The organism is Nonomuraea sp. NPDC005730 (assembly GCF_040630865.1).
Lineage (GTDB): Bacteria > Actinomycetota > Actinomycetes > Streptosporangiales > Streptosporangiaceae > Nonomuraea.
Genome location: NZ_JBEXYK010000030.1, coordinates 32119 through 86617 on the forward strand (window position 1 = coordinate 32119; position 54499 = coordinate 86617).

The following is a 54499-nucleotide window of genomic DNA, read 5'->3' on the forward strand; positions in this document are numbered from 1 at the left end:
CGCGATCGTGCAGATCGGCCTGGCCATGGCCGGTGCGGGCGCCACGCTCGGGCTGGGGAACCTGCCGATCGTCCGCCGCAACGCCTGGCTCAGGTAGTGCCCGGAAGCGCACGCCCGCCCCGCACCCGGGGCGGGCGTTCCGCCGTCCCTGACCGGGACCTGCCGCAGGCCCGGCACGTCCGTCACGCCCAGGGCCGAAAGCCCCGTCACGTGAGTGCCTTCGGCCTCGCCGCCCGGGGACGTTCGCTCCTGCGTGGACCGGCCCCGGGAGGAGCAGGATGGAGAGAGTGGCAAGGAGGTACACCATGTCGATCGAGGTCAAGGACGTCATGGGCCGGGTGGCCATCGCCGTGCTGGCGGACGCGTCGTTCGCCGACGTCCTCAACGCGATGAAGCGGTACGCGGTGGGCGCGGTCACCGTGATAGACGCCGACCGGCGCCCGGTGGGCGTGGTCTCCGAGGACGACCTGCTGCTCAAGGAGATCGATCCGGTACGGCACAGCGTGTCGATGTTCGAACCCCACCGCCGGCGGGACGAGCACCACCGGGCGATGGCCGTCACGGCGGCCCAGCTCATGTCCACCCCGGCGATCAGCGTCACGCCGGGCACGCCCGTGCGCGAGGCGGCCAGGCTCATGCACGACCGGCGCATCAAGCAGCTCCCGGTGATCGACCCGGCCGGCGGGCGCATCGTCGGTACCCTGCACCAGCGCGACGTGCTGCGCGTCTTCGCCCGTCCACGGGCGGAGCTGGAGGCCGATGTCCGGGCCGTGCTCCCGGCGTCCGGGGCGATCTCCGCCGAGATCGAGCAGGGCGTGGTGAAGCTCAGCGGGCACGTGGAACGCCGGTCGCAGGCGATCGCGGCGGTGGAGGCCGTCCGCGCCGTCGAGGGCGTCGTCGACGTCACCGGCGAGGTGATCGCCGACCACGACGACCTGGTCGCCGTTCCGCCGCCACGGTAGAGCGGGGGAGCGCGCGGTCCTGGTGCCCAGGACCGGAGAGAGAAGCCCTCCACGCGATGGGACGAGATGTCGACTCGCGTACCTGCTGTGGGGCCGGCTTCGCGGCGAGCGACCGGGAGTCGGCGCCGACGGCCGGCTGACCGCCCCCGGCCGGAGCCGGGACGTCAGGCCGTCGTTCCGGCGTCGACGGTGATGGACGTGCCGGTGATGGTACGGCCGGCCGGGCCCGCCAGATGGAGGACGGTGGCGGCGATGTCGTCCGGCGTGCTGTAGCGGCCGAGGGCGGTGTAGGAGCGTTCGGCGTCGGCGTCGGGGCCGTCGGCGGGATTCATCTCGGTGTCGGTGGAGCCGGGGTGGACGAGGTTGGCCGTGATGTCACGGGGGCCGAGATCACGGGCGAGGCCCTTGGTGAGGCCGATCAGTGCGGACTTGCTCATCGAGTACAGGGTCCAGCCGGGGTAGGGGACGCGTTCGGCCAGGCTGCTGCCGATGTTCACGATCCGCCCGCCGGCCCGCATGTGACGTGCGGCGGCCTGTGACGTGATGAAGGCGGCTCTGGCGTGGATGGCCAGGGTGCGGTCGAGTTCGTCCAGGGAGACGTCCTCCAGCGGGCCGAAGGGCGCGACTCCGGCGTTGTTCACCAGGATGTCGAGGCGGCCGAAGGCGGAGACGGTACGGGCGACGGCTGCCTGGAGCGCCTCGGCGTCGGTCGCCTCGGCGGCCATGGCCAGGCTGCGGCGGCCGAGCGCCTCGATCTCCCCGACCACGGTCTGCGCGCGGCTGGCCGCCGTCGCGTAGGTGATCGCCACATCGGCGCCCGCCGCGGCCAGGCGGCGGGCGATGGCCGCGCCGATGCCCCTGCTGCCACCGGTGACGAGTACGGCCTTGCCGTTGAGCATGTGTCCTCCACTATGCGGAACCAGTTCCGGTTGAGGATATACGGAACGTGTTCCGCTTTTCCGGCCGATAAGGTGAACCCGTGGCACAGGAACGGGCCGATGCCGCCAGGAACCGGTCGAAGATCCTCGCGGCGGCCGCGGAGATCGTCGCCACCGCGGGAATGAAGGGGCTGGCGATGGCCGACGTCGCGGCCGCCTCGGGCGTCGGCGTCGGCACGCTGTACCGGCGGTTCGGCGACAGGTCGGGCCTGGCGTATGCGCTGATCGACGAGAAGGAGCGCGAGTTCCAGCAGGCGTTCCTGACCGGCCCGCCGCCGCTGGGCCCCGGGGCGCCGGAGATCGAGCGGCTACGCGCCTTCCTCCACGCGCTGACCGATCGCACCTTCGCCCAGCTCGACCTGCTGCTGATGGCCGAGACAGCGGGGGAGTTCACCCGTTTCGGCGGGGCCTATGAGGCGTACCACCAGCACCTGGTCATGCTGATCGCGCAGATCGAGCCGGAGGCGGACGCGGGGTTCCTCGCCGATGCCCTGCTCGCGCCGCTCGCGGCCAACCTGGTCGTCCACCGGGGGCGTACGGCCTCCGCGGTCAAGGCGGGTCTCGACGCGCTGCTCACGGGCCTGCGATAACGGCGCTTTCCTGCCCTGCGGGCATCGGATGTCGGTGGCGGAGTGGCGCTGACCGCCGTTCACGCGGCGGGGCGCACGTCCGCGAGGGAGACCGGTGAGAACGTCCGGTCGAGCCGGGTGACCTCCAGCAACCGCAGGACGGCCAGCGTCACCCCCGTCAGGCGGAGGCTGCCGTGGCGGGCGGTCGCCATGTCGCGCGCGGCCACCAGCGCGGCCAGCCCGCGGGCGTCCATGAAGGTCACCCCGCTGAGGTCGAGGACGAGACGCGTGCCCTGTCCGGCGAGGGCGGCGGCGATCCGGGCGCGGAACCCCGCCTGCGTGGCCAGGTCCAGGTCGCCGGAGACCTTCAGCACCGCCCGCCTGCCCGTGCGCGGCCGCGCCTGAGAACTCATGTCCGTCTCCTTACCTTCGGGCGGGCGGCCGGTGGCCGGCGTTCGTCAGCGGAAGCACAATGCCCCCGACGCGAAGCTACGAGAACGCCGGCCACCGGGACAGGGCCCAAAGTCCCGCCTCCGGCAGCCGAAGGACTGCGGACGGGCGGAACCGGGACGCGGCCCTGAGGACCAAGGTCCTTCTCACTGGGGGCGTACGAACTGACCGGGAGCGGGCGGGCGCAGTGGAATAGGGGTGAACAAGGACGTACACCCCCCACTGAAAGGGAGGCCCGCCATGGCCACCACCATCAACCGGCCCGTGATGGACGTCGCCCCTGCGAAGGCGGCGCGTACCCCGGTCGAGTACGTCTGGGCCGTCGCCCGGATCGCCATCGGCTGGATCTTCCTGTGGGCGTTCCTGGACAAGACGTTCGGGTGGGGGTTCGCTACTCCGGCGGGCAAGGCGTGGGTCGCGGGCGGCAGCCCGACCACCGGGTTCCTCAAGGGCACCGGCGAGAACGCGCTGGGTGGGCTGTTCTCGAACCTGGCCGGTCAGGTGTGGGTGGACTGGCTGTTCATGGCCGGTCTGGCGGGGATCGGCCTGGCGCTGGTGCTGGGTGTCGGCACCCGGATCGCGGCGGTCGCCGGAACGCTCATGCTGGCCCTGATGTGGGCGGCCGAGCTGCCGCTGGCGACCAACCCGTTCCTGGACGAGCACATCGTCTACGCGATCGTGCTGATCGGCCTGGCCATGGCCGGTGCGGGCGCCACGCTCGGGCTGGGGAACCTGCCGATCGTCCGCCGCAACGCCTGGCTCAGGTGAATCGGACCCGTCACGGGCCCACCCCTCGGCGGAGGGGTGGGCCCGTGGCATTCCGGGAAGGCGGGGACATCCCGAGCCGGGGTTGTCCCACGCGATCAGCGCTGCAGTGTCAGCAGTCCCGGCCGGTAGGGCAGGAGGCCGTAGTCGCCGCCCGAGCTGGGGCTGCGTCCCTGGTAGAGGAGTCGCAGGTTGCACGGGTCGACGGTCATGGTCTGGTCCGCGCCGGCGCGGACCAGCTCGCCGTGGCTGATGTCGTTCGTCCAGGTGGCGCCGCTGTTGGCCTTGCCGGCGAACGGGTTGCCCTCGGTCGCGGCCTGGGGCGTCCAGGAACCGTTCAGGCTGGTGGCGGTGTACGAGCGGAAGTAGCGGCCCTGTGCGCCGATCGCCTCGACGAGCATGAGGTACCGGGTCTGGCCCTGGAGCTTGTAGACCTGGACGGCCTCGAACAGGTTGTTCGTCGTGTCGCTCATGACCACGGTCGAGGTCGTGCCGAAACTGCCGGGGAAGTTCCCGATGGGCATGCTCGCCCGGTAGATCTTGCCGTTGTCCCCGGCGAAGAACAGGTACATGTCAGTGCCGTCGCCGATGACCGTCTGGTCGATGGGGCCCGTCCCGGATCCTGAGATGCTTCCGGAGAAGAGCGTCTGCGGTGCTGACCAGCCGTTGGGGTTGGCGGGGTCGCTGGAGGTCCGGTACGAGAAGGCGGGCCCGCCCCACTGGTAGGCGAGCACCCAGATGTTCTTGGGGGCGAAGAAGAAGAGCGTGGGGGCGACGGCGGCGAAGGACATCGTGTTCTGACCGGCCGAGGCCAGGTCGGACCAGTTGGTGAACGGGCTGAAGTTCATCGACCCCCACCTCGTCCCCGTGTCGTGGGTCGTGGCGTAGACCAGATGCCGCCCGTCGTAGGGGGCGACGGTGAAGTCCTTGAGCGAGACCCAGCCCGGCTTCGGGGTCGCCAGCGGGCCGGTCGAGGTCCAGCGGTAGGTCGAGGGGAGGTCACACATGCCGGGGTTACCGCCGTCCGTCCGTACAAGTTGCCATTGCTGGTTGGCGCCGCCCCAGTCGTCGTACTGGACGATGGCGGCGCCGTCGGCGGTGGAGGCTCCTTGGACCTCCAGGGCCTTGTTGCTGTGGCGGGAGATGAGTCTGACGTGGCCGTCGGGGCTGTCGGCGAGTCTCCATTGCTGGTTGGTGCCGTTGAGGTCGGTCCACTGCACGATCGGGCCGCCGTTGGCGGTGGAGAAGTTGTGGACGTCCAGGACTTTGCCGGAGTGGCGGGACTTGATGCGGTAGTAGCCGCCGCCGGAGTCGACGAACCGCCATTGCTGCTGGTTCTGGTTGTTCCTGGTCCATTGGGTGATGCGGCCGCCGTCGGCGGTGGACAGGTTGTAGACGTCCAGGGCCTTGCCGCTGTTGCGGTTGACCAGGACGTACCAGGCATTGGTGTCGACCGTCGCGGCCGACGCCTCCTGGGCGGTGAGCAGCACGCCCACGAGAAGCAGGGCCGAGACAGCCGCGAGGACACGTCTCACAGGAACCTCCAGAGGTTGTCGTCCGAGCCGTTGTCGTCGGCGAGCACCACCTGCGCGCCCTGGGACGAGCCGGCGACGCCGAGGACCCGGCCGCCGCCCGCGCACTGGACGCGGAAGGCGGCGCCCGCCCCGTGACACAGCCGCCAGCGATGATCGGCGGTGCCGTTGTCGGCCCACTGCACGACCCGCGACCCGGCGGCGGTGCCCATGTTCTCCACGCCCAGCACCTTCTGGCTGTGGGAGTTGCGCAGCCGCAGGTGGCCGCCGGTGTCGGTGATGGCGGTCCACAGGTGGTCGGCGGTGCCGTTGTCGCCCCACTGGACGACGAGCGCGCCGTCGGCCGTGGACATGCCGGTGACCCCGAGCACCATCCCGGTGCCCACGTTCTGGACGCGCCGCGCGCCGTTCGGCAGGAACCGCCACTGGTTGTCCGGGCTGCCGTCGTCGGCGTCCTGGATCACCTGGGCGCCGTTCGCGGTCGAGCCGTTCAGGATGCCGAGCAGCTTGGAGCTGTGGACGTTGCGGATCTTGACGGAGCCGTCGCCGGCGTCGGTGACCGTCCAGCGGTGGTCGGCGGTGCCGGTGTCGCCCCACTGGAGCACCCGGGCGCCCGCGGCGGTCGACATGTTCTCGACGCCGAGCACCTTGCCGCTGTGCGCGTTGCGGAACCGCAGGGCGCCGCCGTCGACGATCAGGACCCAGTCGTGGTCGGCGGTGCCGCTGTCGGTCCACTGCAGGGCCGGGCCGCCGTCGGCGGTGGACATGTCCCTGATGCCCAGGACCAGCCCGCTGGCCGCGTTGACCAGCCGGAAGCTCGCCGCGCCGGTCCCGCCCCGGACGTTCCAGTAGACGACGTAGTTGTGGCCGGTGGCGTCGTGGAAGGGGCCCAGCCGCACCGGCGCGCCGTCGGCCGTGGCCGTGAAGGCCAGGGAGGAGCCGCCGGTCCGGGTGATCGAGGAGGGGTTCAGGGCCGGGGCCGACGACAGGACGGCGTCGCCGTAGTCGCCCGACAACACGACCGGACCGTAGGTCACGGCCTGCACGCCGGGGTTGTCCGCGGCGGCCTTCATGACCACCCGCATGGGCAGGCGCACGGTCACGGTGTCGCCGGACGACCACGACCTGGTGAGGCCGGCGTAGCTGCCCGGCGCGGCCGCGATGTCCTGCCGGACCCCGTTGACGCTGATCGTCGCGCCCTGCGTCCAGGCCGGGATCCGGACGCGCATCGTCCACGATCCGCTCACGGTTCCGGTGACCTGCAGCGACGTGGTGTCGCTGACCGGATAGGAGGTGGTCTGGGTGACCGTGATGCCGCGCCGGCTCCAGTCGAGGACGGAGGGCACGAACAGGTTCACGAACAGGGTGGTGTCGTCGTGGAAGTAGATCGAGTCCGTCAGCTTGGTGTTGGTCTCGATCCCGGTGCCCTGGCAGCACCAGAACGTGCCGTAGTCCGTGCTCCAGGTGCCGCCGCCCCAGGCCGGTCCGACGCCTCGCCGTCCACCGGGGTTGAGCGGGGTGAAGTAGGTGACGTGCCCATGCGCGTCGGCCGGGTTCTGCTGGCCGAGCAGGTGGTTGAGCAGGGCGTTCTCGTAGTAGTCGAAGTAGTCGGCCCGGTCGGGGGACAGCAGCCACAGCTCCCGGGTCAGTTTGAGCATGTTGTAGGTGTTGCACGCCTCGCCGGTGTCCCGGGTCAGGTAGGAGGCGATCGCGCCGGGAGCGCGGAAGTGCTCGGCCTGGCTGTTGGAGCCGTTCACGTACGTGTGCGCGCCGACCGTGATGTCCCAGGCGTTGACGGCGATGTCGCGGTAGCGGGTGGCGCCCGTCGCCTTGTACTCGCGGGCCGCGCCGATCCACTTGGGCACCTGGGTGTTGGCGTGCAGGCCGTTGAGCCGGTCCTGGCCGGCGGCCAGCGGGTCGAACACGGCCGCGTGGTCGAACCGCTGCGCCGCGGCCGGCCAGCGGGGGTCGCCGGTCGCCTGGTACAGGTCCGTCAGCACGGCGTTCATGCCGCCGAACTCGGTGCCGAGCATGGCCTGCGCCTGGCCGGCGGACAGTCTCGACGTCCGGGCGTCCACCCAGCCCGCCAGGGCGAGCAGCACGGTCCTGGCCTGGGTGTCGCCGATCAGCCGCCAGACGTCCAGCAGCCCGGCCAGGGTCTTGTGGATGCAGTAGTAGGGCACGTTGCCGTTGGTCAGGGTGCGGTTCTCCAGGGCCGTGAAGTCCGACTCCGGGAAACCGGACAGATAACCGCCGGTGAACCCGGCGGCCGGGTTGTTCGCCTGGCACTTGGCCAGTTCCGCCACCATGTAGCGCGCCTTGTCGCGGCAGATGGTGTCACCGAGTACGGCGTACGCCTGCGCCCACGCCGTCAGGAAATGGCCCTGCGCGTGCGACCGGAACGGGAAGCCGGGCGCGTCCCAGCCGCCGTTGGACGCGGCGCCGCCGGTGGACAGCCGGTGGTTGGCACGGAAGACGTACAGCAGCCGGTCGACGTCGACGAAGCGCAGGTAGGCGAGGGCACGGTTCTGGTTGTCCAGCAGGCGGCCGGAGGTCAGCCGGACCTGGCCGAGGTCGAACTCGTAGGCTGAGACGCCTATGTCGGGCCTGCTCCAGGGGACTGCGGCCAGGGCGGGGGACGCGCCGGCCATCTGACCGACGACGGAGAGCGCGGCGGTCGCGCCCGTGGCCTGGAAGAGCTGACGGCGGCTCAAGGACATGCGGAGCTCCTCGGGATGGGGGGCGGTGAACGGGCGGGGCCGGTCACGGGGGTCAGCAGGTCAGGGCCTTGGAGAGGCCGTTGCCTGGTCTTTCGGCGCGTTCTGTTAGCGCTAACATCGTCCTGCCGATGGGACTGCTCCGTAGTGAGGGAGTACATCCGACGGTTCGTTCCGGCGTCAATGAGGGGATCGCTCGCCGAGCTGGGCCCTGTCCTGCCGACGCCTTCCCGCCTGGAGTTCTGCCTCCACGGAGGCGGCGTCGCACGGCTCGTCACCATGAAAGTTTCATGGGAGTCACCTGTCGAGAGGGGGCACGGACGCGGGGGGCGACCCCGCCCCCGGCCTCGCCGGGCCGGGGGAGGGGTGCGGTCAGCGGGCGAAGCCGGGCCGGAGCGACGGGCCGCCGAAGCTCACGCGGCGGCCGCGTTGTAGGTCCACTTCTGGTTGCTGCCGCCCCAGCAGCTGTACAGCTGCAGCCCCGTGCCGTTGCCGGTGCCGCCGCCCACGGCGTCCAGGCACAGCCCGGACTGCACGCCGACGATCGTGCCGTCGGAGTTGACGCGCCACTTCTGGTTGTCGCCACCCCAGCAGGAGTAGATCTGGATCCTCGCGCCGTTGCCCGTGCCCCCGGCGTCCAGGCACTTGTTGCCGTACACCTTCAGCTCTCCCGCCGAGGTCCGCGTCCACTGCTGGTTGCTCTGACCGTTGCAGTCCCACAGTTGCACCGCGGTGCCGTCGGCGGTGCTGGAGCCGGGCACGTCGACGCAGCGGCCGGCGGCCGTGCTCCTGATCTGCCCCGCGTCGCCTCCGCCGGGCGGTGGTGTCGTGCCGCCGCCGTTCAGCGCGTTGAGCACCGCCGTGTAGGCGGCCTTCTTGTTGCCGTTGCCGTCGAAGAGCAGCGGGGTGGCGCCGGAGCCGAGCCAGGAGTCGCTGTCGCGCACGCCCCAGGTGGTGATGCCGGTGCAACGCGGCACCGCCAGGCAGTCGTTGACGACGTTGGCGTACGTGGTGGCCGAGCCGCCCTGGATGTCCAGCTCGGTGATCTGCACGTCCACGCCCAGCGCGGCGAAGCTCTGGATGGTCGTGCGGTAGTTGCTGTTGTACGGGCTGTTGCCGTTGAAGTGCGACTGCAGGCCGACGCAGTCGATCGGCACGCCTCGGGCCCTGAAGTCCTTGACCATGTTGTAGACGCCCTGCGTCTTGGCCCAGGTCCAGTTGTCGATGTTGTAGTCGTTGTAGCACAGCTTGGCGGCCGGGTCCGCGGCGCGCGCGGTGCGGAAGGCCACCTCGATCCAGTCGTTGCCGGTGCGCTGGAGGTTGGAGTCACGCCGGCCGCCGCCGCTGTCGGCGTAGGCCTCGTTGACCACGTCCCAGGCGTAGATCTTGCCCTTGTAGTGGGCCATGACGCCGTTGATGTGGTCGATCATCGCCTGGCGCAGCGAGCTGCCCGACAACGACTGCATCCAGCCGGGCTGCTGGGAGTGCCAGGCCAGGGTGTGCCCGCGTACCCGCTTGCCGTTCTGCACGGCCCAGTTGTAGACCCGGTCCCCGCTGGTGAAGGTGAACTGCCCCCGGTTGGGTTCGGTGGCGTCGATCTTCATCTCGTTCTCGGCCGTCACCATGGTGAACTCGCGGTTGGCGATCGTCGTGTAGGCGGAGTCGCCGAGCTTGCCCGAGGCGATGGCGGTGCCGAAGTAGCGGCCGCTCTGCGCGGCTGCCGCGCCGAGCGTGCTCGCCGCGGCATCGGCCGGAATCGCCGTCGCCAGTGCCGTGAGCAGGCCGAGTGCGCCGAGCGCGCCGGTGATCAGGGCCCGGCGGCGCCCGCCGGGCGGCCGTCCGGCGGGCGGTGGGGACATGGCGGTGACACGCATGCTTGAGCCTCCGTACGCGAATCATGGGAAAGGTCGTGGGGACGCACTTCGGAGGGGTGCGCCCAAGGCGCTCGGGAGCGGGTAGGGGAGCCGGCCTCGGGCACTCAGTGTGTGGATCACGCCGAAAGCTGTCAAGAATCTGGTAAAACTTTCGGGGTCGTCGAGGCTGGCATAGACGTTCGTCCTGGGTCTATGACCTTGAAATGTTTCGGTGCGGCTTGGCCGGTGGGGTCGTGAAACTTTCACGGTGCCGGCACGAACGGGGCCGCGACGTCGGCGACGTGCTCCGCCGGGCCCGCCGTCTCCCAGTTCGGGTGGTAGATCTCGCGCATGGACAGCGCCGGGGCCAGGCCGTGGTCGTCCAGCCAGGCTCTGAGCGTGTCGTACGCCGGCAGGATCGCCGGATAGTGGCACCGCTCCTTGCCGACCTCGACGTACGCGGCCCGGTGGGACGGCTCCAGCCGCACGCCGATCCGGCCGGCGGGCTCGATCGGGCCGCCGGTCGGCAGGCACACCTCCACCGGGCCGTTCGAGTCCTCGCTCACCGTGCCGTGGAAGACGGCGAACGGCGGCCCGGACAGGCAGCCGCCGGCCGCCCCCAGGTGGGCGAAGAGCGCGGCCGAGGCGTTCGTGATGAAGTCCGCCAGGCCGGACGCGTGCGCATGGCCGTGGATGAACATCACGCGCTGCTCGGGCACGTCCCGCAGGCGCACCTCGTACGCGGGGGTCGCGTCCTCCAGGAAGACCTGCCGGATGTAGGCCAGCAGCGACTGGCGTGCCCGCCACTGCTCCTCGCGGTGACTCCAGTGCCGCGCGATGGCCTCGACCGCCGCGGGCCCGTCCAGCCGCAGCACCCTGCCGACCTCGGCGAGGGGCATGTCGATGGCGCGCAGCAGCGTGATGCGCCGGGCCGCGGCGAGCTGCGCCCGGCCGTAACGGCGGAAGCCGGTGCGGGGGTCGACCTCGGCGGGCGGCAGCAGCCCTTTGGCGTCGTAGAGCCGCAGCGCCTTGAGCGTCAGGTTGGACCGCGCGGCGAACTGTCCAGTGGTCATCAAATCGGACACCGCATGAGTATGAGGTCTGCCCCTGGGGCGGAGACAAACGCCGCGCGGGTCTCGTGCCCGGCGGCCGTCCGGCGATCGGCCATGTCTGCGCGGACACGCCCGCCCAGTAGGCGGGCAAGGCCGTCCACGGCCGGACGGCCGACGAGTCCTTTGCCGGGGCGGGCGTCCTGAACCAGCGGTCGGCCGGGTGATTTTTCGGTTTTGTCGTACTGGTCGCGCTCGGCAGGCATGCTGGGACTGTGCGGATGATCCACATCGTGTCGTGTGCCGTCGTCAGCGTCCTGCTGCTCGGTCTCGTCGGCCTGCCGGGCGAGACCATGACGTCGGCGGGGAAGTCCTCCTACCCCTGGCGTCCGGCGGGGTGGGGGACGCCGGCGATCGACGTCGTCGGCAGGGTCCCCGTCATCGCCGACGTCTACGGTGACGTGGCGGTGCGCCCGCTGTGGGGCCCGCGCGCCGAAGGGCTGGCAGCGGAGCGGATCACGGACGGATCCCCGGTCTGGCGGTACGAGAACGCCTGGGCCGACGACTCGCTGGGCCCCGTACGGGTGGACGACCGCCGGATCGCGGCCGTCCGGCGGGACGGCCGGGTCAGCCTCCTCGACGTGCCGGACGGCCGCATCGTCTGGCGGGCCGACCTGCCGCAGGGGCCGTACCACGAGGCCAACCGGGCCTACGACGAGGAGTGGGGGGCGGCCTGGGAGATCTCGGTGGCCAGGGACGGCTCCGTGCCCCTCGTGGTGATCCTGCACGAAGGCCGGCTCGACGTGCTGGACGGACGCACGGGAACGATCCGCTGGTCCTTCCCCTCCGGATCGTCCGCCGCCTGCCCCACGGGGGACTCCGGCCTCGGGGCCCGCGGCGAGGGCGAGCTCGTCCTGCTCTTCCGGGACTGCGCGGGCGCGGCGTCGAACGTCGCGCTGGCCGCCGCGGACGGCAGGCGGCTGTGGGGGTTCGACGGCGGGAGGTTGTGGCACGCGCGTGCGCTCGGCGCCGAGCGTCTGGCGTCCGTGGACGGCGGCGGCGCCCTGGTCGTCCGCGGGGCCAGGGACGGGAAGGTGCTGTGGCGCGTCCCGTCGGCGGGGCTGCGGGACAACCCGGACGGGAGCGCGATGGGGGTGTCGGACGAGTTGCTGACCGTGCGCTCGAAGACCGCGGTGACCGCCTACCGGATCGCCGACGGCGAGGTCGCCTGGCGCCGCGACCTGGACACGGCGCGCGACGGCACCGTGCTGACGGACGGCGTGCACACCTACGTCGCGCAGGACGCGACCACGCTGGTCAAGCTCGACGCCCGCACGGGCCGCGTCGTCGACCGGCGTCGCTTCGAGGACGACGTCGCCCCGCGATGGCTGCGCGACGGCCTGGCCACGATCGGCGTCGGCGTCGGCGACGACGTGCTGGTCGGCTGACTCGGTGGAGAGTGACCAGGGCAGAGAGTGACCACGCCGACGAGCCGGCCGCCGTCGTCGACGACGGGCGCGGCGGTGATGTCGTGGCCGTGCAGGACCCGCCCCGGAACGGACTTAGGGTCGTGGGCATGGCCGACCCCATTCTCGTGCTGAACACGGGATCCTCCTCCATCAAGTACGAGCTCGTCGATCCGCACACCCGCGAGCGCGCCGCCAGAGGGCTGGTCGAGCGCATCGGGGAGGAACGCGGGCGGATCACGCACCACAGCGGGGACGGGCCGCCGTACGTCCGGGAGCGTCCCTTCCCCAGCCACGGGGACGGGCTGGAGGCGATGCTGGCGGCGTTCGCCGCCGCGGGGGCCGAGCCGGCGCCGGTCGCGGTCGGGCACCGGGTGGTGCACGGCGGCACCCGGTTCGCCGCGGCGGTGCTCATCGACGAGGAGGTCATCGCCGCGATCGAGGAGCTGGCCCCGCTCGCGCCCCTGCACAATCCGATCAACCTGACCGGCATCCGGCTGGCGCTCAAGGTGTTCCCGGACGTGCCGCAGGTGGCCGTGTTCGACACCGCGTTCCACCGCACGCTGCCGCCCGAGGCGTACACGTACGCGGTGCCGCGCGAGTGGCGTGCGCAGGGCGTGCGGCGCTTCGGCTTCCACGGCACCTCGTGCGCGTACGTCTCGCGCCGCGCCGCGGCCGTCCTGGGCCGCGACCTCGCCGAGGTCAACCTGATCGTGCTCCACCTCGGCAACGGCGCCAGCGCCACCGCGATCTCCGGCGGGCGCAGCGTCGACACCTCCATGGGCATGACGCCGCTGGAAGGGCTGGTCATGGGCACCCGCTCGGGCGACGTCGACCCGGCCCTGGCCGCGTACCTGGCCCGGACCGGCGGCCTGGACGCCCAGCAGGTGGAGCACGAGCTCAGCCACCGCGGCGGCCTGCTCGCGCTCACCGGGTCCGGCGACATGCGCCAGGTACGCGCCCGCGACGACGACGAGGCCAGGCTGGCCCTGGAGATCTACACCCGGCGCATCCGTAAGTACGTCGGCGCCTACCACGCGCTGCTCGGCTGCCGGGTGGACGCGATCGTGCTCACCGGCGGCGTCGGCGAGCACGACGCCGCCACCCGCGCCGCCTGCCTGGCGGGGCTGGAGCGGCTCGGCATCGCGGTGGATCCCGTGCTCAACGCCGCGGGGGCGTCCGGTGAGCGTGCGGTGTCCGTCCCCGGCGCCGAGGTGCCCGTCCTCGTCATCCCCACCGACGAGGAGTGGGAGATCGCCCACCAGACGTTCGCGCTGCTGACGTCCGGCTGAGCGCGCCGCGCTACGCGCGGCAGGGCGATGACCAGGGTCCGGACGGTCTCCAGGACGCGGGCGTGCCACGTCCGGCGGGTGTCCTCGGGGGTGGTTTCGCGGGTGGGGAGCCGGTCGTACTCGCCCGTGATGACGGTGCGGGTCAGCTCGGCGACGCGGGTGCGGAGGTCGTCGTAGGCGGTCGGCGACGGCAGCGCCACCCACAACTGGAGGTCGATGACGGCCCTGGACGCCTCGACCGCGCGGGCGCGCCAGGTCGACGGCCCACTCGGGGCCGGTCGCCTGGCGGAGGTACAGGGCGGCCGGGAAGCAGGCCACCCCCGCCACGGTGATCAGCGGGTCGAGGACGTAACGGAAGAGCGGACACGGCCACCGCCCGGTAGCGGCTGCGCAGGAGCGCCGGGTCGTCGCCGGGACCCAGGCTGCGCGCGAAGACCGGCCAGGTGCCGTCCAGCTTCTTGGCCAGGGCGAACATCTCCGCCAGCTCGGGTTTCTCCAGCAGGTCGCCGGTGCGGGCGGGCGCGACGGGTGCTGCGACGGGGGGAACCGCTTCGTCGGTCATGAGGACGTCCTCACGTTGAGCGGGCTACTGCGCGAGGGTCGCCTCCCGACACTACAGAGCGTGGGAAGGCGAGGCGGTGGCGTGACCGGATCGTGCCAGAACGTCCCCGCCAACCCGATGAGGACCAACGGCCCTGCCGGGCGGGACTTCCTCCTCCGGCGCCGCGCCGCCCGCCGTAGGAGCCTGGTGGTGAGAGCTTCGACCGGTGAAGGAGATGCGCGATGAGCACTCACATCGTCGTCGGTGTGGACGGGTCCGTCCCGGCGACCGGAGCGGTGGAATGGGCGGCCGGCGACGCGCGGCGGCGGGGCCTGGACCTGCGTCTCGTGCACGTCGGCCCGCAGTGGTTGCACGAAGGGAACGCCGAGCACTGCGCCCGCCTGCTGGAGGAGGCCGCCGACCGGGCCCGCGCGCTGGCCGGCGGCGTCAAGGTGACCACGGAGCTGCTGTCCGGGAACGTGGCCGAGGAGCTGATCCGCGAGTCGGCGACGGCCGGCGGTGTGGTGCTGGGCAGCCGGGGGCTCGGCGGGTTCGCCGGGATGATGGTCGGCTCGGTGAGCCTGGCGGTGGCCGGGCACGCGTCGGGGCCGGTCGTTGTCGTCCGCGCCCCCGCCGCCACCGAGCACGGCAGGGTGGTGGTGGGCTACGACGGGTCGCGGGACGCGCAGGCGGCCATGGAGTACGCCGTCGAGCAGGCCAGGGCCCGCGGCGCCCGGCTGCACGTGGTCTCGGCCTGGCAGATGCCCGTCTTCTCCCCGTACGCGGTCACGTACAACACCCTGATCCAGGACCTGACGCGCGAGGAGACCGGCGCGGCGCGCGAGCGGGTCGTCCCCTGGCGGGAGGCCAACCCGGACCTGGTCGTCACCGACGAGCAGCCGTGCGCCCACCCGGTCACCGCCCTGATGCAGGCGGCCGGATCGGCCGACCTGGTCGTCGTGGGCTCGCGCGGCCGGGGCGGGTTCGCCTCCGCCGTGCTCGGCTCGGTCAGCCACGGCGTGCTGCACCACGTGACCTGCCCGGTCGCCGTGGTCCGGCCGGGTGAGGAGGAGCGGTCATGAACGGGTCGCCGACGGCGGGACAGGTCATGAGCCGCGTCCTGGTGGCCGTCAAGGCCGGGGAGTCGCCGCTGATGGCGTGGGAGCTGATGCGCCGGGCCGGCGTGCACCACCTGCCGGTCGTCGACGGAGGGCGCCTGCTGGGCATCCTGACCCGGGAGCGTCTGGCCGCGTCCTGGTCCGGCGGGCCGCAGGAGCAGGCCGCCGCGAGGTGCGGGACCTGCTCGGCGGCGCGCGCACGCCCCGCGTGGGGCCGGGCACCCCGCTGAGCAGGGTCGCCGCCGCCATGCTGGACGCCGACGTGGACGCCGTGCCCGTGCTGTCCGACGACGGCCTGGTGGGCCTGATCACCGCCCGGGACGTCCTGTCGGCGGTCGCCGGACGGATCGAGCCGCAGCCCGAGCCGAGCGAGGTGGTGACCGGGATGTTCCACCTCGAACCCGTTCTGCCGGAACGGCGGGAGGCGTGAGATGAAGGCACTGGTCGTCTACGAGTCCATGTACGGCAACACCGAGCGGATCGCCCAGGCCGTGGCGGAGGGGCTGGCCACCCGGATGCGGGCCGCCCTGACGGAGGTCGGCTCGGCCCCCGCGCACGTGGGGGACGAGGTCACCCTGCTGGTGGTGGGCGGCCCGACGCACGCGTTCTCCATGAGCCGGGCCGCCACCCGCGACTCGGCCGCCCAGCAGGCCGCCGGGCCGCTGGTGTCGCGGGGCAGGGGCGTGCGCGAGTGGCTGGCCACGGTCAGCACGTCGTCGGCCGGGCTCTGCTCGGCGGCGTTCGACACCCGCGTGGCCAAGCCCCGCCTGCCGGGCTCGGCGGGCCGGGCGGTCGCCAAGCGGCTGCGCCGCCTCGGCGTCAGGCTCGCCGTGCCGCCGTGCGGCTTCTACGTGACCGGCACGCAGGGGCCGCTGGTGCCGGGCGAGCTGGAGCGGGCCAGGCAGTGGGGCGAGAGCCTGGCGGCGTCCTTCCCGGTGCCCGCGTCCTGACAGCCCGCCGAGAACGGCGCCCGGCGGTTTCCGCCGGGCGCCGTTTCAGTGCCGCGCGGGCGTGGGGGACGGGCGCAGGATCCGGTCCAGGCGGGCGGCGGCGTAGCCGAGCGCGGACAGCGCGACGACCACCAGCAGGTCTCCCGGCGCCAGCGGCCGGGTGCCGAGCAGCTCGCGCAGCGGCGGCAGGTAGATCCCGGCCAGTTGCAGGACGAACGCGCCGCCCACGGCGAGCAGCAGCATCGGGTTGGCCAGGGTGCCGGGACGGGTCCTGGTGCCCAGCGCCACGCCGAGCTGGGTGGCGCCGAGGGCGAAGAAGGCCATGCTCTGCCAGGGCCGCCCGGTCATCGAGCCCCAGACGGCGACGCCCAGGGTGACGGCGGTGAGCACGACGGCGATGCGCACGACCCGCTGCCACAGGCCCGCCCCCATGATGCTCTGGCCCGGCGGACGCGGCGGCTGCGACATGGTTCCCGGCACCGTCGGCTCCCCGCCCAGCGCCACGCCGGGCAGGCCGTGGGTGAGCAGGTTGATCCACAGGATCTGCGCGGGCAGCAGCGGCAGGGGCAACCCGACGAACGGGCCCAGGACCATCACCGCGATCTCCGCCGCGCCGCCCGACAGGCCGTAGACCAGGAAACGGCGGATGTTGGCGTAGACCCGGCGGCCCTCCTCGACGGCCGCGACGACGGTGTCCAGGTTGTCGTCGGCGAGCACGAGGTCGGCGGCCTGCCGGGCGTCCTGATGCCGGCCCGTGCGCAGTCGGCCACGGCCGCGGCCGCCGCCGCACGCGGCGGGTCGAGGATCGCGACGAGCCCGAGCAGCCTCAGCCCGTCCTCCCGCACGGGTCGCGGGACGGCGCCCAGGTCGGCGCTCGCCACCGCCAGCACACGGTAGCCGTCCCGGGCGAACCGGTCGGCGCGTTCGGCGGCGCGGGCCCGCAGCTCCGGGGCGTCGGTCAGCACGTCCGGGCGGAGCAGCGCCTCCGGGGCGCCCTTGCAGATCAGGCGGACGCAGCCGCCCGGCAGCAGGTGCACCGTGCTCATCCGCTTGCGGTCGCTGTCGAAGGGCAGCTCGGCGACCCTGGGGAAACGGTCCTGGAGGCCCGCGCGGTCGAGGCCGAGCCGGGCGGCGGCGGCCAGCAGCGCGGCCTCGGTGGGGTCGCCCAGCGCCGTCCATTCCTCCCCGGTCTCCTGGGGCGGGCGCAGTCGGGCGTCGTTGCACAACGCCGCGGCGGTCAGTAGCGCGGCGAACTCGTCCGGGTCCCGGCCGGCGGCGAGCCCGCCGTCGGGCGCGTAGCCGGAACCGGTGACCGTGGCCTCGGCCGCCGGGGTCCACAGGTGCCGGGCGACCATCCGGCCCTCGGTGAGGGTGCCCGTCTTGTCGGTGGCGAGCACGGTCACCGAGCCCAGCGTCTCCACGGCGGGCAGGTTGCGGACGAGCGCGTCGCGGGCCGCCATCCGGCGGGCGCCCAGGGCCAGGCTCAGGGTCACGACCGCGGGCAGCGACTCGGGCACGGCGGCGACCACCAGGCTGATCGCGGTCACCACCATCAGCTCGACCGGCTGGCCGCGGACCAGGCCCAGGACCAGCACCAGCGCCGACAGCAGCACCGCGACGCAGGCCAGCAGCCGTCCGACCCCGACCAGGCGGCGCTGCAGCGGCGTGAGACCGGCGCCCTTGACCATGAGCGCGGCGATGCGCCCGCTCGCGCTCGCCGCGCCGATCGCGGTGACCACCGCCCGGCCCCTGCCACGTGCCACGACGGTGCCCGAGGAGACGGCCGCGCCCGCGTCCTTGTCCACCGGGACCGACTCGCCCGTCAGCGCCGACTCGTCGACCAGCAGCGCCGCCGACTCCACCACCTCGGCGTCGGCCGGGACGATGTCGCCCTCGGCGAGCACCAGCAGTCTCCGACCACGACGTCACCCGAGGGGATGTGTCGCTGGTGGCCGTCGCGCACCACGCGGGTCTCCGGGGTGGCCAGCTCGGCCAGGGCCGTGATGGCGCGGTCGGCGCGCACCTCCTGCGTCACGCCGACGGCCGTGTTGACCACGATGACCAGCGCGATCACCGCGGCGTCCGTCCAGTCGCCGGTGCCGACGGTCAGCGCCGCCGCGATCAGCAGCACGATGATGAGCGGATCGCGGAGCTGGGTGACGACGCGCCGCCACAGCGGGGTGGGCGGTTTGCGTGGGAGCAGGTTGGGGCCGTCGCGTTCGAGGCGTACGGCCGCCTCCGCCGACGACAGGCCAGAGGACGAGGGCGTCACGTGGATGTCCTTCCCGCCCGCCGTGGCCTTCGGGGCGGCGGAGTCATGCAAGTGTCTTCAGGATCTAGTCTTCGCCCTGCTCAGGGCGGTAAACGTGCAGGTCTGCCGGCTCTGTGGCGGGCCGCCCCGCTCCTCCAGCCTCCGGCGGCCGGCCGGACGGGGCCGGGACCGACGGCACCGAGCACTGCGAGGCCGCGCTGCTGTGGGCCGCCGTCGAGGCGCGGCTCGTGCGGGGCCGCCCCGAGACGGCGCTCGCGGACCTGGTGACGCGGGAAGGACGCCGGCCCCGCGCGGCCGGAAAAGGAGGGCCAAGGTCCCGTCAAGCAGGGCCGCTCCACCGCGGGCGGCCGGCCCCGCGGGACCGAGGCTGAATCCCAGCGACCTCTGAAGGGACCACGGACATGGATCGCATCGTGCTCGGCTACGACGGCTCGGACTTCTCCGTGCAGGCCCTGGACTGGGCGCTGGACGAGGCCGAGCTCAGGAACCTGCCGCTGACCGTCGTGCACGCCTGGCAATGGCCGTACGGCGAGGCGGCGGAGGAGGACAAGGCCCATCTGCGCAAGGCGGCCGAGCACGTCCTGTGGCACGGCGCCGAGTGCGCCCGCTCCACCAGCTCGGGCATCCGCGTGGAGACCGACCTGTACGAAGGTCCGGCCGCCCAGCGGCTGGTGGAGCTGTCCGGCGACGCCACGCTCGTCGTGGTCGGCTCGCGAGGGCTGAGCGCGCTGCCCAGGGTGGTGGTCGGTTCGGTGGCCGGGTACGCCGCCGCGCACGCCGAGTGCCCGGTGATCGTCGTACGCGGGCCGGGCCCGCTGCCCAAGGCCACCCGTCCTGGCCCGGTCGTCCTGGCCGAGCGGGAGCCGGACGCGGCGGTCGTCGAGTTCGCGTTCGCCGAGGCGGCCATGCGCGGGCTGCCCCTCGCGGCCTCCGCCGACCTGGGGGAGTGGGCGGCTCGCCGTCCGGAGGTCCACGTGGAGCAGGGTGAGCCCCACGAGCGGGCGACGCTGGTCGTGGTCGGCCGGACGCGGGCCGCGCACCTCGGCACCGCGAGCTCCCTTCCGCAGCACGCGCCCTGCTCCGTCGCGGTGGTGCCGGCGACCGTCCCTGGGACCTCCTGAATCACCCGGACGCGACCGGCAGCCGCGGATTCAGGACGGCGCCGGGCGTCACCGCGACCGGGCACCTGGCCTCCAGCAGGGCGGCCTGCGTCACCGCTCCGAGCAGCAGGCAGGGAGGAGCTTCGTTCCCCCGGTTGCCGAGCACGAGGAGCGTGGCGTCCTTGGAGGTCTCGATCAGCACGCGCTGGGGGCGTTCGGTCAGGAACTCGGTGACCACCGTCACCTCGGGGCGTCTGCGGGCCAGGTGGGAGACGACTTCGCGGAAGCGGTTCTCCGCGCCTTTGCGCAGCGCGTGCGAGTCCACGAAGGGCAGCGGCTCCTGCCAGGACGACGACCCGCAGTCGGTCCAGCAGCACAGGGCCGTCACGGTGCCCTCGCGCAGGGCGGCCTCGTCCAGGGCGAGGTCGAAGGCGGCCAGGCTGGCGGGTGAGCCGTCGAGGCCGACCACGACCCTGACGTCCTGGCGGGTGGGCGGCTGCAGCGGCGGCCGGACGACCACGACCGGCGTGACGCTGTGCGCGGGCACCTGGACGGCGGCCGACCCCACCTGAAGGCCCTCGAACCCGCCCTGCCCGCGGGATCCGAGCACCGTCAGCTCCGCCTCGCGCGCGGCCTCCAGCAGCACCGCCGAGGGGGTGCCCCGGCCCAGGAGCGGTTGGACGTCCAGCTCCGGTGCCAGCTCCCTGGCGCGCCGGACGCCTTCGTCCACGATGCCGAGCGCCACCGGTTCGACGTGCCGAATGATCTCCTGGGCGACGGGCCTGGAGGCGTAGGGCCAGTGCAGAGCGTGGCAGACCAGGACGGGCAGCCCGCGCAGGCGCGCGTCGGCGACCGCCCAGTGCAGCGCGTGGCGGCTCTCGGTCGAGTCGTCGTACCCGACGAGCACGGGCCGGCCGGCGGGTTCGTCGATCACTGCCGCCTCCGGGAGCGAAATCTGTCCGGTTTACCTGCCCGGATGAGCCTTCCCGTGACCGGCGGGACGAGCCCCACAGGGGAGGAAACTCTTGGCCTAGCCTGCTTGCCCGTCGCGCGCCGCGTCCCGAAGTTGGAGGTGGCAGCGGCGACTTTTGGTGTGTTTACGCCCCTTATATCCGTTATGGCGGGTATGGGGACGTACGAAGGCGCGAAGGAGGGAAGATGCGCGGACGGATCGTGGCCGCGGTGGACGGCTCCGCGTCATCGACCGCCGCGGTGGAATGGGCCGCCGGCGACGCGCAGCGAAGAGGGCTGCCGCTCCGGCTCGTGCACGTGTGCGAGCAGTGGGTGCTCGGCGTGGACGGCGCCCGGTACTGCGTGGGCGCGCTGGAGGCGGCAGCGGGCCGGGCCCGCGCGATCGGCGGCGTCGAGGTCACCGCCGAGATGCTGGCGGGCAACGTGATCGACGCGCTGATCGTCGAATCGGCCGCGGCCGACAGCCTGGTGCTGGGCAGCCGGGGCATGGGCGGCTTCGCCGGCATGGTGCTGGGGTCGGTGGGCAGGGCGGTGGCCGGGCACGCCGCGGGGACCGTCGTGGTCGTGCGTGGGGTGGTCGCCGTCCGGCACGACCTGGTGGTGGCCGGCGACGACGGCTCGGCGGGGTCGCGGCAGGCCCTGGCGTACGCCGTCGAGCAGGCCCGTGCGCGCCGTGCCCGCCTGCACGTGGTCTACGCCTGGCAGGCGCCGGCGGTCTCGCCGTACTGGGCCGCCTACAGCCACCTGCTGGCCGACTCCTTCCAGGAGGAGGCGCGGGCGGCACAGGCGCGGGTGAACCCGTGCCGGAGCGAGTACCCCGACGTCGTGATCACCGACGAGCAGGTGCGCGGGCACCCCGTGGCCGCGCTCACCGAGGCGGCCGCCGCCGCGGACCTGGTCGTGGTCGGCTCGCGCGGACGGGGCGGCTTCTCCTCCGCGGTGCTCGGCTCGGTGAGCCACGGCGTGCTGCACCACGCGGCCTGCCCGGTGGCGGTGGTACGGCCGCGTGCGGAGAAGGGATGACGGGACCGGAGGTGTTCCGAGTGTCGGACGAGGGGGCGTCATGGCCGGTCTGATCGTGGTGGGAGCCGACGGCTCGGCCCCCGGCGCCGCGGCGGTCGGATGGGCCGCCGACGACGCCGCGCGGACGGGCGCGGAGCTGCGGATCGTGCACGCCCTGGACCGGCAGCCGTACGCCGTCACCAGGTTCCCCGACTACGGCCAGGGCAACTACCTGCTGATGGCGGCGGCCAAGGTGCTGGAGGCGGCCGAGACCGCCGCACGCAACCGGCAGCCGTCGGTGCGGGTGCACGCCGAGGTCGTCGAGGGGACGCCCGCGGCCGTCCTGCTGGACCAGGCGCCGCAGGCGGACGAGCTGGTCATCGGCAACCGGGGGCTGGGCGGCTTCGCCGGAGCGCTGCTGGGATCGGTGACCATGCACGTGGCCGGGCACGCCGCCTGTCCCGTGGTGGTGGTGCGCGCCGAGGCGGGCGGGCCGGTCGGCGAGATCGGCGTCGGGATCGGCGACTCCGACGTCTGCCAGCCGGCCATCGGCTACGCCTTCGAGCAGGCCAGGCTGCGTGGCGCCCGGCTCCGCCTGATCCGCGCCTGGCAGATCCCCGTGCACGCCTTCGCCCCGGAGATCGCCTACGACCTGGACGAGGTCCGGGCCGCCCAGCACGGGGCGGTCCGCGCCCGGACGGCCGGATGGCGGGAGAGGTGCCCCGAGGTGACGGTCGTGGAGGACGTGCAGAGCGCGCACCCGGTCGAGGCGCTCACCGGCACCCCCTGCGACCTGATCGTGGTCGGCTCCCACGGGCGGGGCGCGTTCGGTTCGCTGGTGCTCGGCTCGGTCAGCAGGGGAGTGCTGCACCATGCCCGCTGCGCCGTCGCGGTGGTCCGCCCCTAAAGGTCGTCCCTGGTCAGGAGGGTCGAGAAGCATGCAAGCTGGAATTATGAGGCAAACCCTGCGCTTCGGGCGGGTGGCGGGCATCCCCGTCGGCGCTCACTGGTCCGCGTTGGGCATCGTCGCGCTCGTGGCGGTGGCCTTGGGCTCCGGAGTCCTGGCCGTCGCCGCCCCGGGCGCGGGCAGCACGGCGTACTGGGTCGCCGGCGCGCTCACCGGGCTGCTGCTCATGGTGTCCCTGCTCGCGCACGAGCTGGCGCACGCGCTGGTGGCCAAGCGGTGCGGCATGGAGGTGGAGTCCGTCACGCTCTGGGCGCTGGGCGGCGTCACGCAGTTCCGCGACGAGGCGCGGACGCCCGGGGCCGAGGTGGCGACGGCGGCCGCCGGTCCCGCCGCGAGCCTGCTGCTCGGCGGTCTCGCCCTCGCCGTCACGGCCGTGCTGCCGCCGGGCGTGCCCAGGGCCGCCGCCGCGTGGCTGGCCATGATGAACCTGATCCTGGGCGTGTTCAACCTGCTGCCCGGCAGCCCGCTCGACGGCGGGCGGGTGCTGCACGGCCTGCTGTGGAGCCGCCACGGCGATCGCGCACGCGCCGACGCCGGCGCCGCGCGGGCCGGTTACGCGATCGGTCTCATGCTGACCTTCACCGGGTTCGTCGTGATCTGGGTGTGGAACCCGCTCGGCGGGATGTGGGTGGTGATCACCGGCTGGTACATCGCGGGCGCCGCCCGCGGCGAGATCATGAGCAGGGCGGCCCGGCGCGGCCTCGGGGGAGTGCTGGTGCGGGACGTCATGACGGCCACGCCGGACCTGGCCCCCGCGTGGCTCACCGTGCAGGGGCTGGTCGACACGGTGGTGCTCGGCTCCCACCAGTCCGTCTTCCCCGTCGTGGGGCTCGACGGGGCGCCGCACGGCGTGGTCTCGCTGGAGACCCTGCTCGCCGTGCCCGCCGACCGCAGGGGGGACACCAGGGTGGAGACGCTGGTCGCGGCCCAGAAGCCGCCGCGCGTCCTGTCGCCGGACGACGACGCGGCCACCCTGCTGGAACGTCCTTCGCGGGTGGGCGGCCTGTCGGCGGTGGTCGTCGAGGGCGGACTGGTCACCGGCATGATCACCGACGCCGACCTCGGCAGGACGCTGCAACAGGCGCTGCTCCGGCCCGCCGCCTCCGTGTGACGCCCGCATCACGACGGCGGCCGGCTCACAGGCCGTGCACGCGGCGTCCCGTGACCTGGTGCGGGACGACCCGGATGTAGAGATGGCGTTCCCCGCCCGCCCAGGGCGTGACGCCCGCGTCGGCCAGCTTGGCGACCTCGTCCTCGGGCACGTGGTGGGCGGGCCCCTGGATCAGCACGCTCCAGCCCTCCTTGCGCACCTCGTCGATCCGGTCCACCTGAAAGCCGATCATGATGTCCACGCCCTCCAGGCCGGTGCGCAGGTCCTGGTCCATGGGGCCGCCGCGGGACGTGCGGAACAGCACGGCGCCCTCGTGCAGCCGGTAGTTGACGGGCAGCACCGTGGGCCCGTGCGAGCCGTTGAACGCGATCCGCCCGATCCCGCCCGGCGCGACCAGGCGCAGGCACTCCTCGGGGTCGAGGACCTCCATGACCGGCTCGTCCGGGCCGGCGCCGGGGCCCGGCGGGCGGTCGCGGCCACCACCCAGCAGGTCCTGCGGGGTCGTCTCCAGGGCGGTGGCCAGGCGGGTCACCGTGTTCCTGTCGGGGATGCCGAGGTGGCCCTCCAGGTACGTGACGTACCCGGGGGACATGTCGGCGCGCTCGGCCAGCTGGTCGACGGTGAGCCCCAGCCGGTCGCGGTGGTAGGTCACCCGGCGTCCGAAGTCGCCACTGTTCGTCATGATCATCTCCTTCTCCGTGAGGACGAGGCGCACACCGCCCGGCACGGGGACGCCGTCGACCCGCGTGCCGTCGTGGTCGGCCTCGACGGTGATCCGGCGGCCGCGGAACAGGACCGGCAACGAGAGCGTGCCGAGCCGTCCGGGCAGCAGCGGGTCGAGGAGCAGGCCCTCGGGCCTCGGCTCCAGGCCCAGGTAGCAGCGTTGCAGCATGTCCACGGTCCCGGCCATCGCGCCCAGGTGCACGCCCTCGGCGGTGGTGCCGCCCTGGACGTCGTGCACGTCCCCGACCAGCGCCTCGGCGAAGAACTGCCAGGAGCGCGCCCGGTCGCAGCGCGCCAACACCCAGGCGTGCACCACGGCGCTCAGCGTGGAGCCGTGACTGGTGCGGTCGAGGTAGTAGGCGGTCGTCCGCGGGATCAGGCCGGGGTCGGCCGGGTAGCCGAGCCGGTCGAGGATCGCCAGCAGCTCGTCGGCGAAGCCGAGCGGCAGCCAGTCGGGCAGGTTGACCAGGTCCTCGTTGACGACCGTCCGGCCGCCCACCTCGGAGGCCAGGCGGTCGTGGCAGCCCGCGTGGTAGGTGCCGGGGGTGCGGATCCGGCCCTCGGGCGTGGCGCCGCGCGTGGCGAAGCGGCCGTTGCCGAGGGTGCACAGCGCCTCGCGCAACCCGGCCGAGGCCGGGTCGAAGCCCTCGTACGTGAGCGTCCACGGGTTCATCGCGACCCCACGGACCAGGTCAGGGCGGCCATGCCGATGACGCTACCCACCTGCCTTTCCCCCAAGACAGGGTCGTTGGTCCTTCCCGCCGGGGGCGTACGACACTGACCCGGGTGCGGGCGGGCGCAATGGAATGGGGGGGAACGAGGACGTACCGCGGACATCGAGAATGAGTGTCATGACACGAGCTGTGTATGTCGCCGCCGGCGAAGCGGGAAGCAACAAGGGGACCGTCGCCCTGGGGCTGGTCGAGCTGCTGTCCCGGCAGGTGGGAAGCGTGGGCGTGTTCCGCCCCGTGGTCCGGGCCGGGCGCGAGGACGGCCTGGTCAACACCATCCGCAGCCGGTTCCAGCTCGCCCTGCCCTACGAGGCGTGCGCGGGGGTCACCTATGACGAGGTGCACGCCGACGTAGACCGGGCGGCCGGGGACATCGTGGCCCGCTTCCGCGCGCTGGCCCGGCGCTGTGACGCGGTCGTGGTGGTCGGCACCGACTACACCGACGTGGGCGCGCCGACGGAGTTCGGGTTCAACGCCCGGCTGGCCGCCGACCTGGGCACTCCCGTGATCAACGTGGTCAGCGGCCGGGGCCGGACGGCCGCCCGCACCGCCGCGGCGGTCGAGGTGTCCTCCAGGGAGCTGGCCCACCATCACGCCCAGGAGCTCGCGGTCGTGGTCACCCGGTCGACCGGCGGGCCGCTCGCGTCCGGCCATGCGACGCCCGTGTTCGTGCTGCCGGAGACCCCTTCGCTGCGTGCGCCGACGGTCGCCGACCTGCTCGACGCCTGCGACGGCTGGTTCTTCCTCGGCGAGCGCGACGGGCTCGGCCGGGAGGCGAGCGCGCTGATGGTGGGCGCGATGTCGCTGCCCGGGATCCTGGAGCGCCTCACCGAGGGCGCGGCGGTGATCATCCCGTCCGACCGGGCCGCCGCGCTGCTGCCCGGCCTGATCGCCGCGCACACCTCGCCGGGCTTCCCGTCCCTGTCGGCGGTGGTGCTCACCGGCGGCACGGAGCTGCCCGGCTCGGTGGAACGGCTGCTGCGCGGCATGGAGATCCCGCTGCCGGTGATCGCCACCGGGCACGACACCTTCGACACCGCGACCCGGCTGTCGGCCGTGGAGGGGCGGTTCACGCCCGAGGCGGGCGGCAAGATCGACGCGGCGCTGCGCCTGTTCGCCGAGCACGTGGACGGCCCGCTGCTGCTGGAACGGCTGGACATCGCCAAGACCGACGTCGTCACGCCGCTGATGTTCGAGTACGAGCTGCTGGACCGGGCGCGCGCCCGGCGCAGGCACATCGTGCTGCCCGAGGGCGAGGAGCCGCGCATCCTGCGCGCGGCCGACATCCTGCTGCGCCGGGACGTGGCCGACCTCACCCTGCTCGGCGACGCCGAACGCATCAGGGTCCAGGCCGCCCAGCTCGGCCTCGACCTGGCCGCGGCCAGGGTGCTCAGCCCGTTCGACCCGGAGCTGCGCGAGCGGTTCGCGCACGCCTACGCCGAGGCGCGGGCGCACCGGGGGATGACCGTCGAGCTGGCCCGCGACACCGTCACCGACGTCTCCTACTTCGGCACGCTCATGGTCCACGCCGGCCTGGCCGACGGCATGGTCTCGGGCGCGACGCACACCACCGCGCACACGATCAGGCCGGCGTTCGAGATCCTGCGGCTGGGGCTGGTCTCCAGCGTGTTCTTCATGTGCCTGGCCGACCGGGTCCTGGTCTACGGCGACTGCGCGGTCAACCCCGACCCCACCGCCGAGCAGCTCGCCGACATCGCGATCGCCTCGGCCCGCACCGCGGCGATGTTCGGCGTCGAGCCCAGGATCGCGATGTTGTCGTACTCGACGGGCACCTCGGGCGCGGGCGCCGAGGTCGACAAGGTGCGCGCCGCCACCGAACTGGTCCGTGAACGCCGCCCCGACCTCCAGGTGGAGGGGCCGATCCAGTACGACGCCGCGGTGGACCCGGCGGTGGCGCGGACCAAGATGCCCGGCAGCCAGGTGGCCGGGCACGCCACCGTCTTCGTGGTGCCCGACCTGAACACCGGCAACAACCTGTACAAGGCCGTCCAGCGCAGCGCAGGGGCGGTCGCGGTGGGGCCGGTGCTGCAGGGGCTGCGCAGGCCGGTCAACGACCTGTCCCGGGGCGCCACCGTGGCCGACATCGTCACCACCGTGGCGGTCACGGCCGCCCAGGTGCGCGACGAGCCGGCGTCCGCGGCGGAGGCGGCCTCAGGCTCCTGAGCCGGGACGGGCACGCCACCGCAGGGCGGCGACCGCGGCGGCCAGTACGGCCACCAGCCCCGCCCAGGTGACCGGATGGGTCCAGACGGCGGCGCCGGCCTGCTGGACAAGCACGAACACGCCCATGACGACGACGAACCAGCCGAACGCCGTGCGCAGCGCGTCCTGCGGGATGCGGCCCGCGAGCCGGCCGCCGGCCAGGCTGCCGATCACCGCGGACGCCGCCACGATCAGGGCGAGGCGCCAGTCGATCGCGACGCCCGCCAGGTGCCCGGCGAGCCCGGCGAAGGACTTCATCGCGATGACGAGCAGCGACGTGCCGACCGCGACGCCCATCGGCAGCCCGCCCAGCAGGGCGAGGGCCGGGACGACGAGGAAGCCGCCGCCGGAGCCGACCAGCCCCGTCACGGCCCCGACGACCAGGCCCTCCGCCGCGATGTGCGTCAGGGGCAGGTCGCCGTGGGCGGGCCGCGCCCGCTTGCTGGTGTGCCGGGGCCTGCGGAGCATCGCGACCGCCGTGGCCAGCATCATCAGGGCGAAGGCGACGAGCAGCGCCGTGCCGGGGACGTACTCGGCGAGGCGTCCGCCGCCGTACGCGCCGGCCATGCTGAACGCGCCGAAGAGCAGCCCGGTCCGCCAGCGGATCCGCCGGGCCCGCGCGTGCGGGACCAGCGCGGCCAGGCTGGTGACGCCGACGACGAACAGCGAGGTGGCGATCGCCTCCTTGGTGTCCTGGCCGGCCAGGTAGACCAGGATCGGCACGGTCAGGATCGAGCCGCCGCCGCCCAGCACGCCGAGGCTCACCCCGACGAGCAGCGACGCCGCGACGATCAGCACGGTCACGGGGTGCTCCGCAGGTCCGCGAGCACCGTGCGGATGTCGGTGCGCGGCCCGCGGTTGTAGGGCAGCCTGGACAGCAGGACGCCCATGGCACAGGAGTTGCTGACGGCCGCGTACGTCAGGCCGGCGCCGATCGCGGTGCCGATCAGGTGCGCGCCGGGCAGGAAGATCCCGGCCAGACCGGTGACCAGGACGACGGAACCGGCCACGAGCCGGACCTGGCGCTCGATGTCCCACCGCTCGGGCCCCCGCTCCAGGGCCGCGCCGGCCGTCTCCCACGCGACGATGCCGCCCTCCAGGACGCGCAGGTTCGGCAGCCCGGCCTCGGCGAGGGCCTGCCCGGCCTGCGCGGCCCGCGCCCCGGAGCGGCAGACGAGCACGACGTCCTCGTCCAGGTGGGCCAGCAGCTCGGCGCGGTGCTCGCGCATGGTGTTCAGCGGCACGTTGTACGAGCCCGGGATGTGCGCCGTGCGGAACTCGCCGGGCGTGCGCACGTCGAGCAGGCGCGGCGCCCGCCCTTCCTGGACGAGCCGCTGCAGCACGGGGGCGGTGAGGACGGAGGAGGTGTTCATGGATCTTTCCTTAGCCAATACCCGGGGGGGTATCGCGTAGACATACGGAAGAGACGGGAAGGATGTCAAATACCCCCCGTGGTATTGCTCATGATACCCCTGGGGGTATGGTGACCAGGACATATCCACCCGGCAATCGCGACCCCGTCCCAGGCGCGAAGGGACCTCCGCCGTGCAGAACACCTCCGCGCCCGCCCCGCCCGTACGCCTCGAACTCCGGGCGAACGCCCTCCAGTTCTCCCTGCTGGTCGTCGTCAACGTCGCCTTCGGCGGCCTGGTGGGCCTCGAACGCACCACCGTGCCGCTCATTGGCACCCACACCTTCGGCCTGGCCTGGGCACCCTCCTGGTGGTGGATCGTGGCCGCGAACGTCCTGCTCGGCCTCAACCAGGGCCTGACCTGGTCGATGACCGTCAACATGAAGATCGACCTGGTCGGGCCCGCCCGGCGGGGGCCGGCCACCGGCCTCGACGAGGCCGCCGGGTACCGCACGTCCTGGCGTGACCGCTCGCTGCGCGGCGTCAGACCAGGCCGGCCTGGTCAACAACCTCAACGACGGCCTCACCTGGGGCGTCTTCCCGCTCCTGTTCACCGACCACGGCCTGGGCCTGGCCGCCGTCGGCGGCGGTCTCCTCCTGGCCGTCGCCCCGCTGGGCGATGCGCTGCTCGCCGGGGTCCTGTCCGCCGTGGTCCTCGGGCTCGGCACCGCCATGGTCTACCCCGCCCTCATCGCCTCGGTCTCCGACCACGCCCACCCCTCCTGGCGGGCCAACGCCCTGGGCGCCTACCGCTTCTGGCGCGACGTCGGCTACGCGGCGGGAGCCCTGGTCGCCGGGGTGCTCGCCGCCGTGCTCGGTCTCGGCGCCACGCGGGTCAAGCGCGCCTCAAGGTCCGGTCGGCACCCCGGCCGGCCCCGGCTGGGACCTCACCGCCCAGACGACCACACCGGGCATCGGCGGGCTGCCCGCCACCGAGTCGACGACCGGCGACGGCACGGGATCGGTCAACTTCGACCTCACCTTCAGCCAGAGCAGTGCCACGACGGGCATCCGGACGGGGACCGGCAGCCGGCCGCCTGACCCGGAGGGCAACCCCGGCGAGACGCGTTCCCGGCACAAGGATTACCCGCGCCTTCGCGTCGGAACGCCGGCCGACGGGCAGCACCTGGGAGGACGGCTCGGGGACGGAGGCGGACGATGAGGGACGAAGCGGGCAGCGGACCGGCGAGCGTGCGCCGCCGCGAGATGCTGGCCATGCCCGTCGCCCTGGCCTGCGGATCGGCGATGCTGACCGGCTGCGACACCACGCGGCCGGCCCGCAGTGCCACGACGGTCAGCCCCGCCCCCGGCCCGGAGCAGGCCCGGGAGGTGCCGGTCACGCCGCCGGAGGACCTCATGCGCGAGCACGGGGTCCTCAAGCGCGTCCTGCTGGTCTACCGGGAGGGCGTCCGGCGGATCGGCGCCGGGGAGCGGGTGCCGGTGGGCCCCCTGCACGCCGGCGCCGGGATCATCCGCACGTTCATCGAGGAGTACCACGAGCGGCTCGAAGAGCGATACGTCTTCCCGCGCCTGGTCGGGGCGGGCAGGCTCACCGACGTCGTGCCCGTGCTGATCCTCCAGCACCGGCGCGGACGCGTCCTGACCGGCCGCGTCCTGGACGCCACCGCGAGGCCCGTCCCCCAGGGCGTGCGCCGCGGCCTGGCCGCCGACCTGTCCGCCTTCGTCCGCATGTACGAGCCGCACGAGGCCCGCGAGGACACCGTGGTCTTCCCCGCCATGCGGGCCGTCATCCCGCCCGAGGAGTTCGCCGAGCTGGCCGAGACGTTCGAGGCCGAGGAGCACCGCCGTTTCGGCGCGGCCGGCTTCACCGGCGTGGTCGGGCAGGTGGCCGACATCGAGAAGGCGCTCGGCATCTACGACCTGGACCAGTTCACCCCGCGCGGCTGAACCGGCGCCCGTGGTCGCGGCGCGGGCGGCATCAGGCGACCCGGGTCGCGGCGCGTTCGCCGAGCCTGCCGTCGTCCATGGCCAGGACGGTGTCCACCTGGTCCAGGGTGGCCAGGTCGTGCGTGACCATGACGGTGGCCAGGTCGTTCTTCCTGGTGAGGTCGGCCAGCAGGGAGACGATCCGCTCGCCCCGGTGGTGGTCGAGCGCGCTGGTGGGCTCGTCCACCAGCAGCACCTCGGGGGAGTTCATCAGGGCGCGGGCGATGTTGACGCGCTGGCGCTCGCCGCCGGACAGCTGGTGCGGGCGTTTGTGCTCCTTGCCGCCCAGGTCGACGGCGAGCAGCAGGTCCCGCGCCCGCGGGCCGGCGGCGCGCGGGGATTCGCCGGTCAGGTGCGCCATCACCAGGAGCTGGTCGAGCGCGGTGAGCGAGGGCAACAGGTTGGCCTGCTGGAACACGATGCCGACGTGGTCGCGGCGGACCCTGGTGCGGGCCGCCTGGCCGGCTCCGGAGACGTCCTGCCCGGCGATGATCACGACGCCCTCGGCGGGCGTGATCAGGGTGGCGGCGACGGCGAGCAGGCTCGACTTGCCCGAGCCGGACGGGCCGACCACCGCGGCGAACTCGCCCGCCGCGACGGCCAGGCTGACGTGGTCGAGCGCGGTCAGCGTACGGTCGCCGTCGGGATAGGTCAGGACGACGTCGGTCAGCTTGAGTGTCATCGGGAGGCTCCCAGGGCGGTCAGCGGGTCGACAGAGGTGATCTTGCGGATGGCCAGCGCGGCCCCGGCGGCGCCGAGAAGGATCAGCACGGCCACCGGCGCCACGGTGGTGGCCGCCGACAACACGAACGGGACCGTGCCCTCGGCCAGCGCGCCGAGGCCCGCGCCGAGCAGGCCGCCCGCGCCCGCGCCGCCCAGCAGCACGATGACCGCCTGGGCGAGCGCGTCCCGCAGCAGGTAGCCGGAGCTCGCGCCCAGAGCCTTCAGCACGGCGACGTCGCCGCGCCGCTGGATCGTCCAGACGGTGAAGAAGGCCCCGATGACCAGGGCCGAGATCGCGAACAGGAACCCGCGCATGAGCTGGAGCGACCCGTTCTCGGAGGAGAACGAGCCGATCGCGGCGGGCGCCTGCGACAGCGGGACCGTCGTGGTGCCGAGCCGCGCGTCGGCCGCGGCCAGGCCGCCGGAAGGCAGCGCCGTGCCGCTGTCGGGCAGCGCCAGGACGGTCGCCACGCTGTCGGCACCGGCCTGGCGGCCCATCCGCTCCCAGTCGCCGATGCCGATCCAGACGACGGGGGTGTGGCTGTAGGACGCCTGGCCGCCGACACCGGAGACGGTGAAGTCCCTGCCCGCGATCCGTACCGTGTCCCCGGCGCCCACCCCGGTGTCGGCGGCCAGCGCGGCGGAGAGGACGACCTTCCCGGTGTCCACGGGCCGCCCCTGGGCGAGGACGCCGCCCGGCTGGACGCCGAAGAGCGCCACCCCCGCGCTCCCGTCGTCGCCGTGGCCGAGCCGCGACATGGAGACGCCCAGCCGCTCGGCGGCGTCGCCGGTCGCCCGCCGCCACTCCTGCCAGGTCCGGTCGGTGACGCGGCTGTCGGCGAAGGACGGTTTCCCGCCCCCGGCGAAGACGAGGTGCCCGGCGGGCAGGCCCTCCACGGCCGAGATGTTCTCCCGTGCCAGCCCGGCGGTCAGCCCGGACAACATGGTCACCAGGAGGGTGATGAGGAAGACGACGGCGCCCATGAGAGCGAACCGTCCCTTCGCGAAGCGCAGGTCTCTGAGCGCCACGAACACGGCGCGTCCCCCGTTGCGGTTGAAGGTCACGTTGACGTCCCCCAGCGTGCGCGCCGCCGGATCGGCCGGGCATCGTGCATGCGGTCCGCCCGTAATACTTCTTTCGGACGATTTGTGGCGCAGGGCCGTCGCATACGCTTGGTGAGAGATGTCTGACTATCCGTTCCCGCCCGCCCTCCGCCTGCTCCGCTGGACCGTGCACGGCACGTTCGCGACCCTCCTGGCGATCGCGCTGGCCGGCGTCGCCGGGAGCGGACGGCTCGCGCCGGCGCTGGGTGGAGCGCTGCTCGGGGCCCTCTACGTGGCGGGCATCACGATCGAAGGGCGGCTGCCGCACTTCGGCGGGCCGACCCACCTGCTGCTGGGCCGGATCTGGCTGGTGCTGACCACGGCCGGGTGGGCGCTGCTCGCCCTGGCCGCGCCGCAGTTCGTCTGGCTGGCCTTCCCGCTCTTCTTCGCGTACCTGCACCTGCTGCCCCTGGCGGTCGCGCTGCCGGGCGTGGCGGCGCTGACCGTCGCGGCCGTCCTGACCGCCGCCTGGCACGAGGGCCGGCTGACCGCCGCGCTGGTCATCGGCCCGACGATCGGCGCGGCGGTGGCCACCCTGATGGCGATGGTCTACAAGGCGCTGCACGCCGAGAGCGAGCAGCGCCGCCTGCTGATCGACGACCTGGTCCGCACGCGGGGGAAACTGCTCCAGGCGGAGGGCGACGCCGTACGGCTGGCCGAGCGGGAACGCCTGGCCAGAGAGATCCACGACACCCTGGCACAGGGCATGTCCAGCATCATCCTGCTGCTGCGGGCGGCCCGGCGTGACCTGGCCGACGACCTCCCGGTCGCCGAGCGCCGCATCGCCGAGGCGGCCGACGCGGCCAAGGAGAACCTGGAGGAGGCCAGGAACTTCGTCCGCGGCCTGGCCCCCGCGGCGCTGCGGCACTCGTCGCTGGCCGCCGCGCTGCGCAGGGCCGGCGACTCCGCCGTGGCGGGCACGCCCATCCAGGCGCGCTTCGAGATCTCCGGCACCCCCGCGCCGCTGCCCGCCGACTACGACGCGACGCTGCTCCGCGTCGCCCAGGGCGCCCTGGGCAACGTCAGCCGCCACTCCGGCGCCGGCCACGCCGGGGTGACCCTCACCTACCTGGACGACGTGGTCATGCTGGACGTGTACGACGACGGCCGGGGGTTCGACCCCGGACGTTCGGCCGGCTTCGGCCTGCGCGCGATGCGCGAACGGGTGAGCGCCCTGGGCGGCAGCCTCACCGTGGAGTCGGCCCCCGGCGAGGGCACGGCGGTCGTGGCGACCCTGCCGCTGCCGCCCCAGGAGGGGCCGTGATCCGGATCGTCCTGGTGGACGACCATCCCGTCGTCCGCTCCGGCCTGCGGGCCATGCTCGCCGGGCAGCCCGACTTCGACCTGGTCGGCGAGGCCGCCACGGGGCAGGAGGGCGTGCGGCTGGCCGCCACGCTCGCCCCCGACGTCGTGCTGATGGACCTGCGGCTCGGGACGGGCATGCACGGCAGCGAGGCGACCCGCCGGATCGTGGCCCTGGACGGCCCCCGCGTCCTGGTGCTCACGACGTTCGACACCGACGCCGACATCGTGGCCGCCATCGAGTCCGGCGCGACCGGCTACCTGCTCAAGGACGCCCCCTCGGAGGACCTGCACGCCGCCATCCGGTCGGCCGCCGCGGGCGCCAGCGCCCTGGCGCCGAGCGTGGCCGCCCGCCTGCTGGGCCGGGTCCGGGCCCCCGACGCCACGCTCAGCCCGCGCGAGCTGGAGGTGCTCGGGCACGTCGCCGCCGGCCTGTCGAACCGGCAGATCAGCAAGGTGATGTTCCTCAGCGAGACCACGGTCAAGACCCACCTGGCGCACATCTACACCAAGCTGGACGTGGACTCCCGCACCGCGGCCGTCGCGGCGGCCTCGAAGCGGGGCCTCATCCGCTCGCCGTGAGCGCGCGGTCGTCCGTCTCCCGTCGTCTCAGGGGGTGACGATGGCGAAGTCCGGCCTGGGCTGCTCCAGCAGGGAGAACAGGCGCCGCAAAACGGTCAGGTCGCCGTCGTGGTCGAGCCCGTCACCGTCACCGTCGCTGTCACCGGACAGCAGGGTGAGCAGGCGTTGCCGGGTGAGCCGCAGCGTCAGGCCGGCGCCGTCGCCCGAGGGTGACCGCTGGTGGATGAGGGCGCCGTTGGACATCGTGGTCCGGTGGCGTTCGTCCAGGTCGGTGAGGTGCCAGTCGATGGCGAAGCGCTCGTTCCAGGCGTCGGGGCCGTTCACCCGGATGGCCAGGGAGTCGAAGATCTGCTCGCTGGACAGCGCGCCGAGCATGTCCGGCGAGGTGGTGTCGGTGGCGCCCGGCGCGGGGCCGTCCTTCAGCTCGGCCGCGCCGGTGAGGTAGAAGTTGCGCCAGGTCGCGTTCTCGGCGCCCTGGCCGAGGCGGGTGTAGACCTGGGCCAGCAGCCTGCGGGCCGAGGCGTCGTTCGCGTCGGCGTACACGGCGTGGTTGAGCAGGGTCGCGGCGAAGCGCAGGTCGCCCTCCTCGACGTAGCGGCCGGCCAGGGCCACCACGGCCGAGGTGCCGCCGAAGGACTCGACGTAGCGGCGGGCCAGCTCGACGGGCGGGTGCTCCCACAGGTGGGCGGGGTTGCCGTCGAACCAGCCCAGATAGCGCTGGTAGACGGCCTTGACGTTGTGGCTGACCGAGCCGTAGTAGCCGTGGGTGTGCCAGACCTGCTCCAGAGCGGGCGGCACCTGCACGATCTCGGCGATCTCGGGGCCGGTCAGGCCCTGGTTGAGCAGGCGGAGGGTCTGGTCGTGCAGGTAGGCGTACAGGTCGCGCTGCTGGGACAGGAAGGTGACGATGTCGTCCCTGCCCCAGGTGGGCCAGTGGTGGGAGGCGAAGGCGACGTCGGCCCGGTCGGCGAAGAGCTCGACGGCCTCGGTCAGGTAGCGGGCCCACACCCGGGCGTCGCGGACCACCGCGCCGCGCAGGGTGAGCACGTTGTGCAGGTTGTGGGTGGCGTTCTCGGCCAGGCACAGGGCACGGTGGTCGGGGAACAGGAAGTTCATCTCGGCGGGGGCCTCGGTGCCCGGCGTGAGCTGGAAGACGACGCGCACGCCGTCGATCGTCTCCTCCTGGCCGGTGCGGGTGACGTCGACGGTCGGCGGGATCAGGGAGACGGTGCCCTGCGAGGTGCCCATGCCCAGCCCGCAGCCGAGCTGGCCCTCCGGGGACCGGGGGAGGAGCTGGCCGTACATGTACAGGGCGCGGCGGTTCATGGCGTTGCCGGCGTAGACGTTCTCGGCGACGGCGTGCTCCATGAAACCGGCGGGGGCCACGATCGGCACGTTCCCGTCGGTGACGCCGCGCACGCCGCCGAAGTGGTCGACGTGGCTGTGGGTGTAGACGACCCCGGTGACCGGGCGGTCGCCGCGATGGTCGCGGTAGAGCCCGAGCGCGGCGGCGGCGCACTCGGCGGAGACCAGCGGGTCGATGACGACGACGCCGGTGTCGCCCTCCACGAGGGTCATGTTGGACAGGTCCAGGCCGCGCACCTGGTAGATGCCGTCCGTCACCTCGTACAGGCCCTGCCGGGCGCACAGTTGCGCCTGCCGCCACAGGCTCGGATGAGCGGTCGGCGGGCACTCGCCGGTCAGGAAGTCGTAGACGTCGTTGTCCCAGACGACCTCGCCCCCGGACGTCCTGACCACGCCGGGGGTCAGCCGGGCGACGAAGCCGCGCTCGGCGCGCTCGAAGTCCGTCCGGTCCTGGAAGGGAAGGTCTGCCATGTGACCGTCCTGCCCTCGACCGTCTTCGACGAGGGCAAGGAGAACCTCAAGAAAGAGCATTCCCGGCGATGAGACCGCCGGGCCGAGGAACGTTCATCACATGTGTGCTTCTCCGGCCGGCGTGCTGGCATGGGTGCGGAGTGCGGTCGCCGCCGCCATGATCACCGGCGTCTACTTCGTCGTGCCGCTGCCGACCGAGGAATTCCAGGACGGCTCGCCCGAGCTGCGCGCCCTGGGCTGTCTGGCCGGGGTGATCGTGCTGGCCTGGCTCCTCGGGCGGCAGGTGGGGCGCGCGCTGCGGCCCGGACGGTCCCTGGCCGAACAGCTGGCGATGTTGCTGACCATCGTCACCGTCGTGGTGGTCTTCTTCGCGACGCTGTACTTCCTGATGGCCGCGCAGTTCCACGGCCTGCGCACGCGGGTGGACGCGCTGTACTTCTCGGTGATCACCCTGGGCACGGTCGGCTACGGCGACGTCGTCCCCCTCGGGCAGGGGGCGAAGGCCCTGGTCATCGTGCAGGTGATCTTCGATCTGATCGTCGTGACGTCGGCGCTCGCGCTCATCGTGGGCGTGTGGCGCTCGCACAGGTCGTCATGAGGGCTCTCCCTCCAGGCAGGGGACCGGGGACGCCGTGGTGGCACGGGGATGCGCGGCCAGGTAGTCCTGCAGCTCGCGGTGACGGAACTGGTAGGCGACCCCGGAGATCCGCAGCAGCCCGGCGTCGTAGCACCGGTGCAGGAACCGTCCCAGCCGCCACGGCAGCCGGCCCCGCGTGGCCAGCAGGAGCCCCAGGTAGCGGCGCGCCAGCAGCGGCGACCAGGACGCCACCAGGGACATGCCGAACACCGCGCTCACGGCCACCGCGGCGGCGACCGGGACTCCGTCCAGCAACATCGCGAACCAGATGCCCAGGATGAACCCGAATCCGGGGCCGAAGGTGAGCGCGGCCACGAGCGTCGAGACGACCTCGTTCCGGATGACCGCCCTGGGGTCGGCGCCGTCCCCGGAACCGGCGTACCGGCTCTCGCCGTCCCCGCCGCTCGCCATCCCGACCCCGAACAGCAGGCCGAAGACGACCGGCACCCACAGCGGCAGGGCGGCGTCGAACTCCATGACGACCGCCGCGCCCGCCACACAGCCGCACAAGGCGGCCAGCACGCCGTCCACCACGCTCTTCCTGCGGCCGCGTCCGCCGCGGAACCGGCGCAGGCCGCCCTCGTCCGCCGGGGACCACACCTCCCGCCAGGCCCTGACGGGTTCGATCAGCAGGCCCGCCGCCACCATGCCGGGCAGCGCGAGAAGGACGATCGCGGTCACCGCCGCGCCCGAGATCCGGCCGTCCACGATCTCCACCTGCGAGAACACCACGACGGCGGCGGCGACGACGGCGGCGACCCCGGGAAGGCAGGTCGCCAGGGCCACCAGCGCGCCGAAGAACCGCGCACGATCGCCCGCCAGCGGCCACAACTGGTGCAGCACGAGATCCGTGCCGGACAACACGCGCCCGTGGAACGGCGGCCGGCCCGTGTTCGCGCGCAGATGACCGGCCAGGACGGCCAGGTAGGCGTGCGTCCGCTCGACGCCGGGCCCCTTCCCCGCCGGGTCCGCCGCGGCCAGGCGGGCGGGGATGAACAGGCCGAGGAGATGCTCCCGTACGGACTGCTGGTCGGCGAAGCGCGTGAGGACCTCGGGGGAGCGCACGTAACGCCCGGTGACCGGATCGCGTTGCTCGTGGACGCTGACCGCCAGGGTCAGCCGCCACGGCGTGTTCAGCGCCTCGGCCAGGACGTGGCCGTCGCGGGTCAGCGCGTCCAGGACCGGCCGCCAGCGGTCGGGGTCCTCCTGGTCGGTGACGGCCTGGATGAACCGCCACGCCTTGTCGCTGGTCACCTTGCCCACGTCGACCCGGACGACGCCCCGGGGGACGGCCCGGTCGGCGACCAGGGCGTCGTACTGGTCGGTGCGGCAGGTCAGGACCATGCTGCAGCGGTCCAGCCCGTGTTCGTACTCCTCCAGCGCGCGCAGCGCCCGGGCGGCCCGCGAACCGTAGCCCGGCTCGTCGGTCTCGTCCATCTCGTCGAGCCCGTCCACGACGGGCAGGATCCTCTCCGCGTCCACGAGCGTGCGCGCGGTCACCGGCTTCAGGCTGTACGCGGCGGTCAGGTGCCGGGCGAGCATGTCCCGCACCGGCACGTCGGGATCCAGGCTCGCCGCGGAGATCCGCACCGGGACGCGGTCGCCGGGCCGCCGGTCGCCGAGCAGCCGGAGGATCAGCTCGATGGCGAGGACGGTCTTGCCCGAACCCGCCACCCCGGTGATCACCAGCCGTCCCGGTCCGCCCAGCTCGCGGAAGTAGGCGGCCACTTGCTTCAGGTTGCCGGCCGGTGGCGCGGAGACGGCACCGCCGGTGGGGTGGAAGGAGAAGTCGACGTCGATGACGGCGTCGCTGCCCCTGCCGCCCAGCAGCTGTGCCCGCTGGGCCCGCTCTTCGGCCAGCACCCGCCCGGCCAGCAGCGTCGCGGCCGCCTGCACGTCGGTGTCGGCCAGCCGCTGCGCCTGCCACCAGGACATCGCGGCGATGCCGGTCCCGGCCAGCGCCAGCCCCGCGCCGACCGGATCGACGTCGCCGGGATAGAGCGTCCACAGCCGCAGCGCGGCGGCCACCAGCATGACCATCCCGGCCGCCACGCCCGCCCAGAACCACCATGTCTTCGTCCGCCGGCTCACGGTCCAAGCATTTCAAAGCGGGCACCCGCGTGTGCGGGGAACGCGACAAAGATCCTCTTCATCCCGTACCGGCTCGCGGCCCGTGCAACCCCGCGGGCGGCACGTGCGAAACACAGGTATGTGGAACGCACACCAGGCCGGCAGGTGACGGGCGCGGCCCTGCGGCCGGGACGCGCGCTCGGCGTGCTGTCGGTGCTGGCCATGATGGCCTGCCAGGTGGCGTCCGGGCTGGCCGCGCGGCCCGAACGGCTCACCGGAGTGATCGTCGTGCTGCTGGCGGCGTGCGCCCTGGCCTTCGCCGCGGACGCCTGGGGCGCGGCCAGGGCGGCGGCCGCCTTCGCCGGAGCGGCGCTGACCGGGTACGCGGCCGAGCTGGCGGGGCTGCTGACCGGGTTCCCGTTCGGCTCCTACAGCTACAGCGACGCGCTGTGGCCGCAGGTGGCCGGGGTCCCCGTGGTGGTGGTGCTGGCGTGGGGCGGCATGGGGCTGGCGGCCCACGCGGTGGCGGTCGCGGTCGTGCCGTCCGGCGGGGTGGCCCGGGTGTGCGCGGGCGCGGGCGCGCTGACGGCGTGGGACCTGTTCCTCGACCCCCAGATGGTCCGGCTCGGCCTGTGGACGTGGGCGCGGGAGGGCTTCTACCGCGGCGTGCCGCTGAGCAACTTCGCCGGCTGGCTGCTGGTGTCGGCGCTGGTCATGGTGGTCGTCGGGCGGATCGTCCGGGCCACCGCCCCGGCGCGCGGGCTGCTGGGGCTGTACACGGTCATGGCGGTGATGGAGACGGTGGGCTTCGCGGCGGTGTTCCAGCCGCCCGACCTGCTGGTCGCCGCCGCCGGAGGGATCACGATGGGCGCGTTCGCCGCGCCGGCCTGGAGGCGGTCATGGCCGAGGTGACGGTGATCGGCGGCGGCATGGGCGGCATGGCGTGCGCGCTGCTGCTGGCCCGCCAGGGCCACCAGGTGCGGCTGTACGAGCGGTTGCCGCGGCTGGGCGGCAAGCTGGCCGAGCATCGCCGTGACGGTTTCACCTTCTCCCTCGGCCCGTCGCTGCTCACCATGCCGCGCGTGCTGCGCGAGCTGGGGCTGGACCGCGAGCTGGTCGAGCCCGCGCTGCTGTGCCGGTACCGCTTCGCCGACGGCACGGTCCTGGACGCCCACCGCGATCCGGCGCGGATGGCCGCCGAGGTGGAGCGGCTGGCGCCGGGCGAGGGGCGGGCCTGGACGGCCTTCCACCACTGGGCGCAGGGCTGCCTGCGGGCGGCGGAGCGGACCGTGTTCGCCGGGCCGCCGATCCGGCGGCAGGGGAGGCCGCGGCTGTCGGACCTGACCGCGGTGGCCCCCGCCCGCACTCTGGCCGGGCTGGCGCGGCGCCACTTCCGCGACCCCCGCCTCCGGCAGTACGTCGGCCGCTACGCCACGTACGCCGGATCGAGCCCGTACCGGGCGCCGGCGGCGCTGGGCTGCGTCCCGGCGCTGGAGCACGGGCAGGGCGTCTGGTACGCGCCCGGCGGTCTGGCCCGGCTGGCCGACGACCTGGCGCTGCTGCTGAAGGCCGCCGGGGTGGAGATCTTCCTGTCCGAGCCCGTCGCCGCCGTCGAGGCCGACGCGTCCAAGGTCACCGGGGTACGGCTGGCGAGCGGGCGCCGGGTGCGGGCCGACGTCGTCGTGGCCGGCACCGACGCCGCCGCCCTGTACGGCCGCCTGTCGCCGGACCGGCGGCGGTTGCGGCGGATCGCCCGGCTCGGGACCTCGTCCTCGGCCTTCCTGCTGCTGGCCGGGGTGGAGGGCCGCACGCCGGGGCTGCCACACCATTCGGTGCTGTTCTCGGCCGACTACGAGCGCGAGTTCGCCGACATCTTCGACCGGGGGCGTCCGCCCCTCGACCCGACGATCTACGTCGGCTGCTCGGCGGTGGACGACGCCTCCCAGGCCCCGGCCGGGGCGGAGAACTGGACGATGCTGGTGAACGTGCCCGCCCGTGATCCGTCCCGGTGGGGGATCGGGGTCGAGGCGTACCGGGACCTGGTGCTGGAGCGGCTCGCCGGGCGCGGCTGCGACCTGGCCGGCCGGTTGCGCTTCGTCGACGTCTTCACCCCCGCGGCCTGCGGGATCGGTACGGCTCCTGGGGCGGCGCGATCTACGGCAGCGCCTACCGGGGCAGGCTGGCGTCCTTCGCCCGGCCGGGCAACCGGGGGCCGAGACGCGGGCTGTACCTGGTGGGCGGGTCGGCCCACCCCGGCGGGGGCCTGCCGATGGTGACGCTGGGCGCCCGGATCGTCGCGGGCCTGGTGTCCCAGGACTTCGGGTGCGGCCCGCGATGAGGGTGCTCACGGTCGCGCAGGGCGTGGCGGCGGCCGTCGTGGCGGCCCGGCTCGCGCGGGGACGGCGGCGGCTGCCCGCGCTGCGGCCCCGTCCGGTCGCGGGGGAGCCGGTCTCCGTGGTGGTCCCCGCCCGCGACGAGGCGGCCAGGATCGGCCCGTGCCTGCGCGCCGCACTGGCCGCCCCCGGCGTGCGCGAGGTGATCGTCGTGGACGACGGCTCCCGGGACGGCACGGCGAAGCTGGCGGCCTCGCTGGGCGCCACCGTCGTCACCGCCGATCCGCTGCCGCCCGGCTGGGTCGGCAAGCAGTGGGCGCTGCGGCAAGGGGTGGCCGCCGCCCGCGCCGGCGTGGTGGTCACCCTGGACGCCGACGTCCGGCCCGCGCCCGGCCTGTTCGGGGCCCTGGCCGCGGCCCTGGACCGCTACGACCTGGTCAGCGTCGGCCCCCGCTTCGTCTGCGACGGCGCGCTGGAGCAGGCGCTGCACGCCTCGATGCTGGCGACACTGGTCTACCGCTTCGGCCCCGTCGGCCCGCCGAGCCCGCCGCCGCCGCACCGGGCGATCGCCAACGGCCAGTGCATGGCCTTCCGGCGGTCCCGGATGACCGGGGCGGACGGCTTCGCGCTCGTGCGCGACCGGATGACCGACGACGTGGCCCTGGCCCGCCGCCTGGCCGCCCAGGGCTGGTCGGTGGGCTTCCTGGACGCCGGCGGCCTGCTGGAGGTCGACATGCACGACTCGGCGGGCGAGCTGTGGCGGGAGTGGGGCCGTTCGCTGCCGTTGGGCGACGTGACCGGCCCCGGCTGGCAGGCGGCCGACCTGGCGGTCATCTGGCTGACCGCGGCGCTGCCCGTGCTGCGGCTGGCCGCGGGCCGGCCGACCGGCCTGGACCTGGCGCTGCTGGGGCTGCGGGTGTCCCTGACGGCCGCGTTGCGCGGCAGCTACCGGCGGCCCGGGGCGGGGCTGCTGCTGTCGCCGCTGCTGGACCCGGCGGCCGCGTTCCGCCTGACACAGGCCACCGTACGGCCGGTGCGCAGATGGCGCGGACGCACCTACGGCGACGTCAGCGGTGGGGCGAGCGGCGGCCGGCCAGCGCGGCCTGCCCGAAGCGCAGCCCGATGAGGCACATCAGCCCGCCGGTGGCCGCCACCAGCTCGGCCGGCATGAACAGCAGCTGCAGCAGCGGCACCCCGAACACCGCCAGGCGCGCGCCCGCCGCGAACGACCGCGTCGCCAGCGCCGCCAGCGTCAGCGCCGCCACGGCCAGCCCGAACGCCGGCGGGCAGATGACCGCGACCCCGCCGGCGAAGGTGAGCACGCACCGGCCGCCCCGGAAGCCGGCGAACAGCGGCCACGCGTGCCCCGCCATGGCCGCGGCCACCGCCAGGTACACCGGCGCCACGCTCGCCCCCGACACCACGCCGAAGGCGGCGGTGTGGCCGCCGCCGGCCAGCAGCCCCGCCAGGGCGGCCAGAGCGCCCTTCAGCGTGTCGCCGACGAACACCGGGACGCCCGCCCACCGCCCGAGCTGCTCCTTGACGTTCCAGTACCCCGGGTTGCGGTCACCGACGTCGCGCGGATCGACGCCGTGCGCCCGCGCCGCCAGGACCGCGACCGGCACCGACCCCAGCAGGTAGCCGATGACGACCGAGACGAGCACCTCAACCATCGCGTCGTTCCACCTCGTCCGGTACGGCGGCAGGGGGGCGATGAAGCACATGGCCTTCGACCGGCCGCTGCTGCGCCGCCCCGGGGGCCCGCGTTTCTGGCGGCTGCTCGGCACCGGCAGGGGACGCTCGATGTCGCTGGGCGCCGACCTGCGGCGCTGGGCGCTGTTCGCCGTCTGGCGGCGGGAGAGCGACCTGGAGGAGTTCCTGCGCGACTCGCCGATCGCCGCCCGCTGGCGGGCGCAGTCCGCGGAGTACTGGCAGACCCGGCTGGCCCCGCTCGCCTCGCGCGGCGCGTGGGGCGGCCGTGACCCGTTCGGCGGCGTGACGGCCTGCGACGACGGCGGGCCCGGCCCGGTGGCGGTGCTCACCAGGGCGTCCATCCGGCCCGGCCGGCTGGTCGCCTTCTACCGGTCGGTCCCGCCGGTCGAGGAGCTGCTGCGGCGGCAGGACGGCTGCCTGGCCTCGGTCGGCATGGGGGAGTGGCCGCTCGCCCGGCAGGCCACCTTCTCGCTGTGGCGCGACCGGCGGGCCGTACGGGACTTCGCCTACCGGGGGCAGGCCCACCGGCGGGTCGTCGAGCGGGTACGAGCCCGTGACTGGTACGCCGAAGAGCTGTTCGCCCGCTTCGTCCCCTATGCCAGCGAGGGCCATTGGGACGGGCGCGACCCGCTGAGCTGACCCCCTCATCCCGCCGCCGGGACACCGGTCGTCGCGATCCCGGCCGCCGGGTCCCGCTGCGCCAGCGTGCGGGCCACCACGCAGGCGCGGGCGATCGTGGCCGCCCGCGAGGAGCCGTGCGCGACCACGACGGTGCCGCGCAGGCCGAGCAGGACGGCGCCGCCGTGCGTCTGCGGGTCGTAGCGGCGGGCCACCTCGGCGAGCCGGTCGGGGGCGGCGATGCCGGCGTCGGCCACCATGGTCAGCGATGTGCGCACGCAGCCTTCGACGTTCTTGAGCACGACGTTGCCGGTGAAGCCGTCGGTGACGATCACGTCCACCGTGCCGGCCAGGACGTCGTGCCCCTCGACCGGCCCGTGGAAGCGCACCGGCAGCTCGCTCAGCAGCTCTTCGGCCTGCCGGGCCAGCCGGTTGCCCTTGCCCGGCTCCGCCGCGATCGACAGCAGCCCCACCACCGGGTCGGCCACGCCGAGCACGGCCCGCGCGTACTCCACGCCGAGCAGCGCGAACTGGGCCAGCATGGCGGGGCTCGGATCGGTGATCGCGCCGGCGTCCACCAGCACGCTCGCCCCGCCCGGCAGCGACGGGAGCGCCACGGCTAGCGCGGGCCGCAGCACGCCGGTCGCCCGGCCGATGCCGCGCACCGCGCACGCGACCACCGCGCCGGTGGACCCGGCCGACACCAGCGCCCCGCCCTCGCCCCGTCCGACCAGGTCGCAGCCGATCGCCAGGCTGGAGGCGGCCAGCGCGGTCGCGCCCGCTCCCCGCTCGGTCATGGGCACGGCGTCCGCGGCGTGGACCACCGCGATCTCGCCCGCGGCGCCGTGCCGCCGCAGTTCCTCGCCCAGCCGCGGCGCCGGGCCCGCCAGGACGACGGGCACGCCGTGCTCGCGGCAGGCCAGCACCGCCCCCGCGACCACCTCGGCGGGCCCGTGGTCGCCGCCCATCGCGTCCAGGACCACGGGGACCGCGCCGGTCACGGCAGCTCCACGCGGACGCGCCGCTCGGCCCGGCCCGACCCGGCGGAGGCCAGCAGGTGCCGGGCGAAGACGGCGGCCTTGCGCCGGCGCGGCACGCGCACCCGCCCGGCCAGGACGTCGAAGCCGCGGCGCTCGATCTCGGTGAGGATGCCGCCGTACAGCTCGAAGGCGGCGCGCACGCACGGCCGCGAGGAGGCGACGAGCAGGCCGATGCCCTCGCCGGCGGCCCGGTAGTGCTCGCGGGCCCGCCCGGCCTCGAAGGCCAGCAGGTCGCGCACCGCCCGCCGGGTCCGCCGCTCGCCCAGCATGCCGGGCACGACGCCGAACTTGTCCAGGTCCTCCATCGGCAGGTAGACCCGGCCGCGGGCGAAGTCCTCGGCGACGTCGCGCAGGAAGTTGGTGAGCTGGAAGGCCAGGCCGAGCTGGCGGGCCGGCTCGCGGGCCCGCTCCTCGTGGCCGGGCGCCGGCTCCAGCACCGGCAGCATCATCGTGCCGATCGCGGCGGCCGATCCCGACATGTACCCCAGCAGGTCGTCGTAGGTCGCGTACCGTCGCACGGACAGGTCGGCGCGCATCGAGGCGAGGAAGGCGCGGACGTCGCCGTGGTCGATGCCGAAGGAGTGCACGGTGTGCAGGAACGCGGGCAGCATCGGATCGCCGGTCGCCGCCCCGGCCAGCCCCGCCTCGACCTTGGCGGCCAGCTCGTCGAGCGCGCGGGCGCGGTCGCCGGTCATGGTGAAGGAGTCGACGATCTCGTCGGCGTAGCGGGCGAAGCCGTACAGGGCGTGCACGTGCCGGCGTTTCCACTGGGGCAGCAGGCGCGTGGCCAGGTAGTAGGAGCGGCCGTAGCGGGCGTGGAGTTGTCGGCAGCGTTCGTAGCTGGCGGTGAGCGTCAACGGGCCTCCTTCAGGATGCGTTCGGCGGCGAGCCGGCCGGAGATCAGCACCGGAGGGATCCCGACGCCGGGCGCGGTGTACATGCCGGCGAAGTGCAGTCCCGGCACCCGCCGGGCGACGGCCGAGGGCCGCAGCCACGCCGTCTGGGTGAAGCGGTGGTCCAGCGCGAACGGGGTGCCCGCGCTGTGCCCGCGCGCCGCCCAGGCGGGCGGGTCGAGGACCAGCCGGGGCGCGCCGGACAGGTCGCCGTGGCCGAGCGCGGCCAGGCGGCCGAGCAGCCGCGTCTCCAGCTCCGGCCGCAACCGGCCCCAGTCGGCGGTCCGCAGGTTGGGGGCGGGTTCCAGGACGCTGAGCGTGGCCCTGCCGGGCGGCGCCGCCTCGCCGTCCGGCTCGGGATGGGTGATCAGCAGGCTGGGATCGGGTTGCGGGCGGCCCGCCGCCAGCGCCGTGAAGGTCTCCCGCCAGGCTCGTCCGAAATGCAGGGTGTGGTGGGCCTGGCCGTCCAGGGGACGGTCCAGGCCCACGTGCAGCACCAGGCAGGAGGGGGAGTGGTGGGGGCGGCGCAACCGCCAGTCGGCCGCCGGGCCGGGCAGCAGCCGCCGGGCGGCCAGGCGGTCGCAGGCCACGACCACCTGCCGCGCCGCGAGCCGCTCGCCGCCCGCCAGCAGCACCCCGGTGACGCCGTCGGAGTCCGTCTCGACCTTGTCGGCGCGGGCGCCGTAGCGGATGTCGGCGCCCAGCTTCGCCAGCAGGGCCGCCATGGCCGAGGGGATGGCGTGCATGCCGCCGCGCCGCGGGAAGTACACGCCGCCGACGGTGTCCATGTGGGCGATGACGGCGTAGATGCCGAGCGCGCGCTGCGGCGCGAGCCCCACGTACAGGGACTGGAAGGTGTGGGCCTTGATCAGCCGGGGGTCGCGCAGGTGGCGGGCGGCCAGGCGGTCCAGCCGCCGGAAGCCGCCCAGCCTGGCCAGCCGCAGCAGCGCGGCCGGCCGGGCCAGGGCGCGCAGCCGGCTCACGTCCGCGTCGATGAACGCCGGCCACTCCACCCGGAACAGCGCGTCGAGCAGCGCGCGGTAGCGGTCGTAGCGCGCCGCCTCGGCGGGCCCGCACACCGTCCGCACCTGCTCGGCCATCGCCTCGCGCTCGGGCAGGACGTCCAGCCGCGACCCGTCGTCGAAGACCATCCGGTAGGACGGGTCCAGGCGGCGCAACGGCAGCCAGTGCCGCAACTCCTGCCCGGCCGCGCCGAAGACCTCGGCGAGCACGCCCGGCATGGTCAGCACCGAGGGGCCGGTGTCGAAGCGGAACGGCCCGAGGCGGGCGGTGCCGCAGCAGCCCCCGGGCTCGTCGAGGGCCTCGACCACGGTGACCTGACGGCCGGCGGCCGCCAGGTGGACGGCCGCGGCCAGCCCGCCCAGCCCGGCCCCGACGACGACCACCGGGCTCATCGGGCGGCCTCCGGCCGGTCGGCCGGCCCACGCACGTGCCCGGCCTGCGAGGTCACCGTGTCCATGCACGCAGCTCCTTCTGTCGCTATGAACAGCTTTCGTGCCGGGAGCGCGCCCGGTTGCACGTCACCGGGCAACGGGATCAAGCCGGACGCGCCCCGCCATGCGCCCAAGGACCCCCTCGACCGCGAAAAGATAGTCGGACACGTCGAGCGGCAGCGGGAACACCATGGACGAGGACACACCGGTCAGCGAGGGGGACGCGGGGTTCGGCATCGGAGCCGTCTCCCGGCGCCTCGGCATCCCCGCGCCGACGTTGCGCACCTGGAACCTGCGTTACGGCCTGGGCCCCAGCCGCCGCAGCCCCGGGGGCCACCGCCGCTACGGCGCCGCCGACGTGCGGCGGCTGGCCGAGATGAAGCGCCTGATCGCCACCGGTCTGGTGCCGGCCGAGGCCGCCAGGCTCGCCCTCTCGCTGCCCGACACCCCTGCCGCGCCGCCCTCCGGCACGCGGACGACGCCCGTTCCCTCCGGCGGCCGGCGGACGGCGCAATCTCCCGGCGGGCGGCCGGCGCCTCCGAAGGTCGTCGCCGCGCTGGCCCGCGCCGCCGTCATGCTCGACGGCCGCGCCGTCGCCGCCCTGGTCGAGGAGACGCTGGCCGCGCAGGGCGTGGTGTGGACGTGGGAGCACCTCTTCCTGCCCGCGCTCGACGCCGTCTGCCGGGGCCAGGACGCGGCCGGGTCCGGTATCGACGCCGAGCACCTGCTGTCCGGCCACCTCCAGGCGGCGCTGCACCGGCTCGCCGGCGACGTTCCGCCGCGGGCGGACCGGCCGGTGCTCCTGGCCTGCGCCGAGGAGGAGCAGCACAGCCTTCCGGTGCACGCCCTGGCCGCCGCGCTCGCCGAACGCGGCGTGCAGACCCGCGTGCTCGGCGCCCGCACCCCCTACACGGCACTGGCGCACGCGATGCGCCGGCTCGGTCCCGCGGCCGTGTTCGTCTGGTCGCAGCGGGCGGAGACCGGCGAGACCGCCCCTCTCGCGGCCCTGCCCCAGGTGCGTCCCGCCTGCCGGGTCGTCATCGGCGGCCACGGCTGGCAGGGCCGGACCCCGGCGGGTGTCGTCCGGGTGTCGACGCTGCCCGACGCCGTCGCATGCGTCATGTCGACCCTGATTTGAGCCGCCCTTTCCCCCGATGAGCTTGTGACCGCCTGCCGCGCCTCGGTATGAATAAGTTTTGAATAGGTTTTTGCGGTGAGGGGCAGGCGCATGGACACCAGTGACGAGGAAGCGCTCGGCGAGTGCTACCGCACGCACGCTCCCGCCGTGCGCTCCTACCTGCGCCGGTTCGTGCCCGCCCAGGAGGTGGAGGACCTGCTGCAGGTGGTCTTCGCCGACGTCTGGCGTTCGCGCCGGCGGTACGACCCCGGGCGCAGCCAGGCCGCGTGGGTCTTCGCCATCGCCCACCGCCGCGCCGTCGACCATCTGCGGGTGCGGCGGTTGCTGACCGTGCCGCTGCAGGAGGCGGGCGATCTGCCGGGACGCGCCCGGCCGGCGCCCGACGCGCTCGGTGACCGCGACCAGATCGACCGGGCCCTCGCCGAGCTGTCGGACGCCCAGAGGCAGGCCATCGAGCTGGCCTACTTCGCCGACCTGACCCAGCGGGAGATCGCCGACCATCTGCGCGTGCCCATCGGCACCGTCAAGGCCCGCATCTCGCGCGGGCTGCACCGCCTCTCGGACCTCCTGGCCGGAACGGCCTGAGCCGGACGATGTATACGCCGTAAACCTCCATAGTTTACTGTGTATACATGCGAGCACTGGTGAAGAGGCGGCTGTGGATCGCAGGTCTGGCGATCGTCGTCGTCCTGGTGGGGGCGACGGGGGCCGGGGCCTGGTTCGGCAGCGAGCAGTCGATCGGCGTCGTCCGCTACGGCACGGGCAACACCGAGGTCCTGGCCGTGCGGGGCGACCTGGTGACGCTCACGCGGACACCGGAGACCGGCAAGCCGGGCACGTACTGGCTGGAGTGGACCGGCTCGTACGCCATGCTCGGGGACGTCGTCCCCGGCGCGGGGGACCGGGTGACGCGCAAGGTGCTGCGCGGCCACGTCCCCTCGGTGGGCACGCCCGGCTGGTTCGGCAACGTGCCGCCCGGCGATCCCGAGGTGGCCTGGGGGATCGGCTACACCGAGATCATGGTGCCCACCGAGCTGGGGCCCGCGCCGGCCTGGTACGTGCCCGGCGAGGGCGACACCTGGGTCGTCGCCGTCCACGGCCAGAACGGGCGGCGCAAGGCGGAGCTGAAGGTCCTGCCCGTCGTGCACGGGCTGCGGCTGCCCTTCCTGGACATCAGCTACCGCAACGACCAGGGCGCGCCCGCCTCCCCCGACGGGCTGCTGCACCTGGGCGACTCGGAGTGGCGCGACCTGGAGGCCGCCCTGCGCCACGCGCGGACCATGGGGGCACGGCGGTTCGTCCTGTACGGCACCTCGATGGGCGGCCAGGTGGTCGGGCAGTTCCTGGACCGGTCGCCGCTGGCGGCCCTGGTCGACCGGGTCGTCATGGACGCCCCCATGATCGACGTCGGCATGACCGCCGAACAGGGCGTCAGGAACCACCACCTGCCCGCCTTCATGGCCGGGCTGTCGAACCAGGTCGTCCGGTGGCGTACCGGGGTCGATCCGGACCGGCTCAGCCTGATCCGGCGTCCGCCGCGGGTGCGGCCGCCGCTGCTGCTGATCCACACCGTTCCCGACACCGAGCACCCGATCCAGGAGGCGTACGGTCTCGTGGCCGCGGGCAGGCGGCTGGGGTGGGAGATCCGGTTCGAGCCGTTCGAACGGGGCGGGCACACGGAGGCGTGGAACGTCGACCGCGCCCGCTACGACCGCCTCGTCCGCGACTTCCTCTCCCCGGACGCCTCCCCGACCTGAGCCCCCGGGCGGGACGCCGGTTCACGCGCGGGTCTCGTGGAAGTCCCTGCGGTACGCGGTCGGCGGCACGCCGCGCGGGCGAAGTGGTGCCGGAGATCGCCGGCCGAGCGGTTCGTCCTGTCCGGTGTGGTGATGGGCGTCGGCGGCGGCCTCGGGCTCGGCGGCTCCCTGGGGCTGCTGGGCGCGGCGGCGAGGGTGTGACCGGTCCGGATCATCCGGCCACCTTCAGCGTGACCTTGCCGCGGACGAGTCCGCGCTCGGCCTCGCGGTGCACGTCGGCCAGCGCCTCCAGCGGGCGGACGGCCGCCTCGACGTCCACCGCGCCCTTGTCGATCAGCGCCACGAGCTCGGCGAGCTGCCCCGGGTCGTTGCGGGCCACGAACCGGACGGCGCGCGGATGGTCGATCGGCCGGGTGATCGAGACGAACTCCTCGGCCAGCTCCGTCACCGCGGCGGGCACGTCGGCCACCAGGTTGATCAGCACGTCGTTGCCGCCCGGCAAGGGGCCGGCGGTGTAGTCCACGACCTCGTCCGCGCCCAGCGCCCGGACGGCGGCGGCGCTGCGCGGCCCGGCGGTGGCCACCACGTACGCGCCCGCGTGCTTGGCCAGTTGCACGGCGAACAGCCCGACGCCGCCGCCCGCGCCGTTGATCAGCACCCGGCTGCCGGGGCCGATGCGGGCGTGCTCGAAGACCGCCTGCCAGGCGGTGAGCCCGGCCACCGGCACGGCGGCCGCGGCCGTCAGCGGGATCCGCCGCGGCGCCCTGGCCAGCACGCTCGCCTTCGCGACCGCGTACTCGGCCGCCGCGCCGTCGATGAGCCCGATCACCCGGTCGCCGGGGACGAGGTCGCCCGCCCCGGTGAGCACGGTGCCCGCGACGTCCCAGCCGAGGGTGTGCGGCAGGGTGCCGCCGAACACGTCCCGCAGCAGGCCCGCGCGCAGCGCCACCTCCGAGGGGTTGAACGACGTGGCGGCCACCTCGATGAGCACCTCGCCCGGTCCGGGCCGCGGCACCGGCGCCTCCTCCACCCTGATCACCGAGGCGTCGCCGTACTCGTGCACGCGGGCGGCCCGCATGGTGCCGAGGAAGTCCGCGGCGTGCTCGCTCGCCCACGTCCCGAAGTCGCTCGCGGGCACCCCGGTGACCTCCTCCACGGTCCGGGTGGACGGGCCCGGCTCGGCGAGTGCGCGCAGCATGCCGTCCACGGCGGAGGCGGGCCGGCCCAGGCCGAGCAGCCGCCGCCTGGCCTCCTCGGGAGGCTCCTCCGCCCACCGCACCGGCCGGCCGATCGCCTCGCCGATCATCCGCGCCTGCTCCCGCTGGGTCAGCGGCCGCGGTCCGGTCAGCGTGTGAATCGCGCCGTGGTGCCCTCCGTCGAGCAGCGCGCGCACCGCGACGGCCGCGACGTCCCGCTCGTGGACGGGGGAGAAGACCGCCGCGCCGGACGGCTGCCGCACGACGCCCGCCCGGACCTGCCCGGCCCATCGCAGGGCGTTGGCCGCGAACGCGTGCGGGCGCAGCACCGTCCACTCCCGGGCGGTCCCGGCGATCAGGCGCTCGATCTCGACCTCGTGCGGACGCGCGGCGGCCGAGGACAGGTAGACCACCCGCCGGGCGCCGATCAGCTCCAGCACCTCGCGGGCCCCCTCCGCCGAGGCGAACGGCCACAGCAGGAACACCGCGTCCACCCCGTCGAGAGCGGACGCCAGCGCGGCCGGGTCGGTCAGCTCCCTCGTCACCGCGCGGACGTCGGCGCCCGCCTCCTTCAACTGCTTCACCAGCGGACGGCCGATCGTGCCGGTCGCCCCGCTGACCAGGACTCTTGTCATGTCGTCAACCCTAGGAGCCCTGCACGATGCGTCCAATGAGTACGCGTGCTGCTTTAATACGCGATCGTCTTCCACACTAGACTCCCGCCATGGACGTACTGAGCGACGTGGTCGCCTCCATGCGCATCGGCGTGCCGCGCTCGGCGCGGGTCGAGTGGCCGGCGCCGTGGGGGCAGCGCTTCCCGTCGGTGCCCGGGTCGGCGGGTTTCCAGGTGGTGCTGCGCGGCTCGTGCTGGGCGATCCCACCGGAGGGCGAGCCGTTCCCGGTCGGCACGGGCGACGTGCTGTTCTTCCCCCACGGCCAGGGCTACGGGCTGGCCGACTCGCCCGACAGGCCCCTCCCGGAGCCCGACTGCGACCCCTACGCCCCGGCCGAGCTGTTCGCCTCGGCCTCGATGGAGGGCGCCAGGCCCGTCACCGTGACGCTCTGCGGCGGCTACCGGCTCGACGCCGGCCGGGCGCATCCGCTGCTCGGCGGGTTGCCCGAGATGATCCACCTGCCCACCGGGCTGGGCCGCAACACCGACCTGCGTGCCGCCGTCGAGCTGCTCGGCAAGGAGATCGACGACCCGCGGCCGGGCGCCGACCTGGTGGTCCCGGCGCTGCTGGACATGCTGCTGCTGTACATCCTGCGTGCCTGGTTCGACGCCTCGGCCGACCACTGCGAGGCGGGCAACTGGGCCGCCGCGCTGGCCGACCCGGCCGTCGGCGCCGCGCTCGACGGCATCCACCGCGATCCCGCCCACCCCTGGACGGTCGAGTCGCTCGGTCACCGCGCCCGGCTGTCGCGCGCGGCCTTCTCCCGCCGCTTCACCCAGTTCGTCGGCCGGCCACCGCTGACCTACCTGACCTGGTGGCGGCTGAGCACGGCCGCGCGCATGCTGCGCGACTCCGACGCCGCGCTGAGCACGGTCGCCGCCGCGGTCGGCTACGGCTCGGAGTTCGCCTTCGCCAACGCCTTCAAACGCGAGTACGGCATGCCCCCCGGCAAGTACCGCCGCGTCGGCTGCCCGCCCCTCGGGAGCGGGTGAGCCCGTCCGCGGGGTCAGCCGTTGGCCTCCAGCAGGCGGGCGCCGAGGGCGGTCAGGTGGTGGTGGACGGCCTGGCCGTTGCGACGGGTGGCGATCAGCCCGGCGTTGCGCAGCACGGTGACGTGCTCGGAGGCGGTGGAGGCGCTGACCCTGAGCCGCCCGGCCAGTTCGTCCGTACGGCAGCCGTGTCCGCCGATGGCCCGCATCACCCGCGCCCGCGCCCGCCCGACCAGCGCGGCGAGCGTGTCGAAGGCGGGGGACGGCAGCACCTGGCGGTCGCCGTCGGGGATCGGGACCGTGAGCACCGAGCTGCGCCGGTCCCGGGTGGTGGCGATGCCCAGGTAGCGGGGCGAGGCGCCGGAGATCGGATGGAGCAGCAGGCCGCGTCCGCCCAGATCGACCGTCATCGGCGGGCCGCCCGCGACGACCATGCCGCCGCCGTCCCAGGACAGCCGCGGGCTGAGGGTGCTGAGCGCGGAGCCGAGCCCGATCCGCGCCACCGTCTCCTGGTAGGCGGCCAGGCGGGCTTCGAGCCGGCGGCGCATGCCGGGCCATTCGGGGGCGAGGAAACGGTGGAAGAGCACGTACATGCTGTCGGCCAGGGCCCGGCGGAACCGCGCCGGGTCCATGTCGAGGTCGGGCCGTCCCGGCACCCCGCTGAAGCGCCACAGGTCGCCGCCGAACTCCCGCTCCTCCGGCGGGGTGTCCAGGGCGGCGAGCGCGTCGAGCTCGTCGGAGAGCGCGGCGGTCTCGATCGGCGGGGCGACCTCTGAGGTGACCAGCCCCTCGTGCAGGGTGACGCGGGAGGCGCCGCGGTTGAGTATGTCGAGCAGCGGCAACGTCCGGCGCGGCACGGTCCTGGCGATGTCACGCCAGATCGAGCCCTTCTCGGTCAGGTCGGGATGATGGACGCTGAAAGCCGCGAAGATCGCGTGGGTCAGGGGCGAGACCACGAACCGGGTGGCCGCGAGGTCGCCCACCTGGAAGTTCAGACGCATGCGCCAATCGTCCCCTGATGATCCATTCCAAGCAATCGTCCGCTCGGCGAGGGAGCGCCCGTCCTGGGTCACCGACACGGGTGCGGTCGACCCGAGCAGGCTCCCGGACCGCCTGCCGCTCATCGGCGCCGACGGCAAACCCCCCCAGTACGAGCTCGGGCGCCGTCGACACCGCCACCATGTTCGGCCCGCCGTCCCAGCCGCCACCGGGCTAGGCCGGCTCCTCCGGGTCGCGATCCGCTGCCGGGGCCGGGGCGATCTGCGGCGGTGCCGTGGCCCCGCCGGTGAGCTCGCGCCCCTGGCCCAGGACATGGTCGAGCTGCCTGGCCAGCAGTGGGACGGTCGCCGGAGGCAGGTACGCGTCCGCGCCTGCGTCGAGCAGCCGCCGGACCGGGCCGTGGTACCGGACCCCGAGCTCCGGGTCCTCGATCTCGGTGACGACCACGCGGGCCTTCGGGAACATCGACCGCAGTCCGGCGATCAGCTGCGGGCTGCCGGCGGGCACCAGCAGCACGTCGGCCGTCGCCGGGGCGGCGTGCATGTCGAGCACCACGTAGTCGGCCCCGAGCCGGTCGGACAGCGCGACCCGGGCGGCGTTCGACAGCTCCATCGCGGTGGCCACGACCGTCACGCCGTCGTGGCCGACCGGCGGCGGATCGTCGGGCTCGTCCGGCGCCCCGCGGTCCACGACGGCGCCCTGGACCACGTCGACGGTACTGGAGATCGTCGCGATCGACGCGCCGTCACGCGTGAGGACCAGGCTCTCGCCGGGTTCGAG

Annotated in this window: 52 protein-coding genes and 2 pseudogenes (1 of these 54 cut by a window edge); 28 read left to right on the top strand and 26 right to left on the bottom strand. The window is 74.0% G+C overall.

Annotation, left to right across the window (positions count from 1 at the left end; all coding sequences use genetic code 11):
* The first annotated feature begins 305 nt into the window (after positions 1-305).
* Positions 306-962, top strand: coding sequence for a CBS domain-containing protein (locus tag ABZ444_RS29035; protein ID WP_358003362.1), 657 nt, complete (start codon positions 306-308; stop codon positions 960-962).
* Positions 963-1126: 164 nt separating this feature from the next.
* On the opposite strand, the gene ABZ444_RS29040 is transcribed toward ABZ444_RS29035, so the two are convergent.
* Positions 1127-1861, bottom strand: a complete 735-nt coding sequence (locus ABZ444_RS29040) for an SDR family oxidoreductase (protein ID WP_358003365.1) — start codon at positions 1859-1861, stop codon at positions 1127-1129.
* Between the two features lie 80 nt (positions 1862-1941).
* Here ABZ444_RS29040 and ABZ444_RS29045 point away from each other — a divergent pair, with 80 nt between their 5' ends.
* A complete protein-coding gene (locus tag ABZ444_RS29045; protein ID WP_358003368.1) occupies positions 1942-2490 on the top strand; it encodes a TetR/AcrR family transcriptional regulator in 549 nt (182 codons plus the stop codon).
* Positions 2491-2549: 59 nt separating this feature from the next.
* Here the strand turns inward: ABZ444_RS29045 and ABZ444_RS29050 are convergent, their stop codons facing one another.
* Positions 2550-2882: an STAS domain-containing protein gene (locus tag ABZ444_RS29050; RefSeq protein ID WP_358003371.1), complete on the bottom strand. Its 333-nt coding sequence runs from the start codon at positions 2880-2882 to the stop codon at positions 2550-2552.
* Positions 2883-3159: 277 nt separating this feature from the next.
* Here ABZ444_RS29050 and ABZ444_RS29055 point away from each other — a divergent pair, with 277 nt between their 5' ends.
* Positions 3160-3687, top strand: coding sequence for a hypothetical protein (locus ABZ444_RS29055; protein ID WP_358003374.1), 528 nt, complete (start codon positions 3160-3162; stop codon positions 3685-3687).
* A 95-nt stretch (positions 3688-3782) separates the two neighbouring features.
* Here the strand turns inward: ABZ444_RS29055 and ABZ444_RS29060 are convergent, their stop codons facing one another.
* The 4 genes from ABZ444_RS29060 to ABZ444_RS29075 form a co-directional block, all read right to left on the bottom strand.
* Positions 3783-5219 (bottom strand): non-reducing end alpha-L-arabinofuranosidase family hydrolase, encoded by a 1437-nt coding sequence (locus ABZ444_RS29060; RefSeq protein WP_358003377.1) that lies wholly within the window; start codon positions 5217-5219, stop codon positions 3783-3785.
* Positions 5216-7936 carry a beta-L-arabinofuranosidase domain-containing protein gene (locus ABZ444_RS29065; RefSeq protein WP_358003380.1) on the bottom strand — a complete coding sequence of 907 codons (2721 nt, stop codon included), beginning with the start codon at positions 7934-7936 and terminating at the stop codon, positions 5216-5218. Before ABZ444_RS29065 ends, ABZ444_RS29060 begins: the two co-directional genes overlap by 4 nt.
* Positions 7937-8346: 410 nt before the next feature.
* Positions 8347-9807: an endo-1,4-beta-xylanase gene (locus ABZ444_RS29070; protein WP_358003383.1), complete on the bottom strand. Its 1461-nt coding sequence runs from the start codon at positions 9805-9807 to the stop codon at positions 8347-8349.
* A gap of 242 nt (positions 9808-10049) precedes the next feature.
* Positions 10050-10871 (bottom strand): MerR family transcriptional regulator, encoded by an 822-nt coding sequence (locus tag ABZ444_RS29075; RefSeq protein ID WP_358003386.1) that lies wholly within the window; start codon positions 10869-10871, stop codon positions 10050-10052.
* A gap of 245 nt (positions 10872-11116) precedes the next feature.
* Between ABZ444_RS29075 and ABZ444_RS29080 the strand changes: the two genes are divergently transcribed.
* The 6 genes from ABZ444_RS29080 (at position 11117) to ABZ444_RS29105 (ending at position 16202) form a co-directional block, all read left to right on the top strand.
* Positions 11117-12283: a PQQ-binding-like beta-propeller repeat protein gene (locus ABZ444_RS29080; RefSeq protein WP_358003558.1), complete on the top strand. Its 1167-nt coding sequence runs from the start codon at positions 11117-11119 to the stop codon at positions 12281-12283.
* 11 nt (positions 12284-12294) lie between these two features.
* A complete protein-coding gene (locus tag ABZ444_RS29085) occupies positions 12295-13593 on the top strand; it encodes an acetate kinase (RefSeq protein ID WP_358003389.1) in 1299 nt (432 codons plus the stop codon).
* 783 nt (positions 13594-14376) lie between these two features.
* Positions 14377-15216: a universal stress protein gene (locus ABZ444_RS29090; protein WP_358003392.1), complete on the top strand. Its 840-nt coding sequence runs from the start codon at positions 14377-14379 to the stop codon at positions 15214-15216.
* Positions 15213-15482 carry a CBS domain-containing protein gene (locus tag ABZ444_RS29095; protein ID WP_358003395.1) on the top strand — a complete coding sequence of 90 codons (270 nt, stop codon included), beginning with the start codon at positions 15213-15215 and terminating at the stop codon, positions 15480-15482. The genes ABZ444_RS29090 and ABZ444_RS29095 overlap by 4 nt, the downstream gene beginning before the upstream one ends.
* Entirely contained in the window at positions 15461-15682 is a 222-nt protein-coding gene (locus tag ABZ444_RS29100) for a CBS domain-containing protein (RefSeq protein WP_358003397.1), read from the top strand. The genes ABZ444_RS29095 and ABZ444_RS29100 overlap by 22 nt, the downstream gene beginning before the upstream one ends.
* A 1-nt stretch (position 15683) precedes the next feature.
* Entirely contained in the window at positions 15684-16202 is a 519-nt protein-coding gene (locus ABZ444_RS29105; RefSeq protein ID WP_358003400.1) for a flavodoxin domain-containing protein, read from the top strand.
* A gap of 45 nt (positions 16203-16247) precedes the next feature.
* On the opposite strand, the gene ABZ444_RS29110 is transcribed toward ABZ444_RS29105, so the two are convergent.
* From ABZ444_RS29110 to ABZ444_RS29120, 3 genes are read right to left on the bottom strand one after another with little or no spacing between them, the layout of a single operon-like run.
* Positions 16248-16796, bottom strand: a complete 549-nt coding sequence (locus tag ABZ444_RS29110; RefSeq protein WP_358003561.1) for a cation-translocating P-type ATPase C-terminal domain-containing protein — start codon at positions 16794-16796, stop codon at positions 16248-16250.
* A complete protein-coding gene (locus tag ABZ444_RS29115) occupies positions 16796-18106 on the bottom strand; it encodes an HAD-IC family P-type ATPase (RefSeq protein WP_358003403.1) in 1311 nt (436 codons plus the stop codon). Before ABZ444_RS29115 ends, ABZ444_RS29110 begins: the two co-directional genes overlap by 1 nt.
* Positions 18025-18525 carry a cation-transporting P-type ATPase gene (locus ABZ444_RS29120; RefSeq protein ID WP_358003405.1) on the bottom strand — a complete coding sequence of 167 codons (501 nt, stop codon included), beginning with the start codon at positions 18523-18525 and terminating at the stop codon, positions 18025-18027. Before ABZ444_RS29120 ends, ABZ444_RS29115 begins: the two co-directional genes overlap by 82 nt.
* Positions 18526-18875: 350 nt before the next feature.
* Between ABZ444_RS29120 and ABZ444_RS29125 the strand changes: the two genes are divergently transcribed.
* Positions 18876-19595 (top strand): universal stress protein, encoded by a 720-nt coding sequence (locus tag ABZ444_RS29125; RefSeq protein WP_358003408.1) that lies wholly within the window; start codon positions 18876-18878, stop codon positions 19593-19595.
* 1 nt (position 19596) lies between these two features.
* Here the strand turns inward: ABZ444_RS29125 and ABZ444_RS29130 are convergent, their stop codons facing one another.
* Positions 19597-20508, bottom strand: coding sequence for a universal stress protein (locus ABZ444_RS29130; protein ID WP_358003411.1), 912 nt, complete (start codon positions 20506-20508; stop codon positions 19597-19599).
* A gap of 224 nt (positions 20509-20732) precedes the next feature.
* On the opposite strand from ABZ444_RS29130, the gene ABZ444_RS29135 reads away from it, so the two are divergent.
* Genes ABZ444_RS29135 through ABZ444_RS29145 form a run of 3 tightly spaced genes read left to right on the top strand, consistent with a single transcriptional unit; the run spans position 20733 to position 23626 of the window.
* Entirely contained in the window at positions 20733-21569 is an 837-nt protein-coding gene (locus ABZ444_RS29135) for a universal stress protein (protein ID WP_358003414.1), read from the top strand.
* Between the two features lie 40 nt (positions 21570-21609).
* Positions 21610-22455 (top strand): universal stress protein, encoded by an 846-nt coding sequence (locus ABZ444_RS29140; protein WP_358003416.1) that lies wholly within the window; start codon positions 21610-21612, stop codon positions 22453-22455.
* Between the two features lie 46 nt (positions 22456-22501).
* On the top strand, positions 22502-23626 hold the full coding sequence (locus ABZ444_RS29145) for a M50 family metallopeptidase (protein WP_358003419.1): 1125 nt from the start codon (positions 22502-22504) through the stop codon (positions 23624-23626).
* A 25-nt stretch (positions 23627-23651) separates the two neighbouring features.
* Here the strand turns inward: ABZ444_RS29145 and ABZ444_RS29150 are convergent, their stop codons facing one another.
* The 3 genes and pseudogenes from ABZ444_RS29150 to ABZ444_RS29160 all read right to left on the bottom strand — a co-directional run.
* Positions 23652-24314, bottom strand: coding sequence for a pyridoxamine 5'-phosphate oxidase family protein (locus tag ABZ444_RS29150; RefSeq protein ID WP_358003564.1), 663 nt, complete (start codon positions 24312-24314; stop codon positions 23652-23654).
* 27 nt (positions 24315-24341) lie between these two features.
* A pseudogene (locus tag ABZ444_RS29155) lies at positions 24342-24779 on the bottom strand (glycosyl hydrolase family 65 protein); the annotation flags it as partial.
* A gap of 15 nt (positions 24780-24794) precedes the next feature.
* Positions 24795-25022 (bottom strand): annotated as a pseudogene (locus ABZ444_RS29160) (glycoside hydrolase family 65 protein); the annotation flags it as partial.
* 178 nt (positions 25023-25200) lie between these two features.
* Between ABZ444_RS29160 and pta the strand changes: the two are divergent.
* A complete protein-coding gene (pta, locus tag ABZ444_RS29165) occupies positions 25201-27264 on the top strand; it encodes a phosphate acetyltransferase (RefSeq protein ID WP_358003422.1) in 2064 nt (687 codons plus the stop codon).
* On the opposite strand, the gene ABZ444_RS29170 is transcribed toward pta, so the two are convergent.
* Positions 27253-28107 carry a sulfite exporter TauE/SafE family protein gene (locus tag ABZ444_RS29170; protein ID WP_358003425.1) on the bottom strand — a complete coding sequence of 285 codons (855 nt, stop codon included), beginning with the start codon at positions 28105-28107 and terminating at the stop codon, positions 27253-27255. The genes pta and ABZ444_RS29170 overlap by 12 nt on opposite strands.
* Positions 28104-28676: a rhodanese-like domain-containing protein gene (locus tag ABZ444_RS29175; protein WP_358003428.1), complete on the bottom strand. Its 573-nt coding sequence runs from the start codon at positions 28674-28676 to the stop codon at positions 28104-28106. The genes ABZ444_RS29170 and ABZ444_RS29175 overlap by 4 nt, the downstream gene beginning before the upstream one ends.
* 500 nt (positions 28677-29176) lie before the next feature.
* On the opposite strand from ABZ444_RS29175, the gene ABZ444_RS29180 reads away from it, so the two are divergent.
* Positions 29177-29755 (top strand): hypothetical protein, encoded by a 579-nt coding sequence (locus ABZ444_RS29180; protein ID WP_358003431.1) that lies wholly within the window; start codon positions 29177-29179, stop codon positions 29753-29755.
* A 117-nt stretch (positions 29756-29872) separates the two neighbouring features.
* Positions 29873-30622 carry a hemerythrin domain-containing protein gene (locus tag ABZ444_RS29185; protein ID WP_358003434.1) on the top strand — a complete coding sequence of 250 codons (750 nt, stop codon included), beginning with the start codon at positions 29873-29875 and terminating at the stop codon, positions 30620-30622.
* A gap of 31 nt (positions 30623-30653) precedes the next feature.
* On the opposite strand, the gene ABZ444_RS29190 is transcribed toward ABZ444_RS29185, so the two are convergent.
* Both ABZ444_RS29190 and ABZ444_RS29195 read right to left on the bottom strand, forming a co-directional pair.
* Positions 30654-31343 carry an ABC transporter ATP-binding protein gene (locus ABZ444_RS29190; protein ID WP_358003437.1) on the bottom strand — a complete coding sequence of 230 codons (690 nt, stop codon included), beginning with the start codon at positions 31341-31343 and terminating at the stop codon, positions 30654-30656.
* Positions 31340-32419 carry an FtsX-like permease family protein gene (locus ABZ444_RS29195; protein WP_358003567.1) on the bottom strand — a complete coding sequence of 360 codons (1080 nt, stop codon included), beginning with the start codon at positions 32417-32419 and terminating at the stop codon, positions 31340-31342. Before ABZ444_RS29195 ends, ABZ444_RS29190 begins: the two co-directional genes overlap by 4 nt.
* 148 nt (positions 32420-32567) lie before the next feature.
* On the opposite strand from ABZ444_RS29195, the gene ABZ444_RS29200 reads away from it, so the two are divergent.
* Together ABZ444_RS29200 and ABZ444_RS29205 are read left to right on the top strand one after the other, a co-directional pair.
* Positions 32568-33752 (top strand): sensor histidine kinase, encoded by a 1185-nt coding sequence (locus tag ABZ444_RS29200; protein WP_358003440.1) that lies wholly within the window; start codon positions 32568-32570, stop codon positions 33750-33752.
* Positions 33749-34372, top strand: coding sequence for a response regulator transcription factor (locus tag ABZ444_RS29205; protein WP_358003443.1), 624 nt, complete (start codon positions 33749-33751; stop codon positions 34370-34372). The genes ABZ444_RS29200 and ABZ444_RS29205 overlap by 4 nt, the downstream gene beginning before the upstream one ends.
* Before the next feature lie 27 nt (positions 34373-34399).
* Here the strand turns inward: ABZ444_RS29205 and ABZ444_RS29210 are convergent, their stop codons facing one another.
* On the bottom strand, positions 34400-36208 hold the full coding sequence (locus ABZ444_RS29210; protein ID WP_358003446.1) for an alkyl sulfatase dimerization domain-containing protein: 1809 nt from the start codon (positions 36206-36208) through the stop codon (positions 34400-34402).
* A 100-nt stretch (positions 36209-36308) separates the two neighbouring features.
* Here ABZ444_RS29210 and ABZ444_RS29215 point away from each other — a divergent pair, with 100 nt between their 5' ends.
* Positions 36309-36806, top strand: coding sequence for a potassium channel family protein (locus ABZ444_RS29215; RefSeq protein ID WP_358003448.1), 498 nt, complete (start codon positions 36309-36311; stop codon positions 36804-36806).
* On the opposite strand, the gene ABZ444_RS29220 is transcribed toward ABZ444_RS29215, so the two are convergent.
* Positions 36801-38936 carry an NACHT domain-containing protein gene (locus ABZ444_RS29220; RefSeq protein ID WP_358003451.1) on the bottom strand — a complete coding sequence of 712 codons (2136 nt, stop codon included), beginning with the start codon at positions 38934-38936 and terminating at the stop codon, positions 36801-36803. The genes ABZ444_RS29215 and ABZ444_RS29220 overlap by 6 nt on opposite strands.
* 120 nt (positions 38937-39056) lie before the next feature.
* Between ABZ444_RS29220 and ABZ444_RS29225 the strand changes: the two genes are divergently transcribed.
* The 3 genes from ABZ444_RS29225 to ABZ444_RS29235 are packed head-to-tail and all read left to right on the top strand — an operon-like array spanning position 39057 to position 42374.
* Positions 39057-39827: a carotenoid biosynthesis protein gene (locus ABZ444_RS29225; RefSeq protein ID WP_358003454.1), complete on the top strand. Its 771-nt coding sequence runs from the start codon at positions 39057-39059 to the stop codon at positions 39825-39827.
* Positions 39815-41191, top strand: coding sequence for a phytoene desaturase family protein (crtI, locus tag ABZ444_RS29230; RefSeq protein WP_358003457.1), 1377 nt, complete (start codon positions 39815-39817; stop codon positions 41189-41191). Before ABZ444_RS29225 ends, crtI (ABZ444_RS29230) begins: the two co-directional genes overlap by 13 nt.
* A gap of 58 nt (positions 41192-41249) precedes the next feature.
* Complete coding sequence (locus ABZ444_RS29235; RefSeq protein WP_358003460.1) at positions 41250-42374, top strand: glycosyltransferase family 2 protein; 1125 nt, start codon at positions 41250-41252, stop codon at positions 42372-42374.
* Here the strand turns inward: ABZ444_RS29235 and ABZ444_RS29240 are convergent.
* Entirely contained in the window at positions 42316-42921 is a 606-nt protein-coding gene (locus ABZ444_RS29240) for a glycerol-3-phosphate acyltransferase (protein ID WP_358003463.1), read from the bottom strand. The genes ABZ444_RS29235 and ABZ444_RS29240 overlap by 59 nt on opposite strands.
* Between ABZ444_RS29240 and ABZ444_RS29245 the strand changes: the two genes are divergently transcribed.
* The gene (locus ABZ444_RS29245; protein WP_358003466.1) at positions 42893-43600 is read left to right on the top strand and encodes a spheroidene monooxygenase; all 708 of its coding nucleotides are present in this window, start codon (positions 42893-42895) and stop codon (positions 43598-43600) included. The two genes, ABZ444_RS29240 and ABZ444_RS29245, sit on opposite strands and share 29 nt — an antisense overlap.
* Positions 43601-43605: 5 nt before the next feature.
* On the opposite strand, the gene ABZ444_RS29250 is transcribed toward ABZ444_RS29245, so the two are convergent.
* From ABZ444_RS29250 to crtI (ABZ444_RS29260), 3 genes are read right to left on the bottom strand one after another with little or no spacing between them, the layout of a single operon-like run.
* Positions 43606-44580: a phosphate acyltransferase PlsX gene (locus tag ABZ444_RS29250; protein ID WP_358003468.1), complete on the bottom strand. Its 975-nt coding sequence runs from the start codon at positions 44578-44580 to the stop codon at positions 43606-43608.
* Complete coding sequence (locus ABZ444_RS29255; protein WP_358003471.1) at positions 44577-45476, bottom strand: phytoene/squalene synthase family protein; 900 nt, start codon at positions 45474-45476, stop codon at positions 44577-44579. The genes ABZ444_RS29250 and ABZ444_RS29255 overlap by 4 nt, the downstream gene beginning before the upstream one ends.
* The gene (gene crtI, locus ABZ444_RS29260; RefSeq protein WP_358003474.1) at positions 45473-46927 is read right to left on the bottom strand and encodes a phytoene desaturase family protein; all 1455 of its coding nucleotides are present in this window, start codon (positions 46925-46927) and stop codon (positions 45473-45475) included. Before crtI (ABZ444_RS29260) ends, ABZ444_RS29255 begins: the two co-directional genes overlap by 4 nt.
* A 229-nt stretch (positions 46928-47156) precedes the next feature.
* On the opposite strand from crtI (ABZ444_RS29260), the gene ABZ444_RS29265 reads away from it, so the two are divergent.
* The 4 genes from ABZ444_RS29265 to ABZ444_RS29280 all read left to right on the top strand — a co-directional run bounded on the left by ABZ444_RS29265 (position 47157) and on the right by ABZ444_RS29280 (position 50062).
* Positions 47157-48104 (top strand): MerR family transcriptional regulator, encoded by a 948-nt coding sequence (locus ABZ444_RS29265; protein ID WP_358003477.1) that lies wholly within the window; start codon positions 47157-47159, stop codon positions 48102-48104.
* A gap of 90 nt (positions 48105-48194) precedes the next feature.
* Positions 48195-48689, top strand: coding sequence for a sigma-70 family RNA polymerase sigma factor (locus ABZ444_RS29270; protein WP_358003480.1), 495 nt, complete (start codon positions 48195-48197; stop codon positions 48687-48689).
* A 47-nt stretch (positions 48690-48736) separates the two neighbouring features.
* Positions 48737-49861, top strand: a complete 1125-nt coding sequence (locus tag ABZ444_RS29275; RefSeq protein ID WP_358003483.1) for a prolyl oligopeptidase family serine peptidase — start codon at positions 48737-48739, stop codon at positions 49859-49861.
* Positions 49862-49897: 36 nt separating this feature from the next.
* Positions 49898-50062, top strand: coding sequence for a hypothetical protein (locus ABZ444_RS29280; protein WP_358003486.1), 165 nt, complete (start codon positions 49898-49900; stop codon positions 50060-50062).
* Between the two features lie 10 nt (positions 50063-50072).
* Here the strand turns inward: ABZ444_RS29280 and ABZ444_RS29285 are convergent, their stop codons facing one another.
* Positions 50073-51692: a zinc-binding dehydrogenase gene (locus ABZ444_RS29285; RefSeq protein WP_358003489.1), complete on the bottom strand. Its 1620-nt coding sequence runs from the start codon at positions 51690-51692 to the stop codon at positions 50073-50075.
* An 89-nt stretch (positions 51693-51781) separates the two neighbouring features.
* On the opposite strand from ABZ444_RS29285, the gene ABZ444_RS29290 reads away from it, so the two are divergent.
* On the top strand, positions 51782-52723 hold the full coding sequence (locus ABZ444_RS29290; RefSeq protein WP_358003492.1) for an AraC family transcriptional regulator: 942 nt from the start codon (positions 51782-51784) through the stop codon (positions 52721-52723).
* A 14-nt stretch (positions 52724-52737) separates the two neighbouring features.
* Here the strand turns inward: ABZ444_RS29290 and ABZ444_RS29295 are convergent, their stop codons facing one another.
* Both ABZ444_RS29295 and ABZ444_RS29300 read right to left on the bottom strand, forming a co-directional pair.
* A complete protein-coding gene (locus tag ABZ444_RS29295) occupies positions 52738-53721 on the bottom strand; it encodes a winged helix-turn-helix domain-containing protein (RefSeq protein WP_358003495.1) in 984 nt (327 codons plus the stop codon).
* Between the two features lie 211 nt (positions 53722-53932).
* Positions 53933-54499 carry the 3' portion of a hypothetical protein gene (locus ABZ444_RS29300; RefSeq protein WP_358003498.1) on the bottom strand. The gene runs 87 nt beyond the window's last position, so 567 of the gene's 654 nt are visible here — the last part of the coding sequence; its start codon lies beyond the right edge, outside the window; it ends in the stop codon at positions 53933-53935.

Excerpts from the sequence above, each read along its gene's own strand:
- ABZ444_RS29125 (WP_358003408.1), top strand. The coding sequence starts at position 18,876 with ATGGATCGCATCGTGCTCGGCTACGACGGCTCGGACTTCTCCGTGCAG.
- ABZ444_RS29200 (WP_358003440.1), top strand. The coding sequence starts at position 32,568 with ATGTCTGACTATCCGTTCCCGCCCGCCCTCCGCCTGCTCCGCTGGACC.
- crtI (WP_358003474.1), bottom strand. The coding sequence starts at position 46,927 with ATGAGCCCGGTGGTCGTCGTCGGGGCCGGGCTGGGCGGGCTGGCCGCG.
- ABZ444_RS29270 (WP_358003480.1), top strand. The coding sequence starts at position 48,195 with ATGGACACCAGTGACGAGGAAGCGCTCGGCGAGTGCTACCGCACGCAC.
- ABZ444_RS29265 (WP_358003477.1), top strand. The coding sequence starts at position 47,157 with ATGGACGAGGACACACCGGTCAGCGAGGGGGACGCGGGGTTCGGCATC.
- ABZ444_RS29210 (WP_358003446.1), bottom strand. The coding sequence starts at position 36,208 with ATGGCAGACCTTCCCTTCCAGGACCGGACGGACTTCGAGCGCGCCGAG.
- ABZ444_RS29150 (WP_358003564.1), bottom strand. The coding sequence starts at position 24,314 with ATGATCATGACGAACAGTGGCGACTTCGGACGCCGGGTGACCTACCAC.
- ABZ444_RS29185 (WP_358003434.1), top strand. The coding sequence starts at position 29,873 with ATGAGGGACGAAGCGGGCAGCGGACCGGCGAGCGTGCGCCGCCGCGAG.
- ABZ444_RS29240 (WP_358003463.1), bottom strand. The coding sequence starts at position 42,921 with ATGGTTGAGGTGCTCGTCTCGGTCGTCATCGGCTACCTGCTGGGGTCG.
- ABZ444_RS29105 (WP_358003400.1), top strand. The coding sequence starts at position 15,684 with ATGAAGGCACTGGTCGTCTACGAGTCCATGTACGGCAACACCGAGCGG.
- ABZ444_RS29095 (WP_358003395.1), top strand. The coding sequence starts at position 15,213 with ATGAACGGGTCGCCGACGGCGGGACAGGTCATGAGCCGCGTCCTGGTG.
- ABZ444_RS29080 (WP_358003558.1), top strand. The coding sequence starts at position 11,117 with ATGATCCACATCGTGTCGTGTGCCGTCGTCAGCGTCCTGCTGCTCGGT.
- ABZ444_RS29175 (WP_358003428.1), bottom strand. The coding sequence starts at position 28,676 with ATGAACACCTCCTCCGTCCTCACCGCCCCCGTGCTGCAGCGGCTCGTC.
- ABZ444_RS29040 (WP_358003365.1), bottom strand. The coding sequence starts at position 1,861 with ATGCTCAACGGCAAGGCCGTACTCGTCACCGGTGGCAGCAGGGGCATC.
- crtI (WP_358003457.1), top strand. The coding sequence starts at position 39,815 with ATGGCCGAGGTGACGGTGATCGGCGGCGGCATGGGCGGCATGGCGTGC.
- ABZ444_RS29235 (WP_358003460.1), top strand. The coding sequence starts at position 41,250 with ATGAGGGTGCTCACGGTCGCGCAGGGCGTGGCGGCGGCCGTCGTGGCG.
- ABZ444_RS29055 (WP_358003374.1), top strand. The coding sequence starts at position 3,160 with ATGGCCACCACCATCAACCGGCCCGTGATGGACGTCGCCCCTGCGAAG.
- ABZ444_RS29245 (WP_358003466.1), top strand. The coding sequence starts at position 42,893 with ATGACGACCGAGACGAGCACCTCAACCATCGCGTCGTTCCACCTCGTC.
- ABZ444_RS29285 (WP_358003489.1), bottom strand. The coding sequence starts at position 51,692 with ATGACAAGAGTCCTGGTCAGCGGGGCGACCGGCACGATCGGCCGTCCG.
- ABZ444_RS29035 (WP_358003362.1), top strand. The coding sequence starts at position 306 with ATGTCGATCGAGGTCAAGGACGTCATGGGCCGGGTGGCCATCGCCGTG.
- ABZ444_RS29190 (WP_358003437.1), bottom strand. The coding sequence starts at position 31,343 with ATGACACTCAAGCTGACCGACGTCGTCCTGACCTATCCCGACGGCGAC.
- ABZ444_RS29050 (WP_358003371.1), bottom strand. The coding sequence starts at position 2,882 with ATGAGTTCTCAGGCGCGGCCGCGCACGGGCAGGCGGGCGGTGCTGAAG.
- ABZ444_RS29145 (WP_358003419.1), top strand. The coding sequence starts at position 22,502 with ATGAGGCAAACCCTGCGCTTCGGGCGGGTGGCGGGCATCCCCGTCGGC.
- ABZ444_RS29215 (WP_358003448.1), top strand. The coding sequence starts at position 36,309 with ATGTGTGCTTCTCCGGCCGGCGTGCTGGCATGGGTGCGGAGTGCGGTC.
- ABZ444_RS29290 (WP_358003492.1), top strand. The coding sequence starts at position 51,782 with ATGGACGTACTGAGCGACGTGGTCGCCTCCATGCGCATCGGCGTGCCG.
- ABZ444_RS29090 (WP_358003392.1), top strand. The coding sequence starts at position 14,377 with ATGAGCACTCACATCGTCGTCGGTGTGGACGGGTCCGTCCCGGCGACC.
- ABZ444_RS29110 (WP_358003561.1), bottom strand. The coding sequence starts at position 16,796 with ATGGTCCTGGGCCCGTTCGTCGGGTTGCCCCTGCCGCTGCTGCCCGCG.
- ABZ444_RS29275 (WP_358003483.1), top strand. The coding sequence starts at position 48,737 with ATGCGAGCACTGGTGAAGAGGCGGCTGTGGATCGCAGGTCTGGCGATC.
- ABZ444_RS29135 (WP_358003414.1), top strand. The coding sequence starts at position 20,733 with ATGCGCGGACGGATCGTGGCCGCGGTGGACGGCTCCGCGTCATCGACC.
- ABZ444_RS29295 (WP_358003495.1), bottom strand. The coding sequence starts at position 53,721 with ATGCGTCTGAACTTCCAGGTGGGCGACCTCGCGGCCACCCGGTTCGTG.
- pta (WP_358003422.1), top strand. The coding sequence starts at position 25,201 with ATGACACGAGCTGTGTATGTCGCCGCCGGCGAAGCGGGAAGCAACAAG.
- ABZ444_RS29140 (WP_358003416.1), top strand. The coding sequence starts at position 21,610 with ATGGCCGGTCTGATCGTGGTGGGAGCCGACGGCTCGGCCCCCGGCGCC.
- ABZ444_RS29070 (WP_358003383.1), bottom strand. The coding sequence starts at position 9,807 with ATGCGTGTCACCGCCATGTCCCCACCGCCCGCCGGACGGCCGCCCGGC.
- ABZ444_RS29065 (WP_358003380.1), bottom strand. The coding sequence starts at position 7,936 with ATGTCCTTGAGCCGCCGTCAGCTCTTCCAGGCCACGGGCGCGACCGCC.